Consider the following 57,671-nt stretch of genomic DNA (forward strand, 5'->3'; position numbering starts at 1 on the left):
AGGTGAACCAGACCGTCGATGCCGCCGTCCAGACCAATGAAGATACCGAAATCGGTGATCGACTTGATGGTGCCGGAGATTTTATCGCCCTTGTTGAACTGGCCAGAGAAATCTTCCCATGGGTTAGATTTGCACTGCTTGATGCCCAGGGAGATACGACGACGCTCTTCGTCGATGTCCAGAACCATAACTTCCACTTCGTCGCCGACTTGTACGACTTTCGAAGGGTGGATGTTCTTGTTGGTCCAGTCCATTTCCGAAACGTGTACCAGACCTTCAACGCCTTCTTCCAGCTCAGCGAAGCAGCCGTAGTCAGTCAGGTTGGTTACACGAGCGGTAACGCGAGTGCTTTCTGGGTAACGGGCTTTGATAGCAACCCATGGATCTTCGCCCAGTTGCTTCAGGCCCAGGGAAACACGGTTGCGTTCGCGATCGTATTTCAGAACCTTAACGTCGATTTCGTCACCAACGTTGACGATCTCGGAAGGATGCTTGATGCGCTTCCAGGCCATGTCGGTGATGTGCAGCAGGCCGTCCACGCCACCCAGATCGACGAATGCGCCGTAATCGGTGAGGTTTTTGACGATACCTTTGACTTGCTGGCCTTCCTGCAGGGATTCCAGCAGAGCTTCACGCTCGGCGGAGTTCTCGGCTTCCAGGACGCTGCGACGGGAAACGACAACGTTGTTGCGCTTCTGGTCCAGCTTGATGACCTTGAATTCCAGCTCTTTGCCTTCCAGGTGCGTGGTGTCGCGCACTGGACGGACGTCAACCAGGGAACCTGGCAGGAACGCACGGATGCCGTTAACGTCGACAGTGAAGCCGCCTTTAACCTTACCGTTGATAACGCCCTTGACCACTTCCTCAGCTGCGAATGCTGCTTCCAGAACGATCCAGCACTCAGCGCGCTTGGCTTTTTCACGGGACAGCTTGGTTTCACCGAAACCGTCTTCAACCGAGTCCAGAGCAACGTGAACTTCGTCACCGACATTGATAGTCAGTTCGCCAGCGTCGTTGTAGAACTGCTCAAGCGGGATGAGTGCTTCAGACTTCAGGCCAGCGTGAACGGTTACCCAGCGAGCCTGGTAATCGATATCAACGATAACACCGGTGATGATGGAGCCTGCCTGAAGGTTCAGGGTTTTTAGGCTTTCTTCAAAGAGTTCCGCAAAGCTTTCGCTCATTTTAATTCCTGTAAATGAGGGCGAAGGATACGCCCATCTCCACACCCCAGACGGTGTGGGTTAGTTTCATATAGAAGAAGCGCCGCAGGACTATGACTGGTCCCCTGCAACCTTCTTGGTCACCCGGCGATATCGCGAATGGCGATCTCGCTCATGATGCGTTCAAGCACCTGATCGATGGACAACTCCGTGGAATCCAGCTGTATGGCGTCAGCCGCCGGCTTAAGCGGGGCTACCGCTCGCTGGGTGTCACGCTCGTCGCGCGCACGGATCTCATCTAGCAGACTCGACAGACTAACACCCTCGACTTTGCCCTTCAACTGCAAATATCGACGGCGCGCCCTCTCCTCGGCACTGGCGGTCAGGAAAATCTTCAGCGGCGCATCAGGAAAAACGACTGTGCCCATGTCGCGACCATCGGCCACCAGGCCCGGCGCTTCCTGAAAAGCGCGCTGGCGCTGCAGCAGCGCCTCGCGCACGGCGGGCAATGCAGCCACTTGCGAAGCGCCGGAGCCGACGCTTTCGGTGCGGATGACATCGCTGACTTCGTCGCCTTCCAGAATGATTCGCTGCAACTGACCTTCGGTCGCCGCAATGAACTGAACATCCAGATGAGCGGCAAGTTTCTTCAGCAGTTCTTCGTTGGTCAGATCAACGCCATGGTTGTGCGCAGCAAATGCCAGCAAACGGTAAAGCGCACCGGAATCCAGCAGATTCCAGCCCAGACGCTTGGCCAGAATTCCGGCTACGGTGCCTTTGCCCGAGCCGCTTGGCCCATCAATGGTGATGACCGGTGCAATGTTTTTCACGACTGAGCCTCTTGCGCCACACGAATACCGACCTGCCCGCACAGCGCGAGGAAGTTGGGGAATGACGTCGCGACGTTGGCGCAATCATGGATGCGGATCGGTGCGGTGGCGCGCAGAGAGGCCACACTGAAAGCCATCGCGATACGGTGATCGCCATGACCATGCACTTCGCCGCCGCCGATCTGGCCGCCGTCGATGATGATGCCGTCCGGGGTCGGCTGGCACTTGACGCCCAACGCCAGCAAGCCGTCCGCCATCACCTGAATACGATCCGACTCCTTGACCCGCAACTCTTCAGCGCCGGTCAGCACGGTGCGCCCTTCGGCACAGGCCGCAGCCACGAACAGTACAGGGAATTCGTCAATGGCCAGCGGCACCAGCTCTTCCGGAATCTCGATACCTTTGAGTTTAGCTGCCCGCACACGCAGGTCAGCCACAGGCTCGCCGCCGACTTCACGCTGGTTTTCCAGAGTGATGTCCGCGCCCATCAGGCGCAGGATGTCGATAACGCCGGTACGAGTCGGGTTGATGCCGACGTGCTCAAGCACCAGCTCCGAACCTTCAGCGATCGAGGCCGCTACAAGGAAGAACGCTGACGACGAGATGTCGCCCGGAACTTCAATGTGAGTCGCCGTCAGCTTGCCGCCAGATTCGACCGAAGCCGTAGCGCCTTCAACGCTGACCGGATAGCCGAAACCGCGCAGCATGCGCTCGGTGTGGTCGCGAGTCGGAGCCGGCTCGGTCACGGTGGTCTTGCCTTCAGCGTACAGACCGGCGAGCAACAGGCAGGATTTCACCTGAGCACTGGCCATCGGCATGGTGTAGGTCAGGCCCTTAAGCTTGTGACCACCGCGAATAATCATCGGTGGACGACCTTCAGCAGCAGTTTCAATCACGGCGCCCATTTCACGCAACGGATTGGCTACGCGATTCATCGGGCGCTTGGACAGCGACGCATCGCCAGTCAGTGTGCTGTCGAAGTTCTGCGCAGCCAGCAGGCCGGACAGCAGCCGCATCGAAGTACCGGAGTTGCCCAGATAGATTGGGCCCGGCGCCGGCTTCAGACCGTGCAGACCGACACCGTGGATGGTCACGCGGCCGTGATGCGGGCCTTCGATGACCACGCCCATGTCGCGGAATGCCTGCAAGGTCGCCAGAGCGTCTTCGCCCTCGAGGAAGCCTTCGACTTCAGTGACGCCTTCGGCCAGCGAACCGAGCATGATCGAGCGGTGGGAAATCGATTTGTCACCCGGTACGCGAATCCGACCGGACAGGCGGCCACCAGGTTGAGCCAGGAAGATCAGATCGTTGGAGTTCATAGCGTCCACATAGGCCCTGCGGGCCAGGATTTTACTGAAATGCTCGCGGGCAACCCGGGCGCGAGTGAAAACGCCCAACAATTGGTGCCCATCCCCTGCATCGACCGCGTCGCGCAAGGCGTCGAGGTCACTGCGAAATGTATCGAGTGTGCGCAGAACAGCCTCGCGGTTGGCGAGGAAGATGTCGTGCCACATCACCGGGTCGCTTCCGGCGATTCTTGTGAAATCGCGGAAACCGCCCGCAGCGTAACGGAAGATCTCAAGATTTTCATTGCGCTTGGCCAACGAGTCGACCAGACCAAAGGCCAGCAGGTGCGGCAAATGGCTGGTCGCGGCCAGCACTTCGTCGTGACGCTCGACCTGCATGTGCTCGACATCGGCGCCCAATTCGCGCCACAGTCGATCAACCACAGCCAGCGCCGCCGGATCAGTTTGCTCAAGCGGCGTGAGGATTACCTTGTGACGTCGGAACAGTTCAGCATTGGAGGCTTCCACCCCGCTCTGCTCGGAACCGGCGATCGGATGACCCGGCACGAAACGCGTCGGCATGCCGCCGAACGCCTCGGTCGCCGCGCGCACCACATTGCCTTTGGCACTTCCGACATCTGTCAGAATCGCCTGCCCCAGATCCACGCTCGCCAGACGCGCGAGCACTTTTTCCATGGCCAGGATCGGCACTGCCAGCTGAATCACGTCAGCGCCCTGACAGGCAGCCGCCAAGTCATCTTCACAGCGATCCACAACGCCCAACTCAACCGCCAGCTTGCGCGACTGCGGGTCAAGATCGACCCCGACCACTTCGCGGCAGATACCGCTTTCACGCAAGCCTTTGGCAAACGAACCACCGATCAACCCCAGACCGACCACCACAAGGCGACCGATCATAGGTGCAGCAGATTGCAGTGCAGTGACATCACCCACGAGCCAGAACCTTGCGCAGCGCTTCGAGGAAGCGGCTGTTTTCTGCCGGCAGACCAATGGTCACCCGCAGGTGGTTCGGCATACCGTAGTTAGCCACCGGACGTACGATCACGCCTTCGCGCAGCAAGCCCTGGAACACCGGGGCCGCGACCTGAGCGAGATCGACACAGATGAAATTGCCTTTGGATTCGATCCAGTTCAGGCCCAGCTCACGAAAACCGGCTTGCAACTGTTGCATGCCCGACTCGTTTAGCTGACGGCTTTGCGCCAGATACTCTTCGTCTTTCAACGCTGCACAGGCTGCCGCCAGGGCGAGGCTGTTGACGTTGAATGGCTGGCGAACACGGTTCAGCACATCAGCAACAACCGGGGTCGATAAGCCGTAGCCAACACGCAGTGCCGCAAGACCATAGGCCTTGGAGAACGTGCGCGACACCAGAAGATTCGGGTAAGCGGCGAGGAAATCCAGACCGTCCGGCAGATCACTGCCTTCGGCGTACTCGATGTACGCCTCGTCCAGCACCACCAGCACGTGCTCCGGAACATCCTGCAGGAACTCGTCCAGCGCTTCAGCGCCGAACCAGGTGCCGGTCGGGTTGTTCGGGTTGGCGATAAATACGACGCGGGTATTGGCATCGATGGCCGCGAGCATCGCAGGCAGGTTATGCCCCCAATCCTTGGCCGGAACCACTTTGGCTTGCGCGCCGACCGCCTGAGTGGCAATCGGATACACCGCAAACGCGTGCTCACTGAACACCGCATTCAAGCCCGGCGCCAGATAGGCACGCGCAACCAGCTCAAGAATGTCGTTGGAGCCGTTGCCCAAGGTAACCTGGTTCAGCTCGACACGGCATTGCTCGGCCAGCAGGGATTTCAGCGCAAAACCGTTGCCGTCCGGATAACGGGTCAGCTCGGCCAGCTCTTCGCGAATCGCCGCCAAGGCTTTAGGGCTGGCACCCAACGGGTTTTCGTTGCTCGCCAGCTTGACGATTTTTGCCGGATCCAGATCCAGCTCGCGCGCCAGTTCGTCCACAGGCTTGCCCGGCACGTACGGCGAAAGTTGTTGCACGCCCGGCTGTGCCAGAGCGAGGAAGTTGCCACTCATTTGCTACCACCCCTTAGAGAACTGCTTTCGGGTAGGAACCCAGCACTTTGAGTGCTACTGCTTCCTGACTGATCTTTTCCAATACACCTTTGATCAACGGATCACGGTGGTGGCCGACAAAGTCGATGAAGAACACGTAGGTCCATTTGCCGCTGCGCGACGGACGGGTTTCGATACGGGTCAGGTCGATCCCGTTGTCGTGGAACGGCACCAGCAGCTCGTGCAACGCGCCGGGTTTGTTGCTCATCGACACGATGATCGAAGTCTTGTCGTCGCCGGTTGGCGGCACTTCCTGATTACCGATCATCAGGAAGCGCGTCGAGTTGTCGGGACGGTCTTCGATCTTCTCGGCCAGACGGGTCAGGCCATACAGCCCTGCCGCCATGTCGCCGGCAATCGCCGCCGAATTCCACTCACCCTTAACCCGCTTGGCCGCTTCGGCATTGCTGGAAACCGCCACGCGCTCGACATTCGGGTAATGCGCGTCCAGCCACTTGCGGCACTGAGCCAGCGACTGCGCGTGGGAGTAGATGCGACTGATGCTGTCGGTCTTGGTGTTTTCACCGACCAACAGGTGATGGTGAATACGCAGCTCAACTTCGCCACAGATGACCATGTCGTGTTCGAGGAAGCTGTCCAGCGTGTGATTGACCGCGCCTTCGGTGGAGTTTTCCACCGGCACCACGCCAAAATTCACCGCACCGGCCGCCACTTCACGGAACACTTCGTCGATCGCTGCCATTGGCTTGCTGATCACAGCGTGACCGAAGTGTTTCATGGCCGCCGCTTGAGTGAAGGTGCCCTCAGGGCCGAGGTAAGCCACTTTCAACGGCTGCTCGAGCGCCAGGCACGACGACATGATTTCGCGGAACAACCGCGCCATTTCTTCGTTGCCCAGCGGCCCCTGATTGCGCTCCATCACCCGTTTGAGCACCTGAGCCTCACGCTCAGGACGATAGAACACCGGCACTTCGCCTTCGGCCAGCGAGGCCATCTTTACTCGCGCGACTTCCTGGGCGCAACGCGCACGCTCACTGATCAGCTCCATGACTTTGGTGTCCAGAGCGTCAATGCGAACGCGCAGTGCCTTGAGTTCTTGCTCGGACATCAGCCGTGTTCCTTCTCGAATTCAGCCATGTACGCCACCAGCGCATTGACGGCGGTGATGTCGACGGCGTTATAGATGGAGGCGCGCATGCCGCCAACAGAGCGGTGACCCTTGAGGTTGAGCAGACCGCGCTCTTCGGCACCGACGAGGAACGGCTTGTCCAGACGATCGTCAGCCAGACGGAATGGCACGTTCATCCATGAGCGATCCGACTTGTTGATCGGGTTGCTATAGAGGCCGCTGGCGTCGATGAAGTCATACAACGTGCGCTGTTTGACGTCATTGAGCCTGGCGATGGCTTCAACGCCGCCCTGCTCTTTCAGCCACTGGAACACCAGACCGGACAAGTACCAGGCCAAAGTCGGCGGCGTGTTGTACATCGAGCCGTTATCCGCTGCGACTTTGTAGTTGAGCATGGTCGGGCATAGCGAGCGCGCTTTGCCGAGCAAGTCTTCGCGGATGATGTTGACGACGATACCGCTTGGGCCGATGTTTTTCTGCGCACCGGCGTAGATCATGCCGAAACGCGAGATATCGACCGGACGCGACAGAATATCCGAAGACATGTCAGCTACCAGAGGCACGTCGCCGGTTTCCGGGATCCACTGGAATTCCAGACCGCCGATGGTTTCGTTCGGTGCGTAATGAACGTAAGCGGCGTCTTTCGACAGGTTCCACTCGTTCTGGCCCGGGATGGCGAAATAGTCGTAAGGCTGGGCAGTGGCGGCAACGTTGACGTGACCGTAGCGCGAAGCTTCTTCAATGGCTTTCTGCGACCAGATACCCGTATCGATGTAGTCGGCCGAGCCGCCTTCAGGCAGCAGGTTCAGTGGGATCTGCGCGAATTGCTGGCTGGCGCCACCCTGCAGAAACAGCACTTTATAGTTCGACGGGATATTCAGCAGGTCACGCAGATCCTGCTCGGCCTGGGTGGCGATAGACACGAACTCATCACTGCGATGGCTCATTTCCATGACCGACAGACCCTTGCCGTGCCAATCAAGGAGTTCACCCTGGGCGCGCTGCAGGACAGCTTCAGGAAGCGCCGCAGGACCGGCGCAGAAGTTATAGGCTCGCTTGCTCACATCCAATCTCGCTCTGATTTGGTGGTATCACATATCAGTCGGCGCTGATTTTAAGTGGGAGCGAGCTTGCTCGCTCCCACATGGATCTTCATGGGCGCCGAAATTTCATACCGGACAAATAACAAGGGGGCGAATTCTCATCCGCCCCCTCGTTTGTCCGCTTATTCTTGCGGTTCTTCGTCTGCTGCGGCGTCGAGTTGCTGGTCTTCGCCAGCATCGTCGATCACGACGCTGCCTTCGAATTCCTCGCCCTCTTCACCCTCAAGCTCTTCACCTTCAACTTCCGAAGGTTCCTGAACCCGTTCCAGCCCGACCAGGGTTTCATCCTTGGCCAGCTTGATCAGCGTCACACCTTGAGTGTTACGACCCAGGCTTGACACTTCGTCGACACGGGTACGCACCAGGGTGCCCTGATCCGAGATCAGCATGATCTCTTCACCGTCCTGCACCTGAACCGCACCAACCAGACGGCCGTTACGCTCGTTGCTGACCATGGCGATCACGCCCTGACCGCCACGCTTGTATTCAGGGAACTCGGTGATCGCCGTGCGCTTGCCGTAGCCGCGCTCGGAAGCGGTGAGGATTTCGCTGCCTTCTTCCGGAATCAGCATGGAGATCAGCTTTTGCCCTTCCGGCAGACGCATACCACGCACACCGCGGGCGGTACGGCCCATGGCGCGAACTTCGGATTCCTTGAAGCGCGTCACTTTGCCGCCGTCGGAGAACAGCATGATTTCCTGCTCGCCATCGGTGATGGCAGCGGAGATCAGGATGTCGCCTTCGTCCAGCTCCAGCGCGATCAGACCAACGCTGCGCTGACGGCTGAACGCCACCAGCGGGGTTTTCTTCACGGTACCGTTGGCGGTCGACATGAAGATGAACGGTGCCTTCTTGCGGTCAGCCGCTTTGATGCGAGCGCGACGCTCTTCATCGGTCTCGTTGCTGTTTTCGATTTCTTCTACATCAGCCTCGGCGCCTTCGGCTTCTTCTTCATCAGCCTGACGCTTCATGGCTTCGAGATCGACCGGCAGCATGGTGGTGATGTATTCACCCTCGCTCAATGGCAAGAGGTTGACCAGCGGACGACCACGGGCGGCGCGGGACGCTTCCGGAATCTCGTAGGTCTTGAGCCAGTACACCTTGCCCTTGCTGGAGAACAGCAGCAGCGTGGTGTGGCTGTTGGCAACCAGCAGGTGAGCGATGTAATCCTCATCCTTGACGCCGGTCGCCGATTTGCCTTTGCCGCCACGACGCTGAGCCTGGTACGCAGCCAGCGGCTGGGTCTTGGCGTAGCCACCGTGGGAGATGGTCACGACGCGTTCTTCTTCCGGGATCATGTCACCCAGGGTCAGGTCGAGACGGGCATCGAGAATCTCGGTGCGACGCACGTCGCCGTATTCGGCGCGGATCACTTCCAGCTCTTCGCGGATCACTTCCATCAGGCGCACAGCGCTGTTGAGGATGCGGATCAGCTCGCCGATCTGGTTGAGAATCTCTTGATACTCGGCCAGCAGCTTCTCGTGCTCCAGACCGGTCAGACGGTGCAGACGCAGTTCCAGAATGGCTTGCGCCTGTTCTGGCGACAGGAAGTACTTGCCCTCGCGCAGACCGTATTGCGGATCGAGGTTTTCCGGACGGCACGAATCGGCACCGGCACGTTCAACCATCGCGACCACGGCCGAGGATTCCCACGGCGTACTGATCAGCGCTTCTTTAGCTTCCGACGGGGTCGGCGAGGCCTTGATCAGGGCGATAACCGGGTCGATGTTCGACAGGGCAACGGCCTGACCTTCGAGGATGTGACCACGCTCACGCGCCTTGCGCAGTTCGAACACGGTGCGACGGGTAACCACTTCGCGACGGTGACGGACGAAGGCTTCCAGCAGATCCTTGAGGTTCAGGATGCGTGGGCGGCCGTCGATCAGCGCAACGATGTTGATGCCGAAGACCGATTGCAGCTGGGTCTGGGCGTAGAGGTTGTTGAGGATCACCTCAGGCACTTCGCCGCGACGCAGTTCGATCACGACGCGCATACCGTCCTTGTCGGACTCGTCGCGCAGTTCGGTGATGCCTTCGAGCTTCTTCTCTTTGACCAGCTCGGCGATCTTCTCGATCAGACGCGCCTTGTTCAGCTGGTACGGCAGTTCGGTGATGACGATCTGCTGACGACCACCGACCTTGTCGATGTCTTCGATGATCGAACGAGCGCGCATGTAAATGCGCCCGCGACCGGTGCGGTAGGCTTCGATGATGCCGGCGCGACCATTGATGATCGCAGCGGTCGGGAAGTCCGGACCGGGAATGTATTGCATCAGTTCATCGACGGTGAGCTCAGGGTTGTCGATGAGCGCCAGGCAACCGTCGATGACTTCACCGAGGTTGTGCGGCGGAATGTTGGTCGCCATGCCCACGGCAATACCGCTGGAGCCGTTGACCAGCAGGTTGGGGATACGGGTCGGCATGACCGCCGGGATCATTTCGGTGCCGTCGTAGTTCGGCACCCAGTCCACGGTTTCCTTGTGCAGGTCAGCCAGCAACTCGTGCGCCAGCTTGGTCATGCGCACTTCGGTGTATCGCATCGCAGCAGCGTTGTCGCCGTCGACCGAACCGAAGTTGCCCTGACCGTCTACCAGCAGGTAGCGCAGGGAGAAAGGCTGAGCCATACGAACGATGGTGTCGTACACGGCAGTGTCACCGTGCGGGTGATACTTACCGATCACGTCGCCGACAACACGGGCAGATTTCTTGTACGGCTTGTTGAAGTCGTTGCCCAGCTCGCTCATCGCGAACAGTACGCGACGGTGCACGGGCTTGAGGCCATCGCGCGCATCCGGCAGTGCACGGCCGACGATCACGCTCATCGCGTAGTCGAGGTAGGACTGTTTCAGCTCGTCTTCGATATTGACCGGGAGGATTTCTTTGGCCAGTTCGCCCATGAGAAGCCTGATTCCTTTTTCTGGTGAAACTTCGTCATATCCATGTGGGAGCAACGAAGCTCGTCGGGGCAGGCCGAGTGCCATGCGCCGACTTACGACAAATCAACATTGGACCGCGGATTTGCGCAGTAAAGACAGCTCCGTGGAGCTGCCTCGGAAAACGCCGGATGTTATCACAAGAGCCGCCACGCACCTATCCCCCTGATGCGCATGGAGCATAGTTAGTTGACCGGTGACAGGCTTAACGGGGACGAGAGAGGCTCAGAGCTTGTTTGAATGTAGAAATGGGGTTCGGTTTAGCGATGTTTATTGACTTTCAGGGCCCTTTCGCGAGCAGGCTCGCTCCCACAGTGCTTCGTGGTGATCACAAAACAGGTGGGAGCGAGCTTGCTCGCGAAGAGGTCGACGCAAGATCCAAGCCTGTTAGTGCAGGCGTTTACGGCACATCAACTGGGCCATTTTCGCGGTGTCCGGGCGTTCGACGATGCCTTTTTCGGTGACGATCGCGTCGATCAGGTCGGCAGGGGTCACGTCAAACACCGGGTTGAACGCTTCAACGTCCGCACCGACCCGCTTGCCGCCGACTTCCAGCAACTCGGCACCATCACGCTCTTCGATCGGGATGTCATCACCGCTGGCCAGGTTCATGTCGATGGTCGAACTTGGCGCCACCACCATGAAACGCACGCCGTGGTGCATGGCGTTGACCGCCAGTTGATAAGTGCCGATCTTGTTCGCCACGTCGCCGTTGGCGGTGATGCGGTCAGCGCCAACGATCACCCAGGTCACGCCTTTGGTTTTCATGATGTGCGCGGCGGCGGAGTCGGCATTCAGCGTCACCGGGATGCCCTCATTGGCCAGTTCCCACGCAGTCAGGCGCGAGCCCTGCAACCAAGGACGGGTTTCATCGGCGTAAACGCGCTCTACCATGCCTTCCAGATAAGCCGCACGAATCACTCCCAGCGCCGTACCAAAGCCGCCGGTGGCCAGCGCGCCAGTATTGCAGTGAGTGAGAATCGCCTGGGCATTGCCCTGATGCTTGCGGATCAGATCAACGCCGAGCTGCGCCATGGTCAGGTTGGCTTCGCGGTCGCTTTCGTGAATGGCGATGGCTTCGGCTTCCAGCGTCGCCAGCGGATCGGCGTTTTCCTTCAGGCGGTCGAGGCGATCGTGCATGCGACCCAAGGCCCAGAACAGATTGACCGCGGTCGGACGAGAATCCGCCAGCAAGGCGAAATCCTCTTCCAGCGCCGCGTACCAGTCGCCGCCCTCAGCGATCCGGGCACGCGCCGCGAGGACGATGCCATAAGCGGCACTGATGCCAATGGCCGGCGCGCCGCGCACCACCATCGAACGAATCGCCTCAGCCACGCCGGCGGCGCTGGTGTAGGCAATCCAGGTTTCCTCGAACGGCAAAATACGCTGATCCAGCAGGTGCAGCGCGCCGTCTCGCCAATCGATGGCCTTCACTTTCTCCGCAGCCAACAGTCGATCGCGCATCCCACACCCCGCACTCATGAACAAAAGCCGCCGATTATAGCGATCCCCCCGCGAAGACGCTCGGGTATACTTCGCCATCCTTTACAAAAGCACTGGAACCGACCCTCGATGCCGAAACCTGCCATTGCGCTCGACTTATTATTGCTGCCGACCTGGCTGGTACCCGTCGAACCCGCTGGCGTTGTGCTCAGGGAGCACGGCCTGGGCATCCGCGACGGTCGCATCGTGTTTATCGGCCCGCGCGCCGAAGCATTGAAGTGTAACGCCACTGAAATTCGCGAATTGCCGGACGTGCTGCTCGCCCCGGGTCTGATCAACGCTCACGGCCACGCGGCGATGACGCTGTTTCGTGGCCTCGCCGATGATCTGCCGCTGATGACCTGGCTGGAAAACCACATCTGGCCGGCCGAGGCCAAATGGGTCGATGAAGAATTCGTCCGCGACGGCACTGATCTGGCCATCGCCGAGCAGATCAAGGGCGGCATCACTTGCTTCTCGGACATGTATTTCTTTCCGAAAGTCGCCAGCGAGCGCGTGCATAACAGCGGCATTCGCGCGCAGATCGCCATTCCGATCCTTGATTTCCCGATCCCGGGCGCCAGCAGCGCCGATGAAGCGATTCGTCAGGGCGTCGAATTGTTCGGCGACTTGAAGCACCACGAACGCATCAAGATCACGTTCGGCCCTCATGCACCGTACACCGTCGGCGACGAGAATCTCGAGAAAATCCGTGTGATTGCCGAGGAGCTGGACGCCTCGATCCATATGCACGTGCACGAAACCGCTTTCGAAGTTCAGCAGTCACTGGAGCAGCGCGGCGAACGCCCGCTCGCTCGCCTTGGCCGTCTGGGCCTGCTGGGCCCGCGCTTCCAGGCCGTGCACATGACCCAGATCAGCGATGACGACCTGGCGTTGCTGGTAGAAAGCAACACCAGCGTGATCCATTGCCCGGAATCCAACCTGAAACTCGCCAGTGGCTTCTGCCCGGTCGAGCGTTTGTGGCAGGCTGGGGTAAATGTCGCGGTCGGCACCGATGGCGCGGCAAGCAACAATGATCTCGACCTGCTCGGCGAAACCCGCACCGCCGCGCTACTGGCCAAAGCCGTGGCCGGCTCGGCCACGGCGCTGGACGCTCATCGCGCACTGCGCATGGCCACCCTGAATGGCGCGCGCGCACTGGGGATCGAGACGCAAGTCGGCTCGCTGGAAATCGGCAAAGCAGCCGACATCGTCGCTTTCGACCTGTCCGGCCTGGCACAGCAACCAGTGTACGACCCGGTTTCGCAGCTTATATATGCCACTGGTCGCGATTGCGTAAAACACCTGTGGGTCGCCGGCAAACAACTGCTCGAAGACCGCCGCCTGACGCGCATGGACGAAGAGCAACTGGGCGCCACCGCCCGGGCCTGGGGCCAGCGAATCAGCGGCCACACCGAATCGTAAACACTCTGGCGCAAATGCCAGAGCTACAGCACTTTTAAAGTTTTAGAGGATTGAACATGAGCAACGTCGACCACGCCGAAATCGCCAAATTCGAAGCCCTGGCCCATCGCTGGTGGGACCGCGAAAGCGAATTCAAACCGCTGCACGACATCAACCCGCTGCGGGTCAACTGGATTGACGAGCGGGTCAATCTGGCCGGCAAGAAAGTCCTCGACGTCGGCTGCGGCGGCGGCATCCTCAGCGAAGCCATGGCCCAGCGTGGCGCCACCGTAATGGGCATCGACATGGGCGAAGCGCCACTGGCAGTCGCGCAACTGCATCAGCTGGAATCCGGCGTCAGCGTCGAATACCGCCAGACCACCGCAGAAGCCCTGGCCGAAGAAATGCCCGAGCAGTTCGACGTGGTGACCTGTCTGGAAATGCTTGAGCACGTACCGGATCCATCGTCGGTCATTCGTGCCTGCTTCCGCATGGTCAAACCGGGTGGCCAAGTGTTCTTCTCGACCATCAACCGCAATCCGAAGGCGTACCTGTTCGCCATCATCGGCGCCGAATACATCATGAAGCTGCTGCCGCGCGGCACCCATGACTTCAAGAAATTCATCCGCCCGTCCGAGCTGGGCGCCTGGAGCCGCATGGCCGGCCTGACCGTCAAGGACATCATCGGCTTGACCTACAACCCGCTGACCAAGCATTACAAACTGGCCAGCGACGTTGACGTCAACTACATGATCCAGACCCTGCGCGAGGAATAAGCCGATGGCCATCAGAGCAGTTCTCTTCGACATGGATGGCACCCTGCTCGACACGGCGCCGGACTTCATCGCCATCTGTCAGGCGATGCGTGCCGATCGTGGCTTGCCGCCGATCAATGACAAGCACATCCGTGACGAGATCTCCGGTGGCGCCAAAGCCATGGTCGCGGTGACGTTTTCCATGGACCCGGAATCGCCGGGCTTCGAAGAACTTCGCCTGGAGTTTCTTGAGCGCTATCTGGTCGGCTGCGCCGTCCATAGCAAGTTGTTCGACGGCATGGGCGAACTGCTCGCCGATATCGAGAAGGCCAACCTGATCTGGGGCGTGGTGACCAACAAGCCACTGCGCTTTGCCGAGCCGATCATGAAGCAACTGGGATTGGCTGAGCGTTCGGCACTGCTGATCTGCCCGGATCACGTGAAGAACAGCAAGCCGGATCCGGAGCCGTTGATCCTCGCGTGCAAAATGCTTGATCTGGATCCATCGACGGTTCTGTTTGTGGGCGATGATCTGCGCGATATCGAATCGGGCCGCGATGCCGGTACGAAAACTGCGGCGGTGACGTTTGGCTACATTCACCCGGACGACAACCCGCGGCATTGGGGTGCGGATGTTGTGGTGGATCATCCGTCGGAGTTGCGCAAGGTGCTCGATAGCGCGCTTTGCAGTTGCTGAGACCTGACGCAGAGCGTCATTGGCTGCATTCCCACGCAGAGAGTGGGAACGATCTGACTTGGTGAGGTTTTTATGTTTGATTACTCCGCTCGTCCCGAATTGCTCAAGGATCGGGTCATTCTGGTCACCGGTGCCGGTCGTGGCATTGGCGCGGCTGCCGCAAAAACCTACGCCGCTCATGGCGCCACGGTATTGCTGCTGGGCAAGACTGAAGCCAACCTGACTCAGGTCTACGACGAGATCGAAGCGGCAGGCCACCCGCAACCGGCGGTGATTCCGTTCAACCTCGAAACCGCCCTGCCCCATCAGTACGATGAACTGGCAGCGATGATCGAAGCCGAATTCGGCCACCTCGACGGCCTGCTGCACAATGCCTCGATCATCGGCCCACGCACGCCGATCGAGCAGCTGTCCGGCGAAAACTTCATGCGTGTCATGCAGGTCAACGTCAACGCCATGTTCATGCTGACCAGCACGTTGTTGCCACTGCTCAAGCTGTCACAGGACGCGTCGGTTGTGTTCACCTCCAGCAGCGTCGGGCGCAAGGGCCGTGCGTACTGGGGCGCTTATGGCGTGTCGAAGTTCGCCACCGAAGGCCTGATGCAAACCCTGGCCGATGAAGTCGACGGCGTGGCACCCGTTCGTTCCAACAGCATCAACCCGGGCGGTACGCGCACCAGCATGCGTGCGCAGGCCTATCCGGGAGAAAACCCGCTGAACAATCCGACACCGGAAGAAATCATGCCGGTCTACCTGTACCTGATGGGCCCGGACAGCACCGGCATCAACGGCCAGGCATTCAACGCGCAATAACTGCCATACGTCGCATTTGTTGCCGCGGCAGATTCCTGTCGCGGCATGCATTTGCCGCCCACGACCGTCACAATTCAGTCAATTTTCCAGCACTCACCTCTCATCCATTGATCTAAACCATTGATTCCAAACGGTTTAAATAAAACCGAACCGAATGGCACGACTTTCGCTCTAACTTCTCTCAAAGCAAGCCGCGTGAAGGCAATGGGGCGAAGCCGATTTCGATAGCTGACTAATCGTCATCCGGCAGACTAAACTTACGCCAAACGTCCTACGGGACTGATGGATCAGTATGACGCGCAGCCCATAGCCGCTCTCACCCAGCCTGTAAGACGGACTTACCGCTAAGGGTTCACGCCATATGAAATCACCCTCCCAGACCAATGCAATTGACTTTGACAGTGCCAAATTGCAACGCCTGGGCTTTGGTCAACTGCCGCCCCTTCTGGAGCGACCGGCCAGTCTGGCGCAATTGCGCCAGCAAATGAGCCTGCAACTGCAAACCAGCCTCGAACCACAACGCATCCTCGGTCTGTTTTTCCGCGAAGTTCAGCGTCTTGTGCCGTTGGACGCGTTGAGTTACGTGCATCAGGGCAGCGATTTACGCCTGGAATTCGGTACCCGCGGCCACCATTCGATCAGCTACAGCCTGAGCCACGAAGGCGAGCACATGGGCGAACTGGTGTTTCGCCGCAATCAGCGTTTCAACGACAAGGAACAAGGCCAGCTGGAATCGCTGCTGTCATCCTTGCTGTACCCGATGCGCAACGCCCTGCTTTACCGTGAGGCGACCCAGAGCGCTCTGCGCGATCCGCTGACCGGCGCCGGCAATCGCATTGCCATGGAGCAGACCCTCCAGCGCGAAATCGAGATGTCGCGTCGACATCTGCAACCGTTGTCGCTGTTGATGCTCGATATCGACCACTTCAAACGGGTCAACGACAGCCATGGCCACAGCGCCGGCGATGATGTGCTTAAAGCCATCGCCGCGACGATCAAGGCCCAACTGCGCAATGTCGATATGGTGTTCCGATACGGCGGCGAAGAATTTCTGATTCTGCTGTCCAACACCAGCCGCGAAGCGGCAGCGATGGTCGGCGAACGGTTGCGTTATGCAACGCAGGCGGCCGAATACTATGCCGATGGGCAGTTGATTGAATTGACGGTGAGCCTGGGATGTTCGACTTTGTTGCCGGGGGAATCGGCCGACAGCTTACTGCGCCGCGCTGACAGTGCGCTGTATGTGGCCAAGCGTGAAGGCCGAAATCGGTTGGCGATGGCGGGCTAAGGCTTTCCAGCCAACACAAAACAGTGTGGGAGCGAGCCTGCTCGCGAATGCAATCTGACATTCAACCATGAGTTGACTGACGGACCGCTTTCGCGAGCAAGCTCGCTCCCACATTGGTTTTGCGTGAGGCTTGAATCAGCTCTCGACTACCGCCCTGCGCTCTCGGTTGACCAACAAGCGTTCCGACGTCTCCAGCTGCATGCAACGCTCCAGAAACAGATACATGTAGTCATAGCTCTTGCACACCGCCTGACGCAGCTCGGCCTGCAAGGCCTTGCTCGGGTTCATCCCGGCCAGGGTGCAGATGATTTCCAGCGCCTCCCACGGATGGGCATCGTCGTACTGGGCATGCATCTTCAGCCACTTCATGGCACGTTTGCGATCCTCTTCGGGAAACGCTGCGGCATACACGCCGGTGGAGCAGACCAGCGCCGACCACTCCCCGGTCGCGCCTTCGATGGCATAGTTGGTGGCGGCGATGGCCACGATCAGCGAATCGGCAGAACTGGTGTGCCAGCACCAATGACTCAAGGCATGCAACTCAGGGGGCACCTGTTGAGCCTGAAGGTCTTCCAGACTGACGCCATGGGCACGGCTCCAATGCACCCAATAATCGGCGTGATTGAGTTCAACGCGGATATTGCGCATCAGCCAGCGCCGCGCCATGTCTTCGCCCGGGTGACGGGCAAATCTGGTTTTGGTGAGGTTCTGCGCCATGTACAACGCGAACTGCTCAACCACCGGCCAGCCCCCGATCAGGTACTGACGCATGGTTCTGGCGCTGAGCTTGTTATCACGCATGCGCAGGTAAAGTTCATGTTCGACAACCCGGCGCTTGCTCTCGCTGCAGTCCTCAATGAGCTGTTGCGCCCAGGCAGGATAACTTGCAGCTTCCATGAGTGGTCCGGTTCGGTTGAATGTGTCGATCACTGTTCGGCTCCTTTTGATTTGTGATTGTAAGGATCGGCGAGAGACTTCAACGGAACGTGCCAGGCGCTTTGAATAACAGCGGTTGCGGTCTGGCGGGCCGACTTTGCAAACTGTCACAGGTAAACAACTGCGGGCGTTCTATAACATAACCCTGAGCGTAATCCACACCAATTTCAAGCAATGCCTGCTCGATCTGGGTTGTTTCAACAAACTCGGCAATTGTCTGCTTACCCATGACATGCCCGATGTGATTGATCACTTCGACCATTGCGCGGTTAATCGGGTCGTCCAGCATATCCTTTACGAAACTCCCGTCGATCTTCAGGAAGTCTACAGGCAAATGTTTCAGATAAGCGAATGAAGACATTCCGGCGCAAAAGTCATCTAACGAAAAGTAGCAACCTAAGCCTTTGAGTTCATTAATAAATCTAATTGCGCTGCCCAGATTTGCAATTGCACTGGTTTCTGTAATTTCAAAACAAATCATTTCAGGCGGTATTGCATAGTTAACAAACTGCTCGCGCAGAAAGTGCAAAAACGCGTCATCTCCTATAGTAATGCCTGACAGATTAATCGCACACATTGCTAAAGGCTCTTGATGTTCTTGTGCAATACATTGAGCAATAACCTTGAATACGTTGTGAACTACCCAACGGTCCAGTTGACTCATCAAACCGTAGCGCTCTGCAGCGGGAATGAAACTGTCCGGCAGGATCATCCGCCCGGCTTCATCATGCAGTCGCAGCAGAATCTCGATGTGCCCACCCTTGTTGTCGCCCGGCTTGAGCGGCGCGATTTCTTGGGCGTACAGACAAAAACGGTTTTCCTCCAGCGCCATGTGCAGACGCTGCACCCAGGCCATTTCACCGAAGCGAAGCGACAGCTCGGAATCGTCGGCGTGGTAGACCTGCACCCGGTTGCGGCCCTTCTCCTTGGCCATGTAACAGGCCATATCGGCGGCGCGTAATGAGGATTCAAGGGTGGTCGGGGCCTGCGTGACATGCACCAGACCAATGCTCACTGTGGTCAGGAACGGCCGCCCTTTCCAGACAAAATGCAGGTTCTGCACGGTCTGGCGCAGCGCCTCGGCAATCTTCTCCGCCGCGTCCGGCGCGCAGTTCTCCAGCAGAATGCCGAACTCATCGCCGCCAAGTCGTGCCAGCGTATCGCCCTCGCGCAGCCCCGATTGCAGCAGCGTACAAATGTGCCGCAACAACTCATCGCCAGCGGCGTGACCACAGGTGTCGTTGACCAGTTTGAATTGATCGAGGTCGAGGAACATCAATGCATGCCGCCCGGGATGGCGCGTGAGGTTGTGCAGCGCCTGCTCCAGCCGATATTCAAATTCTCGACGGTTGGCCAACCCCGTCAGCGCATCATGGGTGGCCTGCCACGACAGATTGGCGATGTATTGCCGCTCCTGAGTCATATCGTGCAACACCAGCACCGTGCCGCTGACCTTGCCGGCATTGCGGATCGGCGCGCCGACCAGCGTCACCGATAACGTCGTGCCATCTAGGCGCTGAATCAGTTTCGAGTGCTCGCTGCCGCCACTGAGCTTACCGCTGAGGATGTGCTCGATCAGCGTCAGGCCTTCGGCCTGGGCATTGTCGTCGAGCAAATTGAACAGCGCGGCCAGCGGCAGGCCGGCTGCCTGCTCGGCCTTCCAGTGGGTCATGGCCTCGGCGGCCGGGTTCATGTAATCGATGGCGCCGCTAACATCGGTGGTGATGACGCCATCACCGATCGAATGCAAGGTGACGTGCGCCCGATCCTTCTCCAGTTGCAACGCCTCGGCAAAAGCGTGGCGCTGCTTGAGCAGTTTGTGCGTGCGCCACAAGGCCAGCACGATCAGCCCAAGTGCCGTCGCCAGGTTGGTGAACAGCAGCAGACGCATGATCATCCGCGAGCCTTCGCCCAAGGCATCGCTGAAGGCTTTCGCGGCCGGCGTCACGCCATCGTTGACGGCAAAAATCCGCGCCTTCCAGCGCTGGATATCGGCACTGTTCGCGGTGTTCTGCGAGATGCTGCGGTGCATCTCCTGCGCCACGTCATCCAGTTCGACCAGATAGGCGTCACCGACCGTCCAGCGATCGATGGCGGTTTCCAGATAACTGAAGTGGCGGAAGTTGAGGTACAGCCAGATCAGGCTGGAGACGTCGTCCGGGTGGTTGCCGCCCTTGAGAATACCTTCACGCGCTGCAGCCAGATCCGGCGGCTGATGATCCAGCGCCAGACGCAGCTGATGCCCGCCTTGCGGCACGGCAATCGCATTGTGGTATTTGAGGAAAATCGCCTCGTCGCGACTGTCGGCGTACAGATTGAGGTAATAAATCGCGTCTTTCTGGCCCTTGGACCAAAGGCTTTCACCGGCGACATAACCGCGAACGGCCGAGAGCACGTAAAGACTCACGCCGCCCAATAACGCCTGGAATAACACGACGGCAATAAATGGCCAGACGATGCCCAACAACCGTGGCGTTCCGAGAGTCCGCTTTTGCTTCATGAGATCCCTTGCGCAAGCACTGCCAGATGAACACCGGAAAATCCCGCTCCTGACAGCTCAGCCTAGGCTAATTTTCGACAAGTCAAAGGGACAGCTCTGCCGTCCTCTAGGTCGATTGTGCAAATGGCTGGTCTGCTTGAGCGTTCCGGTTGATTTTACTCAATGCAATTCAGGCACTAAGCACAGAAACCGGAACGAAACTCAAGGGCGCTGGATCTGCTGCAGGTGACCATAGAGCTTGGCATACAGCCCACCATCGGCGATCAGTTGCTGGTGATCGCCGTCTTCAGCGACCTGACCGCCATCGAACACCAGCACGCGATCAGCCTGTTTCACCGCCGACAGTCGGTGGGCAATGATCAGTGTGGTGCGGCCATTGAGGAAGCGCGCCATGGCCTGATGCAGGTTGTATTCGGTGGCGGCGTCGAGGGCCGAAGTGGCTTCGTCGAGGATGACGACTTTCGGCTCGGCGAGGATCATCCGCGCGATGGCCAGGCGTTGACGCTGCCCGCCCGACAGGCGCACGCCGGAGCGGCCGACAATACTGTTCAGGCCATTGGGCAAGGCGCGGATGGTCGCTTCGAGCTGAGCGATTTCCAGTGCCTGCCAGCAGGCCTCGTCACTGCGACTGCGGCCCATGGTCAGGTTGGCGCGCACGGTGTCGTTGAACAGCGCCGGGTGTTGCAATACCACCGCGACGTTTTCGCGCACCGTGTCCAGGCCGATCTCCTGCTGGGTCGAACCGCCGAAACGAATGGTCCCGGCCATTGGCGTGTACAAACCCAACAGCAACTGCACGAGGGTACTTTTGCCGCCACCGCTGGCGCCGACGATCGCGACTTTTTCACCGGGGGCAATCGACAGGTCGAGTTGATCCAGCACCAGCTCATCGCCGTAACCAAAGCTCAGGCCTTGCACCTGAATGCCAACGGTGTCGCGGCCCTTGAACGGATCGACACCGCCGGGATATTGCGGCTCATCGGCGCGCGCCAGCAGTTCGTTGATCCGCGTCAGCGCCCCGCCCGCCGCGTAGTAGGCGTATTGCAGGTTGAGCAGTTGTTCGACCGGGCCGATCATGAACCACAGGTAACTGAACACCGCGAGCATCTGGCCGATCGACAGGTCGGAGAACAACACCGTGAGCATCGCTGCCGCGCGGAATATGTCGATGCCGAACTGGAAGAGCAAACCACTGGCGCGGTTCGAGGCGTCGGTTTTCCACTGCGAATTGACCGCGTAGTTGCGCACTTCCTGCGCGCGCAAGCCGAGCCGCCCGAGGAAGAAGCCCTGACGGTTGCCAGCACGGATTTCCTGAATCGCATCGAGGGTTTCGCTCAACGCCTGAGTGAAGCGCGCCGTGCTGTCGTTCTCGAGTTTCTTAAGGTGTTTGACGCGTTTGCCCAGCTGCACCGTGGCGTAAATCACCAACGGATTGAACAGCAGAATCAGCAACGCCAGTTTCCAGTGCATCCACATCAGGATGCTCGCGGTGCCGACCAGCGTCAGCATCGCCACCAGAAAGCGGCTGAGGGTTTCGCCGACGAATTTGTCGAGGGTATCGAGGTCCGTGACCAGGTGCGTAGTGACCGTGCCGCTGCCCAGGCTTTCGTATTCGCCGAGGGAAATGCGCTTGAGCCGTTCGATCAGACGCACGCGAATGCGATAAACGATGTCTTTGGCCAGCCGTGCGAACAGCCGCGACTGCAACACGCCGAAGCACAGCGAGCTGCAACGCAGGGTCAGCGTCACGACCAGCATCAGGCCGATATAGCCTGCCGCTTGCTGCCACATCGTCGGCAGCACATGGTTCATGACTTTCAATGCCGCGTCACCGTGGCCGAGCAGGACTTCGTCCACCAGCAACGGCAGCAGCAACGGAATCGGTACGCTGCACAGCGTCGCCAGAACGGCCACGCCGTTAGCGATCCACAGGGATTTTTTATGATGAAGTGCCAGTCGCCGGACTTCTGCCCAGCTCAGCCGGTCGACACGCTTTACGGCTGGCGTGTCATCGGCCAGGTCAGACACAGGCCGCACGCTCCAGCCACCGACCGAGCAATGGCGACAGCTCACTGAGCGGTTGGTAGCCGTTGGTCAACAGCGCCAGTTGACCGTTGCGCTCGGCCAGCAGGGTCGGGAAACCGGCAATACCGAGATCCTGCACCCAACTGAAATCGGACTGAGTTGCTTTGTGTTGATCGGCATGATCGAACAACGCGGCAAATTCGATGCGCGGCACTCCGGCCTTTTCTGCCAGCTCAACCAGCACGCTGGCCTGGGTGACATCGCGACCTTCAGCGTAAAACGCCTGCTGGATCAGTCCGACCAGTGTCCACGCGCAATCCGGCGCCAGACTGCGCGCGGTGACGATCGCCCGGCAGGCCGGCTCAGTGTCGTAGACAAAACCGTCGGGCAACGCGCCGTCAAACTTGAACGGCTGGCCGGTGGCTTCGGTCACCGCTTGCCAATGCTCAAGAATGTAACGACGCGTGGTTGGCTCCAGCGCCGAACCGCTGCCGGTACGCAAGCCGCCAACCACCAGATGCAGCTCCACCCCGGCTGCGTGCGCCTGCTCGACCAATGCCTTGGCCACCGGAGCAAACCCCCAGCACCACGAACACATCGGATCCATCACATAGAGCAGACGCGCAGACATGGTTAAGCCTCGGTGGATGCTTGCTTGTAGTTGTAGCCGATCGGGTGCGGCATGTTGCGCGCCTTGGCCAGTTCGATCTGCTTCTGCCGATCGATGGCGCTGCGGCGGGTCTTCTCGCTCAGCTTGTCCCAGCAATGCGGGCAACTGATACCGGCGACGTAATGCTCGGAGGCGCGATCTTCAACACTGACCGGTGTGCGGCAGGCATGACATTGATCGTAGTCGCCTTCGCTGAGGTCGTGACGCACGGTCACACGGTTGTCGAACACGAAGCAGTCGCCCTGCCACTTGGTTTCTTCCTGCGGCACCTCTTCAAGGTACTTCAGGATGCCACCCTTGAGGTGGTAAACCTCTTCGTAGCCTTCGCCAAGCATGTAGCTCGAGGCTTTCTCGCAGCGAATGCCACCGGTGCAGAACATCGCAACCTTCTTGTGAACGGCCGGGTTGAAGTGCTCTTTGATGTAGTCAGGGAATTCGCGAAAACTGGTGGTTTTCGGATCGATGGCGCCTTCGAAGGTGCCGATCGACACTTCGTAGTCGTTACGGGTGTCGATCAACAGCACTTCCGGGTCGCTGATCAACGCGTTCCAGTCTTGCGGATCAACGTAGGTGCCAACCTTTTTGTTCGGGTCGACGCCTTCGACACCGAGGGTGACGATCTCTTTCTTCAGTTTGACCTTGGTGCGATAGAACGGCTGCTCGTCGCAGTACGACTCTTTGTGATCGATGTCGATCATGCGTGGGTCGTTCTTGAGCCAGGCGAACAGACCGTCGATGCCTTCGCGAGTGCCGGACACCGTGCCGTTGATGCCTTCTTCGGCGATCAGCAGGGTGCCTTTGATCTGGTTGTCGACCATCGCTTGCAGCAGGGGCTCGCGCAGGTCAACGTAATCTTCGAGGGTGACGAACTTATACAGTGCCGCCACGACAATCGGTTGCGTCATGGGTATTTCTCCAGGTGGCTACCCTCGCAAAGGGTGAACCGGATTCAAAAAAAAACGCGCCGGGTGAGCGGCGCGTTGCGGATTCTAGCAAAAAAGCAGCTTCAAGCGGCGAGCTTCAAGCGACAAGCCAGGAACACTCGCCTTTAGCTTGCAGCTTGCCGCTTCAAGCTTGCGGCTGCCGTCCTCCGGCACAGGTCGGCGACGCCGGGGCGGCGCCGGTCTCTGCCCATTCCTCTGGGGTGTAGGTGTGCAGCGCCAACGCATGGAACTCGCCCATCAGCTCGCCGAGCGTGCCGTAGACTTTCTGGTGGCGCTTGACCCGGTTCAGGCCGTCGAACTGCGCGCTGACTACCACTGCCTTGAAATGCGTCTGCAGCCCGCGACTGTGCATGTGGCTTTCATCCAGCACTTGCAGGTGCTCAGGCTGAAGCAGGGCCAGCGTCGATTCGATGCGTTGTTGCATGGTCATCACGAACTCCGCTTACTTCTTCTTGGCCGGCGCAGCTGCAGGGGCCAGCTCTTTGGTCATGTCGTCGAGCAGCTTGTTGACGACAGGTACGGCGCTTTCCAGTTTAGCCTGGGTCATCTGGGCCGATTGCTGAGTCAACTGCGGCATTTTTTCCAGGACTTTCTTGCCCAGTGGCGACTGGTAGAACGCGACCAGGTCTTTCAGCTCGGATTCACTGAAGTTGCTGGTGTAGAGCTTGACCATGTCAGGCTTGAGCTTGTTCCAGCCGATGGCTTGGTCCAGCGCGGCGTTAGCCTTGGCCTGGTAGGTTTCCAGCACGGCTTTCTTGGCTTCCGGGGCTTTGGTCTGTTCAAAACGCTGAGCGAACATTTGCTGCACTTGCATGTACACCGGAGTGCCCAGCTTGTCAGCGTGCGCCAGGGTCAGGAAAGCTTCAGCACTGGCGTTGTGGCTGGCGGTATCGGCAAGCACCTGGCCGCTGGCGCAAACCAGTGCAACCGCGGTGCAGATGGCACGAAGACGAGTCATCGAGTTTCCTTTTAAGCAAAGCGAGGTCAAACCCCAAGGGCGACCATTCTGCGCCTAAAAAACCTTGTCGCTCAACCCCCGAGCCTTGCCGCGCTTGATTGGCAGGGTTTTACCGGTCAACAATCGGATCGAGGGAACCACCTGGGCCCGACCGGGCCTAAACTGCGCAAACAGACCAACAGGAGTGTGCACGATGAGCCGTATCGAAACCGACAGCCTGGGCCAGATCGAAGTCCCGGACGACGCTTACTGGGGTGCTCAGACGCAACGCTCGCTGATCAACTTCGCCATTGGTCAGGAACGCATGCCGCTGCCGGTACTGCATGCCTTGGCACTGATCAAGAAAGCCGCCGCCCGCGTCAACGACCGTAACGGAGACCTGCCCGCCGACATCGCCCGCCTGATCGAACAAGCCGCCGACGAAGTTCTCGATGGCCAGCACGACGACCAGTTTCCGCTGGTGGTCTGGCAGACCGGCAGCGGCACCCAGAGCAACATGAACGTCAACGAGGTGATCGCCGGTCGTGCCAACGAACTGGCCGGCAACCCGCGCGGCGGCAAGACGCCGGTGCACCCGAACGATCACGTCAACCGCTCGCAAAGCTCCAACGACTGCTTTCCCACCGCCATGAGCATCGCCACCGCCCAGGCCGTGCAGGAACAACTGCTGCCGGCGATTGCCGAGTTGTCCGGCGGCCTTGCTGAACTGGCAGCGCGGCACATGAAACTGGTGAAGACCGGGCGCACGCACATGATGGACGCGACGCCGATCACCTTCGGTCAGGAATTGTCGGGTTTTATCGCGCAACTGGATTACGCCGAACGGGCGATCCGCGCCGCACTGCCAGCCGTCTGTGAACTGGCCCAGGGCGGCACCGCGGTCGGTACCGGGCTGAATTCGCCGCACGGTTTTGGTGAGGCGATTGCTGCAGAACTGGCGGCACTGTCCGGTCTGCCCTTCGTCACCGCGCCGAACAAGTTCGCCGCCCTCGCCGGCCACGAGCCGCTGACCAGTCTTTCTGGCGCACTGAAAACCCTCGCCGTGGCGCTGATGAAAATTGCCAACGACCTGCGCCTGCTCGGCTCCGGCCCACGCGCAGGGTTTGCCGAAGTGCGCCTGCCGGCGAATGAGCCGGGCAGCTCGATCATGCCGGGCAAGGTCAACCCGACCCAATGCGAAGCGCTGTCGATGCTCGCCTGCCAAGTGCTGGGCAACGACGTGACCATCGGCATTGCCGCGAGTCAGGGTCACTTGCAGTTGAATGTGTTCAAACCGGTGATCATCCACAACCTGCTGCAATCGATTCGCCTGCTCGCCGATGGCTGCAGCAACTTCCAGCAGCACTGCATTGCCGGGCTTGAGCCGGACGCTGAAGTCATGGCGAGACATCTGGAGCGTGGATTGATGCTGGTGACGGCGCTGAATCCGCATATCGGCTATGACAAGTCGGCGGAGATTGCCAAGAAGGCCTACAGCGAAGGGCTGACCTTGCGCGAGGCGGCGTTGGCGCTGGGGTATCTGACGGATGAAGAGTTTGATGCGTGGGTGCGGCCGGAGAACATGATTGAGGCTGGCGCCAAGGGCTGAGATTTTTGGCGCCTGAAAGTCTGTCTTCGCGAGCAAGCTCGCTCCCACATTAGTTACCCGCAATCCCCTGTCAGGAATGCGGTTGAAAGTGGGAGCGAGCCTGCTCGCGAATGGCAGCGGCGCGGTTTAACTGGCGGCCACCTTCAACCGCCGCGCCTTCAACCCGGCAATCAACGAAGGCCCCAACGCCACCAGCGCCGACCCCAGCACCACCAGCACCGCCCCGCCATAACCCAGAGCATTGATCTGCTCGGCATGCACGTATTCGGGCCAGATCCCCGCCGCAATCGCCACTGCGCCAAACGTCACCAATGGCGTAATCGCCAACGTCGCGCTGACGCGCGAAGCCTCCCAATGCGCCAGCGCTTCCGCGAACGCGCCATAGGCAATTAATGTGTTCATGCAGCACGCCAGCAGCAGCCAACCCTGCAGCGGGCTCAGACTCAGCGCTTCAAGCGGATGCACCCACGGCGTCAGCAACAGCGCGCAGAACAGATAGATCACCATCATCACCTGCAGCGAATTCCACACCGTGAGCAATTGCTTCTGGCCCAGCGCATAGAAGGTCCAGACCGTCGACGCCAGCAGCACCAGCAAAACCCCTGCGGTGTAATCGGACAATGACGTCAGCAACTCTGCCAGCCGTTGATTGAAGAACAGCACAAAACCGGTCAACAGCACCGCCAGCCCGATACCCTGACCAATACTGAAGCGTTCCTTGAACACAAAAAGGCTGGCGATCAGCAACATGATCGGGCCCATCTGCACCACCAGTTGCGCGGTGCCGGGGCTGAGCAAATTCAGGCCCATGAGGTACAACACATAGTTGCCAACCAGCCCGAGCACCGCCATCAAAACCAGCCAGCCACCCTTGGGCCCGAGCACTTTGCGGCTGGGCAGGCGTTTCACTGCCGCCAGATAGATGAACAGACAACCACCGGAAACCAACAGACGAAACCAGGTCACCGTGACCGGGTCCATCACCACCAGCACCTGTTTGAGTTTGATCGGCAGGATGCCCCACAAAAACGCGGTCAGCAGCGCGAGGAACAAGCCGTACACCCAGCGACCCGATGAAACGTGCATACAAACCCCAACGCCTGCTGACAAGTGCGCTCATTCTAGGCCTGACACTGGTCGCGACACAGGGACAGTTGCGCTCAGGACGCGAATGAAACTGTGCAGGTCGCAGCATTAAATTGACGTGGCGCCGTTGATCGGCTGAGCGGGCACGGCAAGTGCTTCAGGCATAAGCTCATTGGATCCGTTTCAGCACATCAGCCAAGGAGACCGATCATGTTAGGAATGCGCGCCCGCGACAGCACCCCCGAAATGCACTTTCGCAGCGACCGGGTGTGCCGGGTCAATGGCGAACTGTTTTTCAGCACTCGGGAAAATACCCTTGAGGGGCCGTTTGAGAGTGCCGAGCAGATTGAGAAGGAAATCCAGGCTTACATCGCGCGGATGCAAGGACTGGATTCCAGTCGCTAAGCGGTGGTGATCCAATCGCTGGCAAGCCAGCTCCCACAGGATTAGTGGTGTACACAATTTGTGCGACCGTCATGAAACCTGTGGGAGCTGGCTTGCCAGCGATAGCAATGGAACAGACAACAAAAATGCTCTGGCTTAGCGCACCGCCTCAAACAACCCGGTAGCGCCCATCCCGCCGCCCACGCACATCGTCACGATGCCGTAACGCAGATTACGCCGCTGCAACTCACGCACCAGATGCCCGACCTGCCGCGATCCGGTCATGCCAAACGGATGACCAATCGAAATCGACCCACCGTTGACGTTGAACTTTTCATTGTCGATCTCCAACCGGTCACGGCTGTACAAGCACTGCGAAGCAAACGCCTCGTTCAACTCCCACAAGTCGATATCCGCCACTTGCAAGCCCTTGGCCTTGAGCAGTTTCGGCACCGAAAACACCGGGCCGATGCCCATTTCGTCCGGTTCGCAACCAGCCACGGTGAAGCCGCGGAAAAACGCTTTCGGCTTGAGGCCCAGTTGCAGGGCTTTTTCCAGGCTCATCACCAGTGTCATCGAGGCACCGTCAGACAGCTGCGACGAGTTGCCCGCCGTCACCGAACCATCTTCAGCAAACACCGGTTTCAATCCAGCAAGGCTTTCATAAGTGGTGTCGGGGCGGTTGCAGTCGTCGCGATCGACCACGCCATCGAGAATCTGCACCTCGCCGGTGTTTTTGTCTTCGACGCGATATTTCACCGCCATCGGTACGATTTCATCGTTGAACAGCCCGGCGGCCTGCGCTGCCGCAGTGCGAATCTGACTTTGCAGGGAATAGCGATCCTGCACTTCACGGCTGACGTCATAACGCCGCGCAACCACTTCAGCGGTCTGGCCCATCGTGTAATAAATACCCGGCGTCTGCTGCTTGAGCACAGGGTTGATCAGATGATCGGTGTTGACGCTTTTCATCGTCAGGCTGATCGACTCGACGCCGCCAGCGACGATGATGTCGCTGCAACCCGAGGCGATCTGGTTGGCGGCAATCGCAATCGCCTGCAAGCCTGAGGAACAAAAACGGTTGAGGGTCATGCCGGCGGTGCCGGTGCCCAGACGTGACAGCACCGCGACGTTACGGCCGATGTTGTAGCCCTGCGCGCCTTCGTTGGAGCCGGCACCGACGATGCAATCTTCGACGCTGGCCGGGTCGATGTCGTTGCGCTCAAGCAGCGCGTTGACGCAATGAGCCGCCATGTCATCGGGACGGGTCTGGTTGAACTTGCCGCGAAAGGATTTGGCCAGGCCAGTCCGCACGCTGTCGACGATCACCACTTCACGCATGGCATACCTCATTGTTGTGGTCGGTTGAGAGTGGACCGAGCATAAGTCCACCGCATCAACGACCGCGACAATCATTCACCCCGCGTATGCGCGTCTATCGGCTCAGTCCTTGTGTTTCTTGGCACGCTTGTCGGACTTATCGAAGGCGTCTTCGAGTGCGCGGTTGATCGTGCGCAACACTTTGACCCGCGCCCAGCGTTTGTCATTGGCTTCAACCAAGGTCCACGGCGCGATCTCGGAGCTGGTGCGATCGACCATATCGCCGACGGCGGCGCGGTAATCATCCCACTTGTCACGATTGCGCCAGTCGTCTTCGGTGATCTTGAAGCGCTTGAACGGAATCTCTTCGCGCTCCTGGAAACGCTCCATCTGCGTGTCCTTGTCGATGGCCAGCCAGAACTTGACGACGATCACCCCGGCGTCCGCCAGTTGCTCTTCGAAATCATTGATCTCGCCATAAGCGCGTAGCCAGTCGGCGGGTGTGCAAAACCCTTCGATGCGCTCGACCAACACCCGGCCATACCACGAACGGTCGAACACGGTGAACTTGCCGCGCGCCGGAATGTGCCGCCAGAAACGCCACAAGTACGGTTGCGCCCGCTCCTCTTCGGTCGGTGCGGCAATCGGCACGATGTTGTACTGACGCGGATCGAGCGCCGCCGCGACCCGACGGATCGCCCCGCCCTTGCCCGCCGCGTCGTTGCCTTCGAACACCGCCACCAACGCGTGGCGACGCATGCGTTTGTCGCGCATCAGCCCAGACAGGCGCGCCTGCTCGGTGATCAGCTGTTCTTCGTAGTCTTTCTTGTCCAGACGCTGGGTCAGGTCAATGCTGTCGAGCAGGTTCAACTGATCGACCGGTGTGCCCAGCGGCGCAGCGCTGACATCGTGCGGATGCACGTCCGGGCGTTTCAGCGCGCTTTGCAAACCTTCGAGCAGAATCTTGCCGACCGCCAGACTGCGGTAGTTGGCATCCATGCCTTCGATGACATGCCAAGGCGCGTAATCGCGACTGGTACGGCGCAATACACGCTCGCCGTATTTGACGAACTTGTCGTAGGTTTCCGATTGCTGCCAGTCCAGCGGACTGATGCGCCAGCTGTGCAACGGGTCATCTGCCAGTGCTTTGAGCCGGGCCTTCATCTGTTTCTTGGACAGGTGAAACCAGAATTTGAAGATCAGCGCGCCTTCATCGCAGAGCATCTTTTCCAGACGCTCGGCACCGGCGATCGCCTGATCCAGACGCGGATCCTTGAACAAGCCATGCACCCGCCCCTGCAGCATCTGGCTGTACCAGTTACCGAAAAAAATCCCCATGCGCCCCTTGGCCGGGAGCATCCGCCAGTAGCGCCACGCCGGTGGCCGCGACAATTCTTCATCAGTCTGCTGATCGAACGTGCGCACCTCGATCAGGCGCGGGTCCATCCACTCGTTGAGCAACTTGACCGTCTCGCCCTTGCCCGCGCCTTCAATGCCGTTGATCAGGATGATCACCGGGAAACGCTTTTGCTGCTGCAACTCGAACTGCGCTTCCAGCAGTGCTTCACGCAGCGCAGGCACGGCCGCATCAAAGGTGTCTTTGTCGATGGCGTGACCGATTTCAGCGGATTCAAACATGGGACGGCTCCTTCCAGGATTCAGCAAGACTAGCGGATTGGGCATAGCAGCGGCGCAGAAATTCCCGCAGGTAGCAGATTGTCCGTCAGTCGCGACGGCAAGCCTTGCCATGGATCAAGCAACGCCTGCGCGATCAGCTAGAATGGCCGCCTTGTCGTTGCCGAGCCTGCCATGAAGCCCGTATTGCCCCACGCCCAACTCGATTGGGATGACCTGGGACGCCCGCGTTCGCGGGTGTTCGATGACGTGTACTTTTCCGACCAGTCAGGGCTGGAAGAAACCCGTTATGTGTTCCTTGAACAGAATCGTCTGGCCGAGCGCTTTGCCGCGTTGCCGGCACACGGACGGCTGGTTATCGGCGAAACCGGGTTCGGCACCGGGCTCAATTTTCTCTGCGCCTGGCAGCTGTTCGAACAGCACGCCCTCGCCGGCGCGCGGCTGCATTTCGTCGGTGTTGAAAAATACCCATTGAGCCCAGCGGATTTGCAACGGGCCCTGGCCTTGTGGCCTGAACTCAAGCCACTGTCCGATCAGTTGTTGACGCACTACGTGGCGATCCATCAGGGTTTTCAGCGCATCACTTTGGCCAACGGCCGCGTGACCCTGACGCTGTTGATCGGCGATGCACTGGAACAGCTGCCACAGCTCGACGCGCAGATCGACGCATGGTTTCTCGACGGTTTCGCCCCGGCGAAAAACCCTGACATGTGGACCGCCGAACTGTTCGTCGAACTGGCGCGACTGGCGGCCCCCGGTTCGACCATCAGCACCTTCACCAGCACCGGTTGGGTAAGGCGCTTGCTGAATGCCGCCGGGTTCAAAATGAAGCGCACACCGGGCATCGGCCACAAGTGGGAAATCCTCCGGGGCGAATTTCTCGGCTGGCCGGCGGAAGTTGCACCGCCAGTGCCGGACAAGCCGTGGTTCGCTCGTCCTGCACCGATCGTCACTGAGCGGCGTGCGCTGGTGATCGGCGCCGGTCTGGCGGGATGTGCCACGGCGTCCAGTCTGGCCGCACGGGGCTGGCAGGTCACGTTGCTTGAACGCCATGAGGCGGTGGCGCAAGAAGCCTCAGGCAATCCGCAGGGCGTGCTGTACCTGAAATTGTCCGCCCACGGCACGGCGTTGTCGCAGCTGATCATCAGCGGCTTCGGTTACACCCGGCGCCTGCTGGAGACCCTGCAACGCGGCACTGACTGGGACGATTGCGGCGTGCTGCAACTGGCGTTCAATGCCAAGGAAGCCGAGCGCCACGCGCAATTGGCGCAAGCCTTTCCCGAAGATCTGTTGCAGTGGCTTGATCAGCCCGAGGCGCAGGCCCGCGCCGGGGTCGGCGTGAGCCATGGCGGTTTGTACTATCCCGAAGGTGGCTGGGTGCATCCGCCAGCGCTGTGTCAGGCACAAGCGGCGCAGCCGAACATCGAACTGCTCAGCCATTGCGAAGCGCTGCAACTGCGCAAGGTCGATGATCAGTGGCAGGCTTTGGACGGTGAGCGTTTGCTCGCCAGTGCGCCGGTCGTGGTGCTGGCCGGTGCTGCCGAGATCAAACGCTTCGCGCAGAGTGCCGAATTGCCGCTCAAACGTATTCGCGGGCAGATCACTCGCCTCGGCGAAACAACAGAAAGCCAGGCACTGGCCACGGTGGTCTGTGCCGAAGGTTACGTTGCCCCGGCGCGTTTGGGCGAACACACCCTCGGTGCCAGTTTCGATTTCAACAGCGATGACCTGACCCCGACCACGGCCGAACATGTGGGCAATCTGGCGATGCTCGAAGAGATTTCCATCGACCTCGTCGTGCGTCTGCACATCAGCGAACAGCCGGTCGAAGATCTGCAGGGCCGCGCGGCCTTTCGCTGCACCAGCCCTGACTATTTGCCGATAGTCGGCCCCCTCGCCAACCGCGAGGCCTTCCTCGACGCCTATGCCGCCCTGAGCAAGGATGCCCGTCAGGTTCCGGACATCGCCTGCCCTTGGCTGGACGGCTTGTACGTCAACAGCGGCCACGGCTCACGAGGCTTGATTACCGCGCCATTGTCCGGCGAACTGCTCGCTGCCTGGCTGGACAACGAACCGCTGCCGCTGCCACGCAGTGTCGCCGAAGCCTGTCACCCTAACCGTTTCGCCCTGCGCCAGCTGATTCGCGGCAAGTGAATCTCACATGTCTGGCATCGCGCACAGGCCCAGGTCCATCAGGCGGATAGACTCTTGCGTCAGGCGCTTGAATTCTGCCTCTTGCGCCTGCTCCTTTTGAAGTTTGAGGGCAAGCCCCTGACTCAGATAGTCAGCACTTGGCAGTGTGTCCGCTTGCTCATCCAGGGCACTCATCCGCGGCGCGAACGACGCTTCAATCTGCGAGAACTTGCGCGTAAACGTACGTTTCAGATAGTCACGCCAAAACGTCTGCTGCTGCATGAATTCGAGCCATTGAGGGGAGAGTTCGTCTGTAGCGATCCGGGTTTGCGCCATTTCCAGATCAGCAGCGGTCACGCCGCTCTCCAGTCCCAGCAGCATGTTCTGCGGCTGACCGGGCAGGTCCAGTGTCTTCGCCAGCCCGATGCGATAAGCCAGGTTCACCTCGACTTCATCCAGTTTCCCGACTTTGAGGGCATGTTCGCGGGCAATCGCGGTCAGTCGATGCAGCCGGAACAGACCGCGGCCGAGTTCGAGTAGCGGTTTGGCAGTGACCTTGCCGCCGGCTCCCTTGGTGACATGATCGACGTGAACAGCCACTTCAAGATGACTGAAATTGATCGCCGCCGTGTCATCGCAATTGATCGGGTTGGCGGCCAGATCGAGCAACTCATCGCACAGAGGGCCATCGGCCTCTGCTGCCTTCAATACCACCCAGATCCGTCGCTGCAGGTCAGCGCGACCCTTCGTCCCGTCGGCGGTATCGCCCAGTCGCGCCAGCAACTGGAACAAGCCTTCGGCACGGCTATCGTCGCGAAACGCCTCCCAGATTCGCACCTGCGTCAGCCATTCCTCACCGGTCGTCTTGGTGAGCCATAATGAGCGCGCGGTTTGTTCATGGAGTCGGGCAATGTCGTCTGCGGTGAAACCCATTCCTATACCGTAGTTATTGCGATAGTTATCCAGATACGTCTTGCTGGTTTCAGTAAAGGGATTGCCCCCCAGGTTGAGCGTCCGGGTAAATCGTCGCGGTTTTTGAAACAGCCAATCGGGCAATTCCTTGATTTTGTTTTTGCTCAGATTCATCCATTCGATATGGGCGAGATTCTGCAGACCTTGAGGCAGTTCGGTAATCCCCGTTTGGCGCAGCTGCAACAGACGCAGGTTGCTCATTTGACTGACATCCGGAGTGGCGCCCAACGGGTTGTCGTTCAGATCAAGATTCGTCAGCGTGCGCAGCCGGTTCAGCTTCGTCAATGTCTGCTCGGTCAGCTTTACCTGGTTGCCCTCCAGGCTCAATCGCTTGAGGTTGGGCATATGCGACAGCACTTCGGGGAGCCGGGTGATTTTATTGTTGTCGAGTTCCAGCGACTCAAGCTGTTTGAAGGATTTGAGGAAGTACGTGACATCATCATTCTGCGCCATGTCTTTCATCGACAAGCGCTGGATATGGTCAAAGCTCAATCCCGCAGGCATGCTCGGCAGCTTGCCGATGCGCATTCGATCAAGCTTGAGGGCACAGACCGGTTTGCCCTGTTCACCCTCGGTCCAGTCAAACCGCCGAAAGGCCTTCTCGATCAGCTCGGCCGCCATCTTGCGGCTGTGCCGCGCTTCGGCCATATCCCTCCCCATCGCCTCCAGGGCGGTGCCATCTTCACTCCAGATAAAGAGAACGTCACGCAGGGTTTTCAGATCCTGACGCAAGGCTTTGACCCGCATCGCCCGGCTCAGCGGATCGTCGCCCAGTTCATCAAGCAATTGACTGGCCTGAGCGTCATTCAGGCGAGGATAGAGTTTGCGCACTTTGCGCAGCAACTTGCGTGAGTGGTTCGTTGCGGGGGCCTGATCGCCTTGCACGCAGGCCGGCTCGACGCCCGGCGGTTCGTACTTGCCGCTGACCAGTATTCGCCCAGTGGCTTCGCGCTCTTCGAGCCCGGCGTCGAGCAATTTGCTGCGCAAGCGCGGTCTGCTGGTCTGCCCGGCATCGATCAATCCGCTCGCCTCACGCTGACGTGACGGGAGCGCCTTCAGGATGGCGGAGTACAACGCGTCGGGCGCCGACACCACCTTGCCAAGGGATTTTTTGTCGCCGTCAAAGACTTCATAACCGTCAGCGGTTTTCACCAGGTGACAGGTATCGTCTGCGGTCGCGGACACATCGCCGATGGCTTCCAGCACGGGTCCGGTCAAGGTCTTGTCACGCACCTCCAGGCGCAGTTTTTTATCCCAGCCGCTAAGGCGTGGCAACAACTGAATGGCCAGTTTGTCGGTATCGGCATTCGCCAGGCGTGGCCAGTGAAATCCCGTCAGCCCGCGGTCGAGCCGCACCTTGGCGGCAGCGGCCCGAGCTCGCTGTCCCAGCCGCAATGGCACCCGTGCGGTGGTGCGCAGGTGCTGGCGCTCGACACTGGGTGCGCGGTCGATCAGGCGTTGTCCATAGCGCGCCGGGATGTCGGCGAAAACCTTGCGCAAATTGAGCAGCTCATCCGCCTGACTCCTGTCGTAGCGTTGATACAGACGCTCGAACACCGCGCGATAATCGGACCTGAGCGCCGCACCAAGCTTTTTCGCCAGTGCACTGTCCTCAGTGCTTCTTGCGACTTTGCCGCCAAGCAAGGCATCGACCTCGTTTTGGTACAGACCATCGATCACCGTTTGCAACAATTGCCCCCGGGACAATTGGTCCTGCGTTACAACCACACCCAGCGTTTCGTCGATCGTACTGTTCGCAGGATAGGTCGCTTCGACCGCCCCCTCTTCTCCGGCCACCTCGATATAGCGGTCGGTGGGCCAGCCCGGCAGCTTCGGCAAGGCATGCATCAGCGTCTCGACAGATTGCCCGGAATGGGTCTCGCCGTTTTCCAGCTCCACGGTCAACTCCCGCAACTGGTGCCCGATGCGTACACGCTCGACGGTATCGCGCAGGCGCACAGGCAGGTTCAGATTGTCGTTGAAGGTGTCGAGCACGGTCTGATACGAGGTGTCGCTGAGTCGACGCATCATGTCCAGATCGCTGTCGACGAATTCGCGCAAGTGCGGATCGATGCGTTTGAGCGCGTATGCGGAACTGCCCCATTCCTCCGGCTCTTCGCCGGGTAGCCGCCAACCGCCTTCGACGTGCCGGACCAGTTCCGGGGTATAGGCTTGCGCTCGTCCGGCGTGCTCCAGATGCCACAGTTTAGCGTCGATATCGTAGCTGCCGGCGAACACACGATGGTCAACATTGCCAAGGGTTTTCGCGCCAATCTGATAAAACTCCTTGGAGCCGGCATCGATGGTGAACCCTGCCGGGAGAGAATGCTCGTAGGGCGCGAGATCGGGCTTCCACAGGCGCGCTTTACCGGCGTGATTGAGAATGGCAGTGAATTCCCCAAAGAACTGCGGGTGTGTGCGCAGCAGTTTGCGACCCAGTGCTCCCAACACTTTTTGCCCGCCGGCGAAGACGCCCATCAACGCGATGTTCTCGACCACGCTGAGCAGATGCGACAGGGCTTGCTGATGATCTCCGCGCTGCCAGTCTTCGATACCTTCGTAAACTTCGCCAAGCAATTGCCCCACTGCAACGCCCATCATCAATTGCCCTAGCACCGGCACGAAGAGCCCGGCCACCGAGACAATGTTTACCCCGCGCTGAACGAAATCGAGCAGGCGCTGGCGGCGTGTATCTTCATCGATATCAGCAGTAGGCACTGCCAGTTTGCGTGCGTCGATCTGCAACTTGCCGACATGGCTTTGCACCATGAAATCGAAGAACGGCACGCTGATCGGCCATTGTTTGACCAGGCCCAGCTCGCCTTTTTCAGCGAACGTCTTGAAGAAATCCGCCTTGTCATCTTCATCGAGGCTGCGGGCAAAGTAGTCCTGATAATCCGCGGTTTTCAGTTGTTGCACCAGGTAGCGCTTGAATGCATTGAAACTCGGGTATTCGTACACGGCCCGCTCAGGTTCGCCGGGCATGTACACGATGCATCCGTCCTCAGGGTGTTGTTCCACCGAGCGTTTGGAAAAAACGACGACGCCCCACACGCAGCTGTCGAGTATCTTGATGCCCTGCATGATCAGCGGTTCTTTGCCGTACCGCAGGGTGTGCGTCGACGCCACGCCCTCGGCCAACATCAGGTCCTGCAACATGCGCAAGCCTGCCGCGGTGATATTGCCCTTGAGCACGGCCAGGTGCGCATCCAGTTCCAATAGCGACCGCTTCAATGCGGCGATATCGCGGGTCATGGCACTGGTCGCCACGACTTTGCCGCCTTCGTCATGCAGACCGAACACTTGCTGCAGATGCTCCTGGTATTTCTGGCCCAGATCCAGCTGGCGGCAAAACGCGGCAAACGCCGCCGGGGTCAAGCCGCTCACACCCTGCGGCGCGCTTTTCAGGCGCACCTGACTGCCATCGGGAAACGCGTCAGCCTGCTCCTCGTCTTCGGTGAAGTTTTGCATGGCAGCCTGCAAGAGCGTTTGCGAGGCGTGTTGAACGAGGTCGATCCCGGCCTGATCGGTCGCGGTCGTTTCGCAGCCACAATCAACACCCGGCAGACTGACCACATCCGCGCCAGCGTCATAAAGCGCCGGCCATTTTTGGCTCAGTGCCGCGTTGAGTTCGCTGATACAGAAGTCAGCCAACGGTTTTAGCCGGATCAGGTCCTTATTGACCCTGAGTTGCCGGGCGTGCAGCTCACGGTTGATTTCATCCAGCCTGGCCAGACTGGAGGCCGACGCCTGGAGCAAATACGCCGGGAGCGTTTTTTCCAGGGTTTCGGCGGTGTCGAGGTCGCCGGTTGCGGCGAATAGAGTGCTCAGGATGGCCCTTCGAGCCTGAGCAGGTTTGTTGTCTTGGGCGAGCATGGCAATAGTCCTTTATTGCAGTTGAGCCTTTGACGTTAGCGGTGACGAACAGTGATTAACAACTCAAAATCCTGTGGGCAATCCAGGCCAATCAAGCACTTTTTCTCATGAATAAAATAGCCCTGCACCACCCGGCGAGCATTACCGTGCCCCACGAAGCGCTGACGCTGAAAAACGCATCGGCGCGCGCAAAAACCGCGTCTTCCGATCAGCCGTCATAACTGTCGCGCAGGAGGCAGAGTCGACTCTTTATAACTTATCGATCTAAAACTCCCCTTACCGCGTCTGGTCAGTTTCTGAGTACCCGCCCTTTTGGCGAAAGAATGTTTGACCCTCCCCAACGGAAAAACCGGTAAGGACTTTATGTGCGGATTAGCTGGCGAGTTACGCTTTGATCAACAACCTGCAGACCTTGCAGCGATCGAGAGAATCACCCATCACCTGGCCCCTCGCGGCCCCGACGCGTGGGGCTTCCATGCCCAAGGGCCGATTGCCCTCGGTCATCGTCGCCTGAAAATCATGGACCTGTCGGACGGCTCGGCGCAGCCGATGATCGACAGCCAATTGGGCCTGTCGCTGGCCTTCAACGGTGCGATCTACAACTTCCCGGAGCTGCGCGCCGAACTCGAAGCGCTGGGCTACGCCTTCTACTCCGGTGGCGACACCGAGGTGCTGCTCAAGGGCTACCACGCCTGGGGCGAGGCACTGCTGCCGAAGCTCAACGGCATGTTCGCGTTTGCCATTTGGGAACGCGACGCCAAACGCCTGTTCATTGCCCGCGACCGTCTCGGCGTAAAGCCGTTGTACCTGTCGCGCACCGGCCAACGCCTGCGCTTTGCCTCGGCATTGCCGGCGTTGCTCAAGGGCGGCGACATCAATCCGATCCTCGATCCGGTGGCGCTCAATCACTACCTGAATTTCCATGCTGTGGTCCCGGCGCCCCGCACCCTGCTGGCCGGCATCGAAAAACTGCCGCCAGCGACCTGGATGCGTGTAGAAGCCGATGGCAGCACCGAGCAGAAAACCTGGTGGACCCTGCCCTACGGCCCGCACGAGGATGAGAAAAACCTGAATCTGGAAGATTGGGTCGACCGCGTCCTCGACAGCACTCGCGAGGCGGTGGCCATTCGTCAACGCGCAGCAGTGGATGTCGGCGTGCTGCTCTCCGGCGGTGTCGATTCGAGCATGCTCGTCGGTCTGTTGCGTGAAGTCGGCGTCGAGAATCTGTCGACCTTTTCCATCGGTTTTCAGGATGCCGGCGGCGAGCGCGGTGACGAGTTTCAGTATTCCGATCTGATCGCCAAACACTACGGCACGCAGCACCATCAGTTGCGCATCGACGAGAAAGAGATCATCGAGCAACTGCCCGCCGCATTCCGTGCGATGAGCGAGCCGATGGTCAGCCATGACTGCATCGCGTTCTATCTGCTATCGCGCGAAGTGGCCAAGCACTGCAAAGTGGTGCAAAGCGGTCAAGGCGCGGATGAGCTGTTCGCCGGTTATCACTGGTACCCGCAAGTCGACGGCGCAGCCGATCCTTACGCGGCGTATCGCAACGCGTTTTTCGACCGCAGCTACGACGACTACGCCGCCACCGTGCAACCGCAATGGCTGACTGCGCACGACGCGGCCGGTGACTTCGTGAAAGAACATTTCGCCCAGCCCGGCGCTGATGCGGCCGTCGACAAAGCCCTGCGTCTGGACAGCACGGTGATGCTGGTCGATGACCCGGTCAAACGCGTCGACAACATGACAATGGCCTGGGGTCTGGAGGCGCGCACGCCGTTTCTCGACTATCGACTGGTCGAACTCTCGGCGCGTGTGCCGGGCCAGTTCAAGCTGCCCGATGGCGGCAAGCAAGTCTTGAAAGAAGCCGCGCGCCGAGTGATTCCAAGTGAAGTGATCGACCGCAAGAAAGGCTACTTCCCCGTCCCTGGTCTCAAGCACTTGCAGGGCGACACGCTGAACTGGGTGCGCGAACTGCTGCTCGATCCGAGTCAGGATCGCGGCCTGTTCAACCCGGCCATGCTCGATAAATTGCTGACCGATCCGCAGGGCCAACTGACGCCGTTGCGCGGTTCGAAGCTGTGGCAACTGGCGGCCCTGAACCTGTGGCTCAGTGAACAAGGAATCTGATCGATGAAACCCCACGCCACGGCCATCAACCAGCGGCTGATACGCGGTCAGACGCCGTCCTATGAACGCTTGCAGGCACGTCTGGCCGAAGACGGCAGTACGTTGGCTGCCGAGCCGATCGCGGTGCATTGCGGATGGGGACGGTTGCTTATCGGCCACACGTTTCCCGACCCGGCATCGCTGGCTCAGGAACTGCTCAAAGAACAGCCCGGCGAGCGCGATATCGCTTTGTACGTCGCCGCTCCCCAGCAGATTCTCGGACTTGAGCCGACGCAATTGTTCCTTGATCCATCCGACACCTTGCGCCTGTGGTTCAGCGACTACCGGCAGGCCACCCGTGTGTTTCGCGGCTTTCGTATCCGCCGCGCGCAAAGTGAAGCCGACTGGCAGGCGATCAATCAGTTGTATCAGGCACGCGGCATGTTGCCGATCGATGCCACGCGGCTGACGCCGCATCATCAGGGCGGCCCGGTGTATTGGCTCGCCGAGGATGAGGACAGCTGCGCGGTGATCGGCAGCGTCATGGGCCTGAATCACCACAAGGCTTTCAACGACCCGGAAAACGGCAGCAGCCTGTGGTGCCTGGCGGTTGATCCGCAGTGCTCCCGACCGGGTGTCGGTGAGGTATTGGTGCGGCACCTGATCGAGCACTTTATGAGTCGTGGCTTGAGTTATCTCGACCTGTCCGTGTTGCACGACAATCGTCAGGCGAAAAACCTCTATGCCAAGCTCGGCTTTCGCAATCTGTCGACCTTCGCCATCAAGCGTAAAAACGGCATCAATCAGCCGCTGTTTCTCGGCCCCGGCCCGGAGGCACAGTTCAATCCGTATGCGCGGATCATCGTTGAAGAAGCGCATCGGCGCGGCATCGATGTGCAGGTCGATGACGCCGACGCCGGGCTGTTCACCCTCAGCCATGGCGGGCGTCGCGTGCGTTGCCGCGAATCGCTGAGCGACCTGACCAGCGCGATCAGCATGAGTTTGTGTCAGGACAAAAGCCTGACGCACAAGGTGCTCAAAGGCGCCGGGCTGAACCTGCCCTCGCAACAACTGGCGGGCAATGCCGACGACAATCTGGCCTTTCTCGATGAGCATCAACGGGTGGTGGTCAAACCGCTCGACGGTGAACAAGGCCAAGGCGTTGCGGTGGATTTGCAAAGCATCGAAGAGGTGCAGCAAGCCATCGAAACGGCGAAGCAATTTGATAGCCGCGTCCTGTTGGAAAGCTTCCATGAAGGCCTTGATCTGCGGATTCTGGTGATCGGTTTTGAAGTGGTCGCGGCGGCCATTCGCAAACCGGCGGAAGTGGTCGGCGATGGTCAGCATTCAGTCGGCGCGTTGATCGAAGCGCAGAGTCGTCGTCGGCAAGCGGCCACCAGCGGCGAGAGCAAGATTGCGCTGGACCACGAAACCCAGCGCACCTTGCATGCCGCGGGTTATGACTACAGCAGCATTTTGCCGGCAGGCGAGCATTTGTTTGTGCGGCGCACGGCGAATCTGCACACCGGCGGCACGCTGGAAGACGTCACCGCGATTCTGCATCCGACCCTGGTCGATGCCGCCGTGCGCGCGGCACGGGCGCTGGATATTCCGATGGTTGGCCTCGACTTGATGGTGCCAGCGGCGGATCAACCGGAGTACGTATTTATCGAGGCCAACGAACGCGCCGGGTTGGCCAATCACGAGCCGCAGCCGACGGCGGAGCGGTTTGTCGATTTGTTGTTTCCGCACAGTCAGCCGGCCATTTCTTGATCCTCTGGTGACTGGGCTGACGCCATCGCTGGCAAGCCAGCTCCCACAAGTTCTGCGACGCATACAAAACCTGTGGGAGCTGGCTTGCCAGCGATGAGGCCCGATCAAGCAACACAAAACTTCCTCTCATCGAAACCATCGGTGTGCTCAACCCATCAGGAGTTTCCATGACCACGCAAATCCCCGAACCGGATCTCAACTACCTGCAAAAAGTCCTCCTGGAAATGCTCGCCATCCCCAGCCCCACCGGCTTCACCGACACCATCGTGCGTTACGTCGCTGAGCGTCTGGAAGAACTTGGTATCCCGTTCGAAATGACTCGGCGCGGCACCATTCGCGCCACGCTCAAGGGCAAGAAAAACAGTCCCGACCGCGCCGTTTCCGCGCATTTGGACACCATCGGCGCCGCCGTTCGTGCGATCAAAGACAACGGCCGCCTGACTCTCGCCCCTGTCGGTTGCTGGTCGAGCCGTTTCGCCGAGGGCAGCCGCGTCAGCCTGTTTACCGACAACGGTGTGATTCGCGGCAGCGTGTTGCCGCTAATGGCGTCCGGACATGCGTTCAACACTGCCGTCGATGAAATGCCGATCAGTTGGGATCACGTCGAACTGCGTCTGGACGCCTACTGTGCGACCAAGGCCGATTGCGATTCGCTGGGGATCAGCATCGGCGACGTGGTGGCGTTCGATCCGCTGCCGGAATTCACCGAAAGCGGACACATCAGCGCCCGCCACCTCGATGACAAGGCCGGGGTTGCAGCGCTGCTGGCGGCACTCAAAGCCATTGTCGACAGTGGTCAGGAACTGATGATCGACTGCCATCCGCTGTTCACTATCACCGAGGAAACCGGCAGCGGCGCGGCGGCGGCATTGCCCTGGGACGTCAGCGAATTCGTGGGCATCGACATCGCCCCCGTTGCGCCTGGGCAGCACTCCAGCGAACATGCGGTGAGTGTGGCGATGCAGGATTCCGGCGGCCCGTATGACTATCACCTGTCGCGACATTTGCTGCGGCTGGCCGGTGAAAACGAACTGCCGGTGCGCCGCGACCTGTTCCGTTATTACTTCAGCGACGCGCACTCGGCGGTGACGGCGGGCCACGATATTCGCACCGCCCTGCTCGCGTTTGGTTGTGATGCGACCCATGGTTATGAGCGTACGCACATCGACAGCCTGGCGGCACTGAGCCGACTGCTCGGGGCTTACATTCTGAGTCCGCCGGTGTTCGCCAGCGATGCAGCGCCGGCGAATGCTTCGCTGGATCGCTTCAGTCACCAGATTGAGCATGACACGCAGATGGAAAGTGATACGCGAGTGCCGTCGGTGGACAGCCTGGTGGGGCAGCGTTCCGATAGCTGATCCGGTTTTTGTGGTGACAGGACTGGCCCCATCGCTGGCAAGCCAGCTCCCACAGTTTTCGCGGTGAATCACCTATTTTTGAACACCCTCGAACCCTGTGGGAGCTGGCTTGCCAGCGATGAGGCCAGCACGGTCAATACAAAACTGGCAGGCAATCAGCAATCGCCGTAGCATCGCGACATTGATTTGACCGAGGTGCCCATGCTCATTCCCTACGACGCGCTTGAAGTCGACACCCTCACCCGCCTGATCGAAGATTTCGTCACCCGCGACGGCACCGACAATGGCGATGACACGCCGCTGGAAACCCGCGTGCTGCGCGTGCGCCAGGCACTGACCAAAGGCCAGGCGCTGATCGTCTTCGACCCGGACAGCGAGCAATGCCAGTTGATGCTCAAGCACGACGTGCCCAAGCATATGTTCGACTGAAATCCTCAGCGAACTTTCTGCGTGGTCTGCTTGCGCTGAATCCGCTCATAGACCTCGGCGCGGTGCACGTTGACCTTTTGTGGCGCCTCGACACCAAAACGCACGCTGGCACCGTTCACTGACAGAACACGCAAGGTGATGTCATCACCGATTGAAATCAACTCACCAACGACACGGCTGAGTACAAGCATGAGATTCGTCCTTCAGGGTTAGCGAACCCTGAAGATGCGCGGCTTGGCGCGGCGCTACAATGCATGGCAGGCAAATCAGTTTTGCCTTACAGCAATGCTCGCCTCAAGCCGTCAGACGTTTCCGACAACCCGCCATCACGCCGCAGAAAAGCGCGGCCCGAACAGGATCACGCTGGCGCCGATCACGCACAGCGCCACGCCGATCCAGTCAGTAGCCAACGGCCGCACCCGCTCGACCACCATCAGCCAGCCAATCGACGCGACGATGTAGATCCCGCCATAAGCGGCATAGGCACGCCCCGCATAATTCGCTTCGACGCGGGTCAGTAACAAGGCAAACAGGGTCAGACTGAACAACGCGGGAATCACCCACAGAGCACTTTTGCCCTGGCGCAGCCACATGAAGAAGGCGAAACAACCGGCGATTTCAAACAACGCCGCGAGGAAGAACCACAAGTAATTGAGCATTGAAGCGTCTCGACAGGGTGACCATTGCGGCCACCCTAACGACGCTGCCTGCAATGGGCAAGCTCAGGTATTGTTCTGTTTGGCTTTGGCGCGCATTTTCTCGGCCATGGAAGTCATTTCGTTATAGAGCAGTTGCGGGTTCTTCTGCTTCAGCGCCCAAGCCATGCGCCCTTGTTCGTGGGGCAGGATCATGAATTCGCCAGCCGCCACTTGCTGATAGATGTAGTCGGCGATGTCCGTCGCCGTGATCGGCGAACTTTCCAGCAACTTGCCCACCTGCGCTTTCATCGCCGGCGTCGGGCCACGAAACGAGTCGAGCAGATTGGTCTGGAAGAATGACGGACAGACCACATGCACGCCGACTTCCTGCTGGGCCAGTTCAATCAACAGACTTTCCGATAGCGCCACCACGCCAGCCTTGGCCACGTTGTAATTACTCATCGCCGGGCCTTGCATCAGTGCGGCCATAGAGGCGATGTTGATGATCTTGCCTTTGCTTTGCTCGAGCAGCGGCAGAAACGCCTTACAGCCCTTGACCACGCCCATCAGGTTGATCGCGATCTGCCAGTCCCAGTCTTCCAGCGACAATTCGCTGAAGAAACCGCCCGACGCAACACCGGCGTTGTTGACGATGATGTCGATGCCACCCAGCTTCTCTTCGCACGCTTGGGCGAATGCGGTGAGCTGGCTGTAATCACGCACATCACAGCGCTGAACAAAACCGTCACCGCCTGCCTCGCGGACCATTTTCAGGGTTTCCTGCAGGCCGGGTTCGCTGACGTCGGACAAGGCCAGTTGCCAGCCTTCACGCGCCCAGCGCAGCGCGATTTCGCGACCCAGGCCCGAGCCCGCACCAGTGATCATCATGCGATTTTGCATAGCACACAGCCTTGTTGTTCCGGGAAAGATGCGCCGAGTGTAGCGAAGGATCGGCGCGCGCCCACGCTCCATCAAGTTGCTGAATGGAGGATCAAAAGATCGCAGCCTTCGGCAGCTCCTGCATTGAACTCCTGTAGGCGCTGCCGAAGGCTGAGATCTTTTGATCTTGCGCTTTAAAGGAAATAAACGAGCAATCCAAATACATTAAAAAAACATTGAATTTTCTTTCACGTACACCAGTCGGAATTTGTAAGCCGTCTGGAATTGCTTACTCTCCAGTCGCCCTTGAATACCAAAGACTTCTCGAACACTATCAACAAGGAAATCGACATGGGCACAATTCTAATCATTATTCTGATCCTGTTGCTGATCGGTGGTCTGCCGGTCTTCCCGCACTCCAGAAGTTGGGGTTATGGTCCTTCGGGCATTATCGGCGTGGTGTTGGTGGTGCTGTTGGTACTGCTGTTACTCGGTCGGATATAGCGATGTAACCGGCAAAAAAAGAGGCCCTGTTCAGGGCCTCTTTTTTATTGCGCGGATTTATTGTCGGTAAGCGATCAATCCGGCTTGCCGTGAACGACGCCCGCGGTGTTATCCATCAGGCTTTTGGTCGCCGTTTGCAGGAACGCTTCCAGCTTGAGTTTCAACTCGGCGGTGCGCGGTGCATTCGGAACGACTTCGGCGTGCGGATTGGCACCCAACTGGTACTGCCACATCTTCGGCCCCATGTCCTTGTCTCTTGGCAACACCAGGATCTGGTCGGCGGTGACGATGGCGGTAGTCTGCTCGCTGCCCGACGGTTTGATCACACCGAAACCGGTGTCGCCTTCCGGCAGGTTGAGCAGGTCGCGGCCCCAGCACTGGTGACGCACTTCGCCACCGAGACGGCCCATGATGGTCGGCACGATGTCGATCTGTGTACCCACAGTGTGATCACGTGTGCCGAACTTCTCTTGGATGCCCGGAGCGATCATCAGCATTGGCACGTTGAAACGGCCCAGGTCCATTTCGGTGATCTGGCGCTCGTTACCAAAACCGTGGTCACCGACGATGACGAACAGGGTTTCCTTGAAGTACGGCTCTTTGCGCGCCTTCTCGAAGAACTGACCCAGCGCCCAGTCGGAGTAGCGCATGGCGGTCAGGTGTTCGTTGAGGCTGCCACGGTCAGTCACACGCTCGACCGGCAATGGCGTCGGCAAGGCGTACGGCGTGTGGTTGGACAGGGTTTGCAGCAGCGCGTAGAACGGCTTGCCGTTTTCCCGCGCCTTGAGCTCCTGCAGACCACGGTCGAACATGTCCTGGTCGGACACGCCCCAGGTCGGATCGGAGAACACCGGATTGACGAAGTCGTTACGGCCAACGAAGTTGGTCATGCCCTGGTTGCTGAAGAAGCCCGACTGGTTGTCCCAGGCGAAGTCGCCGTTGTAGACGTATACGTCGTCGTAGTTGCGGGCGCTGAGCACCTGCGGCAGGCCAGACAGTTTGTGGCTGCCTTCCGGGGTCTGCATCAGGTATTCGAAACCTGGCAGGTTGGGGAAGCAGGCCATGGTCGCAAACATGCCCTGGTGGGTGTGCGTGCCGTTGGAGAAGAAACGGTCGAACAGCAGGCCTTCCTTCGACAATTTGTCCAGGTATGGCGTGATGTTGCCCGGCGCACCCAGAGCACCGACCGAGTGACCGGCCATGCTTTCCATCAGGATCACCACAACGTTCTTGATCGGCAGGGTCTTGTCGGCCGGCGGCGTGTAATCACGGCGCACGGCGGCAATATCGGCATCGACCAGTTTGTCGTCCGGCATCAGCAGCATGTCGCGCACGACTTTCTGCGCCTGTTCTTGCGGCAACGTCGCTTTCCAGATGTTGTCGCGATCTTCGCCCATACGGGACTTGGCGGCCTCGATCAGCGACAGCGTGGCGTTGAGGCCGAGCTGGTTGGCAAAGTTGGAGTCGGTGGTGTAGACGTCACCCCAACGCATCGGCGGGCCTTGACGCAGGGTGCCACGGGCGGCAACCACGCAGATCAGCAGGCAGACCACGAACACCGCCAGGCGGGTGTACCACGGCGCGACTTGGCGGGTGCTGACACTGCCGCCACTGAAAGGCCCGCGCGGACGGGTGGCACGGTCGGCGCCTTTGAACGCCAGTGTCAGGATGACGCTGCCGATGACCCATGCCAACAGATAGCGAACCACCGGGAAACCGTACCAGAGCATGCTCATCACGGTTTTCGGGTCTTCTTTCACATACTGGAACACCAGACCATTCAGGCGCTGGTGGAACTCGCGGTAGAAGTCCATCTCCATCAAGCCGAGGAACAGCGCGATGCTCGAGGCGATCGTCAGCCACAGACGGAAGAAGCCACGTGCGGCCATGGCGCGAGCACTGAACAGCGCCAGCACCAGTGGAACGCACACGTAAACCACCAGGCGCAGGTCGAAACGCAGGCCATTGGCGAAAGCTTCGAGGAAGGTCGAAGCCGGGGTATCAAGGATCATCTCGCGGTTGTAGACCAGCAGCGCGAGGCGCAGCACGGAAAACATCACCATCATGACCAGCGCGCAAAGCAGCGTGTAGGCCAGATGCGATTTGACGGTCGGTTGCAGCAGGCGAGCAGAAGATCGCTGCTGATTCAGGGCGTCCGGGTTTGCCATGTCGTTTTAGGACCCATTGGAAGTTGAAGTTGCAAAAAGACAGCGGCGCCATGCCCTCTATTGGTCATTCCAGACCCCGGGGCGTGCGCGGTGCGCAAATGTTGCACGATCACCCGCACCATTGCCATTGATTACTGCCCCACCGCCAGACACTTTCATTTAGCACAGCGGCAAACCGGGACAGCGTGCAAACAGCGCGGGCGAATTGTCTTGAACACTTTGTGAAAATTTCGTGCAACGAATATCCGGAAACACAATATAGATACAAAACAAAACGCCCCGAATCGGTCGGGGCGTTTTGTTTGAGCGCGAGATTACTTCTCGGCGCGTTCTTTCAAAGCCTTGAGGGTGTTGAACGGCGCATCGACAACAAACTTGTTGGCAATCATCGACGGCACGCTGCCACCTGGCTCGGTGTGCACCTGGTAGGTCACTTCAACCTGATCACCTTTGGGTACGAACTTCCAGAAGCCTTTGACCTGCGCTACACGGACAAAACCTTTCTCTTCCGGGATGTACTTCGGCAGACCTTCGAGGTTACGGGTCAGGCTGCCATCGGCGCCCTCAACGGTGGTGATGTGCAGTACCGAATCACGCGGGGTCACTGGCCAAGGCGTGTTGAACTGAGTGTAGGTCCAGCTCTGATCGCCCTCGTGCTTGAGCAGTTTCTGGGTCTTGCACTCGTGAATCCAGGCACAGGCGCCGGAGACGTCTTCCTGCAGTGCGCGCAGTTTGGCGACGGTGGTCTTCATCAGCGCAACGCCCTGGTAGGACTTGTAGTCCGAACCCGGCACTTCACTCAGGGACACCTTGATGCCGTCCTCGTTCTTGGCGACTTTCCAGTCTTCAGCCTGAGCGACGGAGGTCGCCATCACAGCGGTCAAACCACACAACACAGCGATACGATGCAGCGAACCCATAGTCTTATTCCTTATTGTTGAAGTTCCGTTCGTTTGACACATCACGCCGCCGTCATTTGCTCCCACCAGCCAATCAGCCTGATCGCTTCTTCCGAGCTGCTGCCACAGACTTCGACATCAGCCGCGAAGCCGGAACAGACTGCCGGGCGCTCCGGGCGGCCGAAAATGCTGCACAGGTTTTCGACCGAGAGTTGCACGCAACGTTCGCCGGCAGGTTTGCCATCAGGCATGCCGGGGATTGGCGAACTGATGGAAGGGGCAATGCAGCAAGCGCCACAGCCTTCACGGCATTTCATGACGAACGTTTCCTCGCGACGGGCGATGTGTAAAAGGGACGCGGAACAGAGTAACCGCTAAAACGGCTGTTTTAAATTCCCTTAACCGGGGTTTTTAGCGATAACTGAATGTGACTGACCAGTCTCCGACAAAGCGTCTGCCCTGCGGGTCACAGTTGGGTTGGTTTTACTGTTTGAATTCGAAATCCAGCGCCGCACCTTCGACTTCGCGGCGTTCTTCGTTGCGCAGTTGCAACTGCATTTCGTTGCTGAGCAAGCGGCCGTTGAGCTGGAATCCGTTGTTTTTCTCGCCAAACATCTGCGGCAGGATCGGCTCGCGCTTGGGCAACTCAACCGTGCCCTTGGGCTTCAGTTCCTGGACCATGTCCTTGGGCAAGCTCAAATCGAGTTTTGCCGGCGGTAACCTGGCTTTCACCACTTCGCTGGCAGGCTTCGATTTGGAGGCAATCGGCTTGCGTTTCTTGATGACTTTTTGCTGGGTTTTCTTCGCAGGAACGGCCTTCTGCGCAGCCGTGGTTTTTTTAGCGGGGCTCGTCGCGGCCGGTTTTTCCTGAACCGCAGCGGCCACTGCGCCAGGCGCATGACCGATCATCAGCAAACCCAACAAAACCCAAGCAGCAGGAAAAATCGCTTTCATGGACCCAACGACGCTAACGGCAGAGGGCCATATGCTCGCTTGTTGGGCGCCACAAGACAAGCATCACCCAATGCTCGTTCAGAATCCGCCAGCGGTTTCCTGACACAGTTGAGTCGCCAGCATCCCCAGGGTCATCAGCGCGCGCTCCGCCTCGCGGTTCCACGGAATCCCGCAGTTGAGGCGGATACAGTGGTTGAACTGCTCGGTATTACTGAAGATCAGCCCCGGCGCAATACTGATGCCTTGCTGCAAGGCGCGAACATGCAATTCCTGGGTATTCACCCTCCCCGGCAAGCTCACCCAAAGGATGAAACCGCCCGTGGGCCGGGTCATTTGCGTGCCTTCGGGGAAGTACTGCTGCACCGCCAACTGGAAGGCGCTGAGGTTTTTCCGGTATTCCTGGCGGATGTACCGTAAATGCCGGTCATAGCCGCCGTTTTCCAGATAAGCGGCAATCGCCATCTGCGTCACGCTGCACGCCGAGTGGGTGCTGAAGGTCTGCAAGCGCTGGATTTCCTGCTGATACTTGCCGGCGATCATCCAGCCGATGCGCACACCGGGTGACAGGGTTTTAGAGAAGCTCGAACAGTAGATCACCCGATCCAGCCGGTCATATGCCTTGAGCGCTTTGGTTTTGCCTTGCTCGAACATCAGTTCGCCATAGATATCATCTTCGACGATCTGGATATCGAAATCCGACGCCAACCGCAGCAACTGCTTCTGCCGCTCTTCGGGCATGGTGCCGCCCAGGGGATTACTCAGGCGTGTGGTCAGCACCAGCGCCTTGATCGACCATTGGTTGGCGGCCAGTTGCAGGGCTTCGAGGCTCATGCCGGTGGCAGGATCGCTGGGGATCTCGATGACTTTCAGGCCGAGCAGATCGGCCAGCTGCAGCAGCCCGTAATAAGTCGGTGATTCAGCGGCGATCAGATCGCCCGGCCGGGTCAGCACGCGCAACGACATCTGCAAGGCGTCGACACAACCGTGGGTGATCACCACTTCCGACGGATCGACCACCACACCGGCGTCGCGCATGCGGATCGCCACTTGCCGGCGCAACGGTTCAAAACCGGGGCTGAACATGTAGCTGAAGGCTCGCGGGCTATGGAAACGGGTGACCTTGGCCAGTTGCTGATGCAGTGCACGCACCGGCAAGTAATCGACACTTGGCACCGCCGCGCCCAGCGGGAACACACCTTCGCGGCGTGATTCGACCAGAACCTGTTGAATGATGCTGCTGCGGGTGACCAGCCCCGGCCGTTCGACCCGGGCAATGTCCGGCGTCGGCGCAGTCAGCGCGGGGGTCTGATGCACGTAATAACCGGACTGCGGGCGCGCCCGAATCAAACCCTGATCTTCAAGATTGGCGTAAGCCTGCAACACCGTCGCATGGCTGACGTTGAGCTGCGAACTCATCTTGCGCACCGAAGGCACGCGCTCCCCCGGTTGATAGACCCCACGGCGGATGTCTTCGGCCAGTTGCTGAGCAATACGTTGGTAGAGCAAGAGATTGGTCATGACGCAGCACTCGATTTCACGGGCATTTTATTCTTGTGTGAAACAATACCGGAACAGTTTAGAAGTGTACTGGGACAGTTGCCACATTACTCGACCATACAGTGCGGTGTCTGCCCCTGACTGTACTGATTTGCGGGCCATTCGACAGACGTAAAAAAGCCCGGCACTGCATGACAGCCCGGGCTTTCCAGAGACGCAACCCTTAACGGGCGGCGCCGAGCTGGCCTTTTTCGTCGGAGAAGACTATTTCCACGCGACGGTTCTGTGCTCGCCCGCGCTCGGAAGCGTTGGCGTCCACCGGGTATTCGTCGCCGTAACCCTCAACCTGAATGCGTTTATCGTCAATGCCCAGATCCATCAGCACGTCCGCGACCGATTGCGCGCGGTCGCGAGACAGCTTGAGATTTTCCTGTTTTCCGCCGGTGCTGTCGGTGTAGCCCTCGATGCGCACCACGCGTTTCGGGTTCAGTTGCAGGAACTGCACGATCTTCAGCACCACGCGGTTGGCCGAGTTTTTCAACTCCGCTTCACCGGTGTCGAACAGCACATCGCCGAGGGTCATCACCAGACCTCGATCGGTCTGCGTAGTGGCCAGTGCAACGATTTGTTCTTCCAGCCACTTGCCCTGCTGCTGCACACTGAGCAACTTGGATTCACGCAGGGCCAGTTGCAAGCGCTGGCGGTCCAGTTCGAGCTTGGCCGCGCGCTCTTCGTTGAGCACTTGATTGGTGTGCTCGCGGGCGATTTCACTGTAGCGCTGGCTCAGGTAGGCGTAATGCACCACGTCCGAACCGCTGCCCCAGTAGGTCGACAGGCGATCGGCACGGGCCAGCGACTCACCGGCGCGGATCACGTCTTTCGGCGCAATGCGCAGCACGTTGGAGTCTTCCTTGACCTTCTGGAAGTCAGCGCTGGCTTCTTGCAGAGCGGATTCGCTGTGCTGACCGGCGCAGCCGTACAGGCTGACACAACCGGCGAGGATCAGGCCGCCGACAACTTTCGACTTGAGGCTCATTGGGCATCTCCCAGTTGCTTGCGCAGACGGACGATGCGGGTGTTAAGCACATTCACCTGTTCTTCACTTTTTTGCGTCAGCACTTTGGCTTCGGCCAGACGCGCATCCAGTTCGGCCTGTTCGGCGCGCATGCGCGCGTTCCGGTAGGACTCGTCCGCCATGTTGCCTTTGGCGCGGTTGTACTTGGTTTCGGCCAGTTTCATTTCCGGCACTTCGTCGGCGGTGGCGCCAACAGCCTTGGCCTGGATGATGGCTTGCTCGGTCAGGCGCATTTGCTCATTGGGTGCCGGATCGGTCGCGCAACCGGCCAGAGCCAGAACGGCCACAGCCGCGAAAAGAGGTCGAATACTCACTAAGAATCCCTACTGTTTTTGGGCACTGACAGGTGGTTGCGGCTGTTGCTGCTGCGCCTTCCAGCGCTCGATATTGCGTTGCAGCGCAGCTTCCGTCAGTCCGGACGCGGGCAATTCTGTCATCTTTTTGGCCAACTGTCCGCGCAACCACGGATCGTTGCACGCCGAGTTGTGCGAAACCGCGAGGTACAGCCCCGGGCGGTCGATGGGTTGCTCGAACGCCAGCAGGTCATTGGCCATACCCAACGCCTGCGCGGCGGCCATGCCTGAGTAACGGCCGGCGAGTACGTATTCCACTTCGCCCAAGAGCAATTTCTGAAAGGCCTGAGTGAGGTTGGCTGTCCGCGTCAGGGTCAGATTCTGCTCGGCGAAAGTGCCGAATGCCTGGGTGATTCGAGACTTTTCCGACAGCGCGCCAGTGTGGCCGTGCAGGTCCTTGGCTTCGCTGTAGACCAGTGTCGAGCCTTTGCGCGTCCACACCAGGTAGTCGTTTTCCAGCAACGGAGGATGAATGTAATCGAGGGTTTCCAGCTCGTTGAGGGTCAGAGGCGCGTCGGCCAGCATGTCCATACGGCCGCTGCGCACTTCGTCGAGGGCTTGCGAGCGCTTGCCGGCGTAAAGCAAATCGACCTTGATGCCGAGATCCTTGGCGACTTGTTGCAACAGGTCGGCACTGGCGCCGATCAACTGCTTGGGATTTTGCGGGTCCTGCCACAGGTACGGCGGTGCATCCGGGCTACCGGTGACGACGAGGCGCTCGCACTTGCCGGCGGCTGTGGCCAAACCTGGCAGCAGGGCCAATCCCAGCAATACCGAGTAACGCAATCCGCAGCGCAGATCCATGGCAAAACGCTCCCACTCAAATCCGAGACAAAAAAAAGCCCGACCAAAAGGTCGGGCTCTTTATAAGTGAAGCCGCTGGATTAGACCAGCTTCTCCAGCTCAGGTACCGCTTCGAACAGATCAGCTACGAGACCGTAATCGGCCACCTGGAAGATCGGCGCTTCTTCGTCCTTGTTGATCGCTACGATCACTTTGGAGTCTTTCATACCGGCCAAATGCTGGATCGCGCCGGAGATACCGACGGCGATGTACAGTTGTGGCGCAACGATTTTGCCGGTCTGACCGACCTGCATGTCGTTCGGTACAAAACCTGCGTCAACTGCGGCGCGCGAAGCACCCACAGCGGCGCCCAGCTTGTCGGCCAGAGCGTACAGGTGTTTGAAGTTGTCGCCGTTCTGCATGCCACGGCCGCCGGAAACGACGATCTTGGCAGCCGTCAGCTCTGGACGGTCGGACTTGGCCAGCTCTTCGCCAACGAAGCTCGAAGTGCCTGCGTTGTGCGCAGCAGCAACCGCTTCAACAGCAGCCGAACCACCTTCAGCAGCCACCGGGTCAAAACCGGTAGCACGCACGGTGATCACTTTGATAGCAGCAGTCGACTGTACGGTAGCGATGGCGTTACCGGCGTAGATCGGACGCTTGAAAGTGTCAGCGCTTTCGACCGAGATGATCTCGGAAATCTGGTCAACGTCCAGTTGCGCAGCAACGCGCGGCAGGATGTTTTTGCCGTTGGAGGTGGCGGCAGCCAGGATGTGGCTGTAACCAGCGCCCAGCTCAGCTACCAACGGAGCAACGTTTTCCGGCAGCTGATGCGCGTAAGCGGCATTGTCAGCGTTGAGGACTTTGCTCACGCCTGCGATTTTCGCAGCGGCTTCAGCCACGGCGCCAGCGCCTTGGCCAGCAACCAGAACGTGGATGTCGCCGCCGATTTTGGCCGCAGCAGCCACGGTGTTCAGTGTGGCCGGGGCCAGCACTTTGTTGTCGTGTTCAGCAATAACCAAGATAGTCATTTAGATTACCTTCGCTTCGTTTTTCAGTTTCTCGACCAGTTCAGCCACCGACTTGACCTTGATGCCTGCGCTGCGTGCAGCCGGCGCTTCGACTTTCAGAGTCTTGTTGGTGGAGGCGGTGGAAACGCCCAAAGCATCTGGAGTCAGCACTTCGAGAGGCTTCTTCTTGGCTTTCATGATGTTTGGCAGGGACGCATAACGCGGCTCGTTCAAACGCAGGTCGGTGGTGACGATTGCAGGCAGTTTCAAGGATACCGTCTGCGCGCCGCCGTCGATTTCGCGCGTCACGGCAACGCTGTCGCCAGAGACTTCGACTTTCGATGCGAACGTGCCCTGACCGTAGCCGCTCAGTGCAGCGAGCATCTGGCCGGTCTGGTTGTTGTCGCTGTCGATGGCCTGTTTGCCGAGGATCACCAGCTGCGGCTGTTCCTTGTCGACCACAGCCTTGAGCAGCTTGGCCACGGCGAGCGAGGTCAGATCTTCAGCAGATTCGACGAGGATGGCACGATCGGCACCCAGAGCCAGTGCGGTACGCAGTTGCTCCTGAGCGGTGGTCGGGCCGATGGAGACGACGACGATTTCAGTCGCAACACCTTTCTCTTTCAGGCGTACGGCTTCTTCCACTGCGATTTCGCAGAACGGGTTCATCGACATCTTGACGTTGGCGAGATCGACGCCGGAATTGTCCGCCTTGACGCGAACCTTGACGTTGTAATCCACAACGCGTTTGACAGCTACAAGAACCTTCATGGATTCCTCGTTACTCTCCGGTGAAAAGAAAGTCGCCTAGGCGAACCTGGCGGTTGATGCTCATCAGGCTAAAAGGGCACCTCTAAAAACGCCGACTCGGGTGTCTGGTGGCTGCACAGTGTAAAGACCTGCGACCGTTCGTCAGGGGTGACCGACGGGTCATTGATCTTCACGCTGTGTAAACTGCGCGCCGGACTGCGCCGCGCATCACCATTTATCGCCTGTGCCCTGTCTTTAGAGGTGCTCTTGAAACCGCCAGTCTGCCTACGACGAGCGCAAAACCGCCCGTATCTTGACCGGAACGCCTATTCCGGTCAATACAGCAAAATGACCATTCATAAGCCGCGCTTCTTTGATTTCTCTGGGCTGGAGCCAATTCAAACAAACGTTTGTATTGGACGCTCGGAGTGGTGTAGATATAATGCGCCGCCTAGAGAGAAAGGTGGTTTGCCCATTATTACCCTTGACGTTAACGTAAAGGCAATAACGGATGCGACACCGAACCTCCAAATTAGAAAAAAAACTGTTGAGCCTTGAGTAGGAGATAGCCTGTGGAACGCGAATACATGGAATTCGACGTGGTCATCGTCGGTGCCGGCCCCGCTGGCCTGTCCGCCGCCTGCCGTCTGAAGCAGAAGGCCGCCGAAGCCGGTAAGGAAATCAGCGTCTGCGTGGTCGAAAAAGGCTCCGAAGTCGGCGCACACATCCTGTCCGGTGCCGTGTTCGAACCACGCGCTCTGAACGAACTGTTCCCGGACTGGAAAGAACTCGGCGCGCCGCTGAACACACCAGTGACCCGCGACGATATTTTCGTGCTGAAAAACGCCGAAAACGCGCAGAAGATTCCAGACTTCTTTGTGCCCAAGACCATGCACAACGAAGGCAACTACATTATTTCCCTCGGCAACCTGTGCCGCTGGCTCGCCCAGCAGGCCGAGAACCTTGGCGTAGAAATCTACCCGGGGTTCGCTGCTCAGGAAGCGCTGATCGACGAACAAGGCGTGGTGCGCGGGATCATCACCGGTGATCTTGGCGTCGACCGCGAGGGCAATCCGAAAGAAGGCCTGTACACCCCGGGCATGGAACTGCGTGGCAAGTACACGCTGTTCGCCGAAGGCTGCCGTGGCCACATCGGCAAGCAACTGATCAAGCGCTACAACCTCGACAGCGAAGCCGATGCTCAGCACTACGGCATCGGTCTGAAAGAAATCTGGGAAATCGATCCGGCCAAACATCAGCCAGGCCTGGTGGTGCACACCGCCGGCTGGCCGCTGGACATCATGGGCACCGAAAACACCGGCGGCTCGTTCCTCTATCACCTGGAAAACAACCAGGTGGTAGTCGGTCTGATCGTCGACCTGTCCTACAGCAACACTTACCTGTCGCCGTTCGACGAATTCCAGCGCCTCAAACATCACCCGGTACTGGCGCAGTACCTGGAAGGCGGCAAGCGCATCAGCTACGGCGCCCGCGCAATCTGCAAAGGTGGCCTGAACTCGCTGCCGAAAATGGTCTTCAAGGGCGGCGCGCTGATCGGTTGCGACCTCGGCACCCTGAACTTCGCCAAGATCAAAGGCAGCCACACCGCGATGAAGTCCGGCATGCTCGCCGCTGAATCGGTGGCTGACGCGTTGTTCGCTGAAAAGGACGGCACTGAAGAACTGACCACTTACGTGGACGCGTTCAAGAAGAGCTGGCTCTACGACGAACTGTTCGCCAGCCGCAACTTCGGCCCGGCGATCCACAAGTTCGGCGCCATCGTCGGCGGCGGTTTCAACTGGCTGGACCAGAACATCTTCGGCGGCAAACTGCCGTTCACCCTGCACGACACCAAGCCGGATTACGCTTGCCTCAAGCTCGCGGCCGACTGCAAGAAGATCGACTACCCGAAACCCGACGGCAAACTCAGCTTCGACAAACTCAGCTCGGTGTTCATCTCCGGTACCAACCACGAGGAAGAACAGCCTTGCCACCTGAAGCTGACCGACCCGAGCATCCCGATCAGCAAGAACCTGCCGCTGTACGACGAACCGGCGCAGCGCTACTGCCCGGCCGGCGTCTACGAAGTGATCACCAAGGAAGACGGCGAGAAGCGCTTCCAGATCAATGCGCAGAACTGTGTGCACTGCAAGACCTGTGACATCAAGGACCCTTCGCAGAACATCACCTGGGTGACACCGGAAGGCGCTGGTGGCCCGACTTATCCGAACATGTAAGTCGAACCGCTGAACAACAAGGCTCCCGATATGGGAGCCTTTTTGTTGCCCACACTCTCTGTGGGAGCTGGCTTGCCAGCGATGGGGCCGTGTCAAACGACATCATGGCAAACTGAACCACCGCTATCGCTGGCAAGCCAGCTCCCACAGGGAATGTGTAAATCCTCAGGCAGCGCGTTCGTCGCCCGGGCTGCGCTCGAAATAGCGCTTATATTCACGGCTGAACTGCGAAGTACTCTGATACCCCACCCGATGCGCCACCTGCGCCACCCCCAAGCCT

General features: G+C 59.2%; 47 protein-coding genes (2 of these 47 cut by a window edge). 14 read left to right on the forward strand and 33 right to left on the reverse strand.

Going from position 1 to position 57,671, the window contains the following annotated elements; genetic code table 11:
* The 8 genes from rpsA to mtnA form a co-directional block, all read right to left on the reverse strand.
* Nucleotides 1-1,184, reverse strand: partial view of a 30S ribosomal protein S1 gene (rpsA, locus tag ACZ0A4_RS15380; RefSeq protein WP_463575440.1) — the 5' portion only. 505 nt of this gene lie to the left of the window's left edge; 1,184 of the gene's 1,689 nt are visible here — the first part of the coding sequence; the start codon lies at nucleotides 1,182-1,184; its stop codon lies off the left edge, out of view.
* A gap of 119 nt (nucleotides 1,185-1,303) precedes the next feature.
* Nucleotides 1,304-1,993 carry a (d)CMP kinase gene (gene cmk, locus ACZ0A4_RS15385; RefSeq protein ID WP_064391442.1) on the reverse strand — a complete coding sequence of 230 codons (690 nt, stop codon included), beginning with the start codon at nucleotides 1,991-1,993 and terminating at the stop codon, nucleotides 1,304-1,306.
* The gene (locus tag ACZ0A4_RS15390; RefSeq protein ID WP_463577562.1) at nucleotides 1,990-4,197 is read right to left on the reverse strand and encodes a bifunctional prephenate dehydrogenase/3-phosphoshikimate 1-carboxyvinyltransferase; all 2,208 of its coding nucleotides are present in this window, start codon (nucleotides 4,195-4,197) and stop codon (nucleotides 1,990-1,992) included. Before ACZ0A4_RS15390 ends, cmk begins: the two co-directional genes overlap by 4 nt.
* A gap of 28 nt (nucleotides 4,198-4,225) precedes the next feature.
* On the reverse strand, nucleotides 4,226-5,338 hold the full coding sequence (gene hisC / locus ACZ0A4_RS15395; RefSeq protein WP_463575441.1) for a histidinol-phosphate transaminase: 1,113 nt from the start codon (nucleotides 5,336-5,338) through the stop codon (nucleotides 4,226-4,228).
* 13 nt (nucleotides 5,339-5,351) lie between these two features.
* Entirely contained in the window at nucleotides 5,352-6,446 is a 1,095-nt protein-coding gene (gene pheA, locus ACZ0A4_RS15400; RefSeq protein WP_007908404.1) for a prephenate dehydratase, read from the reverse strand.
* Complete coding sequence (serC, locus tag ACZ0A4_RS15405) at nucleotides 6,446-7,531, reverse strand: 3-phosphoserine/phosphohydroxythreonine transaminase (protein ID WP_463575442.1); 1,086 nt, start codon at nucleotides 7,529-7,531, stop codon at nucleotides 6,446-6,448. The genes pheA and serC overlap by 1 nt, the downstream gene beginning before the upstream one ends.
* 161 nt (nucleotides 7,532-7,692) lie before the next feature.
* On the reverse strand, nucleotides 7,693-10,467 hold the full coding sequence (gene gyrA / locus ACZ0A4_RS15410) for a DNA gyrase subunit A (protein ID WP_141127062.1): 2,775 nt from the start codon (nucleotides 10,465-10,467) through the stop codon (nucleotides 7,693-7,695).
* A gap of 423 nt (nucleotides 10,468-10,890) precedes the next feature.
* Nucleotides 10,891-11,967 carry an S-methyl-5-thioribose-1-phosphate isomerase gene (gene mtnA, locus ACZ0A4_RS15415; RefSeq protein ID WP_463575444.1) on the reverse strand — a complete coding sequence of 359 codons (1,077 nt, stop codon included), beginning with the start codon at nucleotides 11,965-11,967 and terminating at the stop codon, nucleotides 10,891-10,893.
* A gap of 108 nt (nucleotides 11,968-12,075) precedes the next feature.
* Here mtnA and ACZ0A4_RS15420 point away from each other — a divergent pair, with 108 nt between their 5' ends.
* The 5 genes from ACZ0A4_RS15420 (at nucleotide 12,076) to ACZ0A4_RS15440 (ending at nucleotide 16,942) form a co-directional block, all read left to right on the forward strand.
* Complete coding sequence (locus tag ACZ0A4_RS15420; protein ID WP_463575445.1) at nucleotides 12,076-13,410, forward strand: TRZ/ATZ family hydrolase; 1,335 nt, start codon at nucleotides 12,076-12,078, stop codon at nucleotides 13,408-13,410.
* Nucleotides 13,411-13,466: 56 nt separating this feature from the next.
* On the forward strand, nucleotides 13,467-14,165 hold the full coding sequence (gene ubiG / locus ACZ0A4_RS15425) for a bifunctional 2-polyprenyl-6-hydroxyphenol methylase/3-demethylubiquinol 3-O-methyltransferase UbiG (protein ID WP_463575446.1): 699 nt from the start codon (nucleotides 13,467-13,469) through the stop codon (nucleotides 14,163-14,165).
* Nucleotides 14,166-14,169: 4 nt separating this feature from the next.
* Nucleotides 14,170-14,841, forward strand: coding sequence for an N-acetylmuramic acid 6-phosphate phosphatase MupP (mupP, locus tag ACZ0A4_RS15430; protein ID WP_463575448.1), 672 nt, complete (start codon nucleotides 14,170-14,172; stop codon nucleotides 14,839-14,841).
* Between the two features lie 72 nt (nucleotides 14,842-14,913).
* Nucleotides 14,914-15,654 carry a YciK family oxidoreductase gene (locus ACZ0A4_RS15435; RefSeq protein WP_007908397.1) on the forward strand — a complete coding sequence of 247 codons (741 nt, stop codon included), beginning with the start codon at nucleotides 14,914-14,916 and terminating at the stop codon, nucleotides 15,652-15,654.
* Nucleotides 15,655-16,015: 361 nt separating this feature from the next.
* Complete coding sequence (locus ACZ0A4_RS15440; RefSeq protein WP_463395302.1) at nucleotides 16,016-16,942, forward strand: GGDEF domain-containing protein; 927 nt, start codon at nucleotides 16,016-16,018, stop codon at nucleotides 16,940-16,942.
* A 135-nt stretch (nucleotides 16,943-17,077) separates the two neighbouring features.
* Here ACZ0A4_RS15440 and ACZ0A4_RS15445 read toward each other — a convergent pair whose 3' ends face one another.
* The 7 genes from ACZ0A4_RS15445 to ACZ0A4_RS15475 form a co-directional block, all read right to left on the reverse strand.
* The gene (locus ACZ0A4_RS15445; RefSeq protein ID WP_409212648.1) at nucleotides 17,078-17,839 is read right to left on the reverse strand and encodes a TenA family transcriptional regulator; all 762 of its coding nucleotides are present in this window, start codon (nucleotides 17,837-17,839) and stop codon (nucleotides 17,078-17,080) included.
* Between the two features lie 79 nt (nucleotides 17,840-17,918).
* On the reverse strand, nucleotides 17,919-20,378 hold the full coding sequence (locus ACZ0A4_RS15450) for an EAL domain-containing protein (RefSeq protein ID WP_463575449.1): 2,460 nt from the start codon (nucleotides 20,376-20,378) through the stop codon (nucleotides 17,919-17,921).
* 201 nt (nucleotides 20,379-20,579) lie between these two features.
* Nucleotides 20,580-22,406 carry an ABC transporter ATP-binding protein gene (locus ACZ0A4_RS15455; RefSeq protein WP_463575450.1) on the reverse strand — a complete coding sequence of 609 codons (1,827 nt, stop codon included), beginning with the start codon at nucleotides 22,404-22,406 and terminating at the stop codon, nucleotides 20,580-20,582.
* On the reverse strand, nucleotides 22,399-23,001 hold the full coding sequence (locus tag ACZ0A4_RS15460) for a DsbA family protein (RefSeq protein WP_463577564.1): 603 nt from the start codon (nucleotides 22,999-23,001) through the stop codon (nucleotides 22,399-22,401). The genes ACZ0A4_RS15455 and ACZ0A4_RS15460 overlap by 8 nt, the downstream gene beginning before the upstream one ends.
* A gap of 35 nt (nucleotides 23,002-23,036) precedes the next feature.
* Entirely contained in the window at nucleotides 23,037-23,978 is a 942-nt protein-coding gene (trhO, locus tag ACZ0A4_RS15465; protein ID WP_463575451.1) for an oxygen-dependent tRNA uridine(34) hydroxylase TrhO, read from the reverse strand.
* A gap of 163 nt (nucleotides 23,979-24,141) precedes the next feature.
* The gene (locus tag ACZ0A4_RS15470; RefSeq protein ID WP_463575452.1) at nucleotides 24,142-24,447 is read right to left on the reverse strand and encodes a BolA family protein; all 306 of its coding nucleotides are present in this window, start codon (nucleotides 24,445-24,447) and stop codon (nucleotides 24,142-24,144) included.
* Nucleotides 24,448-24,459: 12 nt separating this feature from the next.
* Nucleotides 24,460-24,975, reverse strand: a complete 516-nt coding sequence (locus ACZ0A4_RS15475; protein WP_077574030.1) for a DUF2059 domain-containing protein — start codon at nucleotides 24,973-24,975, stop codon at nucleotides 24,460-24,462.
* Between the two features lie 193 nt (nucleotides 24,976-25,168).
* On the opposite strand from ACZ0A4_RS15475, the gene ACZ0A4_RS15480 reads away from it, so the two are divergent.
* The gene (locus ACZ0A4_RS15480) at nucleotides 25,169-26,563 is read left to right on the forward strand and encodes a class II fumarate hydratase (RefSeq protein ID WP_007908383.1); all 1,395 of its coding nucleotides are present in this window, start codon (nucleotides 25,169-25,171) and stop codon (nucleotides 26,561-26,563) included.
* A gap of 126 nt (nucleotides 26,564-26,689) precedes the next feature.
* Here ACZ0A4_RS15480 and ACZ0A4_RS15485 read toward each other — a convergent pair whose 3' ends face one another.
* Entirely contained in the window at nucleotides 26,690-27,649 is a 960-nt protein-coding gene (locus tag ACZ0A4_RS15485) for a DMT family transporter (protein WP_463575453.1), read from the reverse strand.
* 210 nt (nucleotides 27,650-27,859) lie between these two features.
* Here ACZ0A4_RS15485 and ACZ0A4_RS15490 point away from each other — a divergent pair, with 210 nt between their 5' ends.
* Nucleotides 27,860-28,054 carry a DUF6316 family protein gene (locus ACZ0A4_RS15490; protein WP_463575454.1) on the forward strand — a complete coding sequence of 65 codons (195 nt, stop codon included), beginning with the start codon at nucleotides 27,860-27,862 and terminating at the stop codon, nucleotides 28,052-28,054.
* Between the two features lie 135 nt (nucleotides 28,055-28,189).
* Here the strand turns inward: ACZ0A4_RS15490 and ACZ0A4_RS15495 are convergent, their stop codons facing one another.
* Both ACZ0A4_RS15495 and pap read right to left on the reverse strand, forming a co-directional pair.
* The gene (locus tag ACZ0A4_RS15495; protein ID WP_463575456.1) at nucleotides 28,190-29,374 is read right to left on the reverse strand and encodes a thiolase family protein; all 1,185 of its coding nucleotides are present in this window, start codon (nucleotides 29,372-29,374) and stop codon (nucleotides 28,190-28,192) included.
* Nucleotides 29,375-29,476: 102 nt separating this feature from the next.
* Entirely contained in the window at nucleotides 29,477-30,991 is a 1,515-nt protein-coding gene (gene pap, locus ACZ0A4_RS15500; RefSeq protein WP_463575457.1) for a polyphosphate:AMP phosphotransferase, read from the reverse strand.
* 171 nt (nucleotides 30,992-31,162) lie between these two features.
* Here pap and mnmC point away from each other — a divergent pair, with 171 nt between their 5' ends.
* A complete protein-coding gene (mnmC, locus tag ACZ0A4_RS15505; RefSeq protein WP_463575458.1) occupies nucleotides 31,163-33,142 on the forward strand; it encodes a bifunctional tRNA (5-methylaminomethyl-2-thiouridine)(34)-methyltransferase MnmC2/FAD-dependent 5-carboxymethylaminomethyl-2-thiouridine(34) oxidoreductase MnmC1 in 1,980 nt (659 codons plus the stop codon).
* 3 nt (nucleotides 33,143-33,145) lie between these two features.
* On the opposite strand, the gene ACZ0A4_RS15510 is transcribed toward mnmC, so the two are convergent.
* Nucleotides 33,146-37,969, reverse strand: a complete 4,824-nt coding sequence (locus ACZ0A4_RS15510) for an NEL-type E3 ubiquitin ligase domain-containing protein (RefSeq protein WP_463575459.1) — start codon at nucleotides 37,967-37,969, stop codon at nucleotides 33,146-33,148.
* A gap of 363 nt (nucleotides 37,970-38,332) precedes the next feature.
* Between ACZ0A4_RS15510 and ACZ0A4_RS15515 the strand changes: the two genes are divergently transcribed.
* From ACZ0A4_RS15515 to ACZ0A4_RS15530, 4 genes are all read left to right on the forward strand, one after another.
* Nucleotides 38,333-40,105 carry an N-acetylglutaminylglutamine amidotransferase gene (locus ACZ0A4_RS15515; protein ID WP_463575461.1) on the forward strand — a complete coding sequence of 591 codons (1,773 nt, stop codon included), beginning with the start codon at nucleotides 38,333-38,335 and terminating at the stop codon, nucleotides 40,103-40,105.
* Between the two features lie 3 nt (nucleotides 40,106-40,108).
* A complete protein-coding gene (gene ngg / locus ACZ0A4_RS15520) occupies nucleotides 40,109-41,857 on the forward strand; it encodes an N-acetylglutaminylglutamine synthetase (RefSeq protein WP_463575463.1) in 1,749 nt (582 codons plus the stop codon).
* Between the two features lie 167 nt (nucleotides 41,858-42,024).
* Complete coding sequence (locus ACZ0A4_RS15525) at nucleotides 42,025-43,215, forward strand: osmoprotectant NAGGN system M42 family peptidase (protein ID WP_077574040.1); 1,191 nt, start codon at nucleotides 42,025-42,027, stop codon at nucleotides 43,213-43,215.
* Between the two features lie 201 nt (nucleotides 43,216-43,416).
* Complete coding sequence (locus ACZ0A4_RS15530; RefSeq protein WP_463575464.1) at nucleotides 43,417-43,644, forward strand: YheU family protein; 228 nt, start codon at nucleotides 43,417-43,419, stop codon at nucleotides 43,642-43,644.
* A gap of 5 nt (nucleotides 43,645-43,649) precedes the next feature.
* On the opposite strand, the gene csrA is transcribed toward ACZ0A4_RS15530, so the two are convergent.
* The 3 genes from csrA to ACZ0A4_RS15545 form a co-directional block, all read right to left on the reverse strand.
* Nucleotides 43,650-43,835 carry a carbon storage regulator CsrA gene (gene csrA / locus ACZ0A4_RS15535; protein ID WP_141127042.1) on the reverse strand — a complete coding sequence of 62 codons (186 nt, stop codon included), beginning with the start codon at nucleotides 43,833-43,835 and terminating at the stop codon, nucleotides 43,650-43,652.
* A gap of 135 nt (nucleotides 43,836-43,970) precedes the next feature.
* Nucleotides 43,971-44,303 carry a YnfA family protein gene (locus tag ACZ0A4_RS15540; protein ID WP_463575465.1) on the reverse strand — a complete coding sequence of 111 codons (333 nt, stop codon included), beginning with the start codon at nucleotides 44,301-44,303 and terminating at the stop codon, nucleotides 43,971-43,973.
* A gap of 63 nt (nucleotides 44,304-44,366) precedes the next feature.
* On the reverse strand, nucleotides 44,367-45,182 hold the full coding sequence (locus tag ACZ0A4_RS15545; protein WP_463575466.1) for an SDR family oxidoreductase: 816 nt from the start codon (nucleotides 45,180-45,182) through the stop codon (nucleotides 44,367-44,369).
* A gap of 324 nt (nucleotides 45,183-45,506) precedes the next feature.
* Here ACZ0A4_RS15545 and ACZ0A4_RS15550 point away from each other — a divergent pair, with 324 nt between their 5' ends.
* The gene (locus tag ACZ0A4_RS15550) at nucleotides 45,507-45,665 is read left to right on the forward strand and encodes a DUF3309 family protein (protein ID WP_169432680.1); all 159 of its coding nucleotides are present in this window, start codon (nucleotides 45,507-45,509) and stop codon (nucleotides 45,663-45,665) included.
* 74 nt (nucleotides 45,666-45,739) lie between these two features.
* Here the strand turns inward: ACZ0A4_RS15550 and ACZ0A4_RS15555 are convergent, their stop codons facing one another.
* The 10 genes from ACZ0A4_RS15555 to ACZ0A4_RS15600 all read right to left on the reverse strand — a co-directional run bounded on the left by ACZ0A4_RS15555 (nucleotide 45,740) and on the right by ACZ0A4_RS15600 (nucleotide 55,175).
* Nucleotides 45,740-47,833, reverse strand: coding sequence for an LTA synthase family protein (locus ACZ0A4_RS15555; RefSeq protein WP_463575468.1), 2,094 nt, complete (start codon nucleotides 47,831-47,833; stop codon nucleotides 45,740-45,742).
* 314 nt (nucleotides 47,834-48,147) lie between these two features.
* On the reverse strand, nucleotides 48,148-48,753 hold the full coding sequence (locus ACZ0A4_RS15560) for an START domain-containing protein (RefSeq protein WP_463575470.1): 606 nt from the start codon (nucleotides 48,751-48,753) through the stop codon (nucleotides 48,148-48,150).
* Between the two features lie 41 nt (nucleotides 48,754-48,794).
* Nucleotides 48,795-49,049, reverse strand: a complete 255-nt coding sequence (locus tag ACZ0A4_RS15565) for a YkgJ family cysteine cluster protein (protein ID WP_007908349.1) — start codon at nucleotides 49,047-49,049, stop codon at nucleotides 48,795-48,797.
* 166 nt (nucleotides 49,050-49,215) lie between these two features.
* Nucleotides 49,216-49,686: a translation initiation factor 2 gene (locus tag ACZ0A4_RS15570; RefSeq protein ID WP_141127039.1), complete on the reverse strand. Its 471-nt coding sequence runs from the start codon at nucleotides 49,684-49,686 to the stop codon at nucleotides 49,216-49,218.
* A 78-nt stretch (nucleotides 49,687-49,764) separates the two neighbouring features.
* Nucleotides 49,765-51,204: an aminotransferase-like domain-containing protein gene (locus ACZ0A4_RS15575; RefSeq protein ID WP_007908347.1), complete on the reverse strand. Its 1,440-nt coding sequence runs from the start codon at nucleotides 51,202-51,204 to the stop codon at nucleotides 49,765-49,767.
* Nucleotides 51,205-51,406: 202 nt separating this feature from the next.
* The gene (locus ACZ0A4_RS15580; protein WP_093435353.1) at nucleotides 51,407-52,219 is read right to left on the reverse strand and encodes an OmpA family protein; all 813 of its coding nucleotides are present in this window, start codon (nucleotides 52,217-52,219) and stop codon (nucleotides 51,407-51,409) included.
* On the reverse strand, nucleotides 52,216-52,572 hold the full coding sequence (locus tag ACZ0A4_RS15585; protein ID WP_463575472.1) for a DUF4398 domain-containing protein: 357 nt from the start codon (nucleotides 52,570-52,572) through the stop codon (nucleotides 52,216-52,218). Before ACZ0A4_RS15585 ends, ACZ0A4_RS15580 begins: the two co-directional genes overlap by 4 nt.
* A 9-nt stretch (nucleotides 52,573-52,581) precedes the next feature.
* Nucleotides 52,582-53,415 (reverse strand): substrate-binding periplasmic protein, encoded by an 834-nt coding sequence (locus ACZ0A4_RS15590; protein ID WP_463575473.1) that lies wholly within the window; start codon nucleotides 53,413-53,415, stop codon nucleotides 52,582-52,584.
* 80 nt (nucleotides 53,416-53,495) lie between these two features.
* Entirely contained in the window at nucleotides 53,496-54,425 is a 930-nt protein-coding gene (locus tag ACZ0A4_RS15595) for an electron transfer flavoprotein subunit alpha/FixB family protein (protein WP_034155324.1), read from the reverse strand.
* Nucleotides 54,426-55,175 (reverse strand): electron transfer flavoprotein subunit beta/FixA family protein, encoded by a 750-nt coding sequence (locus ACZ0A4_RS15600; RefSeq protein WP_007908338.1) that lies wholly within the window; start codon nucleotides 55,173-55,175, stop codon nucleotides 54,426-54,428.
* Between the two features lie 551 nt (nucleotides 55,176-55,726).
* On the opposite strand from ACZ0A4_RS15600, the gene ACZ0A4_RS15605 reads away from it, so the two are divergent.
* The gene (locus tag ACZ0A4_RS15605) at nucleotides 55,727-57,391 is read left to right on the forward strand and encodes an electron transfer flavoprotein-ubiquinone oxidoreductase (RefSeq protein ID WP_137217811.1); all 1,665 of its coding nucleotides are present in this window, start codon (nucleotides 55,727-55,729) and stop codon (nucleotides 57,389-57,391) included.
* Between the two features lie 165 nt (nucleotides 57,392-57,556).
* On the opposite strand, the gene ACZ0A4_RS15610 is transcribed toward ACZ0A4_RS15605, so the two are convergent.
* Nucleotides 57,557-57,671, reverse strand: partial view of an AraC family transcriptional regulator gene (locus ACZ0A4_RS15610; RefSeq protein ID WP_141127035.1) — the final stretch only. Its footprint extends 776 nt past the window's final position; only the last 115 of its 891 coding nucleotides appear in the window; its start codon lies beyond the right edge, outside the window; its stop codon occupies nucleotides 57,557-57,559.

The organism is Pseudomonas sp. AC172, assembly GCF_979258595.1.

What these genes read in the sequence shown, in the direction of transcription:
- ACZ0A4_RS15390 (WP_463577562.1), bottom strand. Translation starts at nt 4,197, where the DNA reads ATGATCGGTCGCCTTGTGGTGGTCGGTCTGGGGTTGATCGGTGGTTCG.
- hisC (WP_463575441.1), bottom strand. Translation starts at nt 5,338, where the DNA reads ATGAGTGGCAACTTCCTCGCTCTGGCACAGCCGGGCGTGCAACAACTT.
- pheA (WP_007908404.1), bottom strand. Translation starts at nt 6,446, where the DNA reads ATGTCCGAGCAAGAACTCAAGGCACTGCGCGTTCGCATTGACGCTCTG.
- gyrA (WP_141127062.1), bottom strand. Translation starts at nt 10,467, where the DNA reads ATGGGCGAACTGGCCAAAGAAATCCTCCCGGTCAATATCGAAGACGAG.
- mtnA (WP_463575444.1), bottom strand. Translation starts at nt 11,967, where the DNA reads ATGCGCGATCGACTGTTGGCTGCGGAGAAAGTGAAGGCCATCGATTGG.
- ACZ0A4_RS15420 (WP_463575445.1), top strand. Translation starts at nt 12,076, where the DNA reads ATGCCGAAACCTGCCATTGCGCTCGACTTATTATTGCTGCCGACCTGG.
- ubiG (WP_463575446.1), top strand. Translation starts at nt 13,467, where the DNA reads ATGAGCAACGTCGACCACGCCGAAATCGCCAAATTCGAAGCCCTGGCC.
- mupP (WP_463575448.1), top strand. Translation starts at nt 14,170, where the DNA reads ATGGCCATCAGAGCAGTTCTCTTCGACATGGATGGCACCCTGCTCGAC.
- ACZ0A4_RS15435 (WP_007908397.1), top strand. Translation starts at nt 14,914, where the DNA reads ATGTTTGATTACTCCGCTCGTCCCGAATTGCTCAAGGATCGGGTCATT.
- ACZ0A4_RS15440 (WP_463395302.1), top strand. Translation starts at nt 16,016, where the DNA reads ATGAAATCACCCTCCCAGACCAATGCAATTGACTTTGACAGTGCCAAA.
- ACZ0A4_RS15445 (WP_409212648.1), bottom strand. Translation starts at nt 17,839, where the DNA reads ATGGAAGCTGCAAGTTATCCTGCCTGGGCGCAACAGCTCATTGAGGAC.
- ACZ0A4_RS15450 (WP_463575449.1), bottom strand. Translation starts at nt 20,378, where the DNA reads ATGAAGCAAAAGCGGACTCTCGGAACGCCACGGTTGTTGGGCATCGTC.
- ACZ0A4_RS15460 (WP_463577564.1), bottom strand. Translation starts at nt 23,001, where the DNA reads ATGTGTTCGTGGTGCTGGGGGTTTGCTCCGGTGGCCAAGGCATTGGTC.
- trhO (WP_463575451.1), bottom strand. Translation starts at nt 23,978, where the DNA reads ATGACGCAACCGATTGTCGTGGCGGCACTGTATAAGTTCGTCACCCTC.
- ACZ0A4_RS15470 (WP_463575452.1), bottom strand. Translation starts at nt 24,447, where the DNA reads ATGACCATGCAACAACGCATCGAATCGACGCTGGCCCTGCTTCAGCCT.
- ACZ0A4_RS15475 (WP_077574030.1), bottom strand. Translation starts at nt 24,975, where the DNA reads ATGACTCGTCTTCGTGCCATCTGCACCGCGGTTGCACTGGTTTGCGCC.
- ACZ0A4_RS15480 (WP_007908383.1), top strand. Translation starts at nt 25,169, where the DNA reads ATGAGCCGTATCGAAACCGACAGCCTGGGCCAGATCGAAGTCCCGGAC.
- ACZ0A4_RS15485 (WP_463575453.1), bottom strand. Translation starts at nt 27,649, where the DNA reads ATGCACGTTTCATCGGGTCGCTGGGTGTACGGCTTGTTCCTCGCGCTG.
- ACZ0A4_RS15490 (WP_463575454.1), top strand. Translation starts at nt 27,860, where the DNA reads ATGTTAGGAATGCGCGCCCGCGACAGCACCCCCGAAATGCACTTTCGC.
- ACZ0A4_RS15495 (WP_463575456.1), bottom strand. Translation starts at nt 29,374, where the DNA reads ATGCGTGAAGTGGTGATCGTCGACAGCGTGCGGACTGGCCTGGCCAAA.
- pap (WP_463575457.1), bottom strand. Translation starts at nt 30,991, where the DNA reads ATGTTTGAATCCGCTGAAATCGGTCACGCCATCGACAAAGACACCTTT.
- mnmC (WP_463575458.1), top strand. Translation starts at nt 31,163, where the DNA reads ATGAAGCCCGTATTGCCCCACGCCCAACTCGATTGGGATGACCTGGGA.
- ACZ0A4_RS15510 (WP_463575459.1), bottom strand. Translation starts at nt 37,969, where the DNA reads ATGCTCGCCCAAGACAACAAACCTGCTCAGGCTCGAAGGGCCATCCTG.
- ACZ0A4_RS15515 (WP_463575461.1), top strand. Translation starts at nt 38,333, where the DNA reads ATGTGCGGATTAGCTGGCGAGTTACGCTTTGATCAACAACCTGCAGAC.
- ngg (WP_463575463.1), top strand. Translation starts at nt 40,109, where the DNA reads ATGAAACCCCACGCCACGGCCATCAACCAGCGGCTGATACGCGGTCAG.
- ACZ0A4_RS15525 (WP_077574040.1), top strand. Translation starts at nt 42,025, where the DNA reads ATGACCACGCAAATCCCCGAACCGGATCTCAACTACCTGCAAAAAGTC.
- ACZ0A4_RS15530 (WP_463575464.1), top strand. Translation starts at nt 43,417, where the DNA reads ATGCTCATTCCCTACGACGCGCTTGAAGTCGACACCCTCACCCGCCTG.
- csrA (WP_141127042.1), bottom strand. Translation starts at nt 43,835, where the DNA reads ATGCTTGTACTCAGCCGTGTCGTTGGTGAGTTGATTTCAATCGGTGAT.
- ACZ0A4_RS15540 (WP_463575465.1), bottom strand. Translation starts at nt 44,303, where the DNA reads ATGCTCAATTACTTGTGGTTCTTCCTCGCGGCGTTGTTTGAAATCGCC.
- ACZ0A4_RS15545 (WP_463575466.1), bottom strand. Translation starts at nt 45,182, where the DNA reads ATGCAAAATCGCATGATGATCACTGGTGCGGGCTCGGGCCTGGGTCGC.
- ACZ0A4_RS15555 (WP_463575468.1), bottom strand. Translation starts at nt 47,833, where the DNA reads ATGGCAAACCCGGACGCCCTGAATCAGCAGCGATCTTCTGCTCGCCTG.
- ACZ0A4_RS15560 (WP_463575470.1), bottom strand. Translation starts at nt 48,753, where the DNA reads ATGGGTTCGCTGCATCGTATCGCTGTGTTGTGTGGTTTGACCGCTGTG.
- ACZ0A4_RS15565 (WP_007908349.1), bottom strand. Translation starts at nt 49,049, where the DNA reads ATGAAATGCCGTGAAGGCTGTGGCGCTTGCTGCATTGCCCCTTCCATC.
- ACZ0A4_RS15570 (WP_141127039.1), bottom strand. Translation starts at nt 49,686, where the DNA reads ATGAAAGCGATTTTTCCTGCTGCTTGGGTTTTGTTGGGTTTGCTGATG.
- ACZ0A4_RS15575 (WP_007908347.1), bottom strand. Translation starts at nt 51,204, where the DNA reads ATGACCAATCTCTTGCTCTACCAACGTATTGCTCAGCAACTGGCCGAA.
- ACZ0A4_RS15580 (WP_093435353.1), bottom strand. Translation starts at nt 52,219, where the DNA reads ATGAGCCTCAAGTCGAAAGTTGTCGGCGGCCTGATCCTCGCCGGTTGT.
- ACZ0A4_RS15590 (WP_463575473.1), bottom strand. Translation starts at nt 53,415, where the DNA reads ATGGATCTGCGCTGCGGATTGCGTTACTCGGTATTGCTGGGATTGGCC.
- ACZ0A4_RS15595 (WP_034155324.1), bottom strand. Translation starts at nt 54,425, where the DNA reads ATGACTATCTTGGTTATTGCTGAACACGACAACAAAGTGCTGGCCCCG.
- ACZ0A4_RS15600 (WP_007908338.1), bottom strand. Translation starts at nt 55,175, where the DNA reads ATGAAGGTTCTTGTAGCTGTCAAACGCGTTGTGGATTACAACGTCAAG.